Raw genomic sequence first — 57,671 nt, 5'->3', positions numbered from 1 at the left:
TCGGCAATAATTTTTTCAGCTATTGGACCTAAACCAGCTTCTTTTGCCTTAAATGATTTACTGGTACGTTTTGGACGGTACGGTGCATAAATTTCTTCCAAGGCATTCTTGGTTTCTGCTGCATTCACGCGCGCCAATAAATCATCACTTAATTTATCTTGTTCTTGTAAAGATTGAATCACCTTTTCACGACGCTCGTATAAATCACGTAGATAAGTTAAACGTGTGTCGAGTTGGCGTAATTGCGTATCGTCTAAGCCCTGCGTGACTTCTTTACGGTAACGTGCAATAAAAGGAACGCTAGCGCCTTCATCAATTAAACGAATAGCAGCTTCTACTTGGTTTGGACGTACGGCAAGTTCATTTGCCAACTGCTGAACTAAGTCAGTCATCGTGATTGATTCCACAAGGGTTAAGTCTAAAAGCACTGATTATAAAGTCCGTGACTATAAAATCCACTATTGTTTTTTTGAATATTTTTAGAGTAGATTATGCTAATTGATAAATACTTATAAAATACTAAGAATTTTTCGCCTAAATATTGAAAAATAGATCGATTGTCATAATTTTACCTGTATACATTTGGTATCTATCTCTTGATTTTATTGGCAATATTTGTTGCTTTATAACATAGCCAAAACTGTGCAATGAATCGTATACTCCCTAGCATTGCATAAAGACGATGACAATAAACGATAAAGGAGCACATCATGAGTTTAGTTGTACCTGCCGAATCGACGGAAACCGTACATCATGAGACAGATCGCGTCGAACGCATTTTAGTGGTCGATGATGATGTGCGTCTGCGTACCCTATTACAACGCTTTTTAGAAGATAAAGGCTTTGTGGTAAAAACAGCCCATGATGCAACGCAAATGGATCGTTTACTACAACGTGAGTTATTTTCGCTTATCGTTTTAGATTTTATGTTGCCTGTTGAAGATGGTTTAAGTATTTGCCGTCGTTTACGTCAGTCTAATATCGACACACCTATTATTATGCTCACTGCACGTGGTAGTGATTCTGACCGTATTGCGGGTCTGGAAGCGGGTGCAGATGACTATTTACCAAAACCATTCAACCCAAATGAGCTATTAGCACGAATTCGTGCCGTTTTACGTCGCCAAGTCCGTGAAGTACCAGGTGCACCAAGTCAACAAGTTGAAGTCGTAAGTTTTGGTCCATGGTCGCTTGACCTTTCTACACGTACTTTAACGCGTGAAGGTCAAGTTGTGACACTAACGACAGGTGAATTTGCAGTATTAAAAGCATTGGTTCAACATCCTCGCGAACCTTTAACTCGTGATAAATTGATGAATTTGGCACGTGGTCGTGAATGGGGTGCTATGGAACGCTCGATTGATGTCCAAGTCTCTCGTCTACGTCGCTTAATCGAAGATAATCCTGCGCGTGCCCGTTACATTCAAACGGTTTGGGGTGTAGGTTACGTATTTGTTCCAGATGGCGCAGAGTAAGCTTAGGAAATTTATCGTTGAAACTTGAACCAATTGATCCACAAGCATTTACAGATTTTGCGACTTATTCAGAAAGACCGCGAACAAAATGGGAACGTTTTTTAGATAAAATTAAACCACGTTCTGCGGCCATGCGTACCACGATTTTGGTATTGTTCACGGTCGTTTTTAGCTTGTTTATGTCCTTGTGGTTCTTTTGGCGAACTTTATATTTACCAGAATTACAACAACATGCGCGTTATCTCGCCATTGAACTTGAATTAGTCAATAATCCAGATATCCGTATTTTACATCGCGATACAGAAGTTGATGTCGATACATGGCTTAAAAACCGCATTGGTATTGAATACATCACTGACCCCAAAGAATTTCCAAAAATTGAAGATAAATTCTTGGCCGAGTTATTTACCAACCAAATCGAAAATAAACTTGCGAAAGAGCTGGGAGTCGATAACGCTGATAACGTTACTGTATATTTTAAATTCAAACCGATACCACGTATTTGGATTCAAACGCCTGAAATGCATGGTAACTGGGTGCGTGAACCATTAAAAACGTATACTAACTACAGCGTGGAACTGATTGCAGCATGGCTATTTGGCGTTCCAATTATTTCTTCAATTATTATTTTAATTCTAGTCCGACAAATGAATCGACCATTACGTCGATTACAGAATGCTGCCAACAATTACAGTAAAACTGGTAAAGCACCTTATCTTGACACCAATCATGGGCCACTCGAAATACGTCAAGTAAACCAAGCATTCAACCATATGGTATATACGCTTGAGCAAACTGAACGCGATCGACAAATCATGCTAGCAGGGATTTCACATGATTTACGTACGCCACTGACGCGTATTCGCCTGACCGCAGAAATGCTCCCAGATGAGTTTTTCCGCGAAGGTCTAATTTACGATGTAGATGATATGGATGCGATTCTGAATCAATTTATTTCGTATATGCGAGATGGATCTGATGAAGAACTATCACAAACCAATATCAATACATTGCTTCAAGAAGTCGCTGTACAATTTAAGCCCTTAGATATTCGTTTTGAAGCACAAGAGCTCCCCATCATCCCTGCGCGAAGTCTATCCTTAAAACGTTTGATTGCGAATTTAGTCAACAATGCCAAACGTTATGGCGCAGAACCAATTGAATTATCGGCAAGCCATGTTGATGATCATATTCTGATTACTGTCGCTGATCATGGTGAAGGTATTCCACCAGATCAAGTTGAAGAACTCATGCAACCCTTTGTTCGTGGTAATTCAGCGCGTACGATTCAAGGAAGTGGCCTCGGCTTAGCTATTGTAAAACGTATTGTTGACATTCATCAGGGACAAATTAGCATTCGCAATCGCGAGCAAGGTGGTTTAGAAGTGGTAATTTCACTTCCACTCAACCATGAAAATCTTGAAGAATCTCAAACGAATGCGATTGATAAAATTAAACAGACCATAACTGGACACTTTTAGAACAATTCGTGATGGAAAAATAACTCTTTTTATCTCTGAAAAAGTATCACGCATTTCACATATTAGACCTTAGCCGTAGTCCAATTCCCTTTTCAAGTTTTAACGCTAAAATCCATATCTAACTAAGAAGTATATTGAGAATGGATCATGTCTTTAAGTCGTATTCGCCTTGCTACCCTACATGACAAAGTGATGAGCGCTGAACAGGCTGCTCGCTTTATTAAAAATGATATGACGGTTGGTATGAGTGGTTTTACTCGTGCTGGAGAAGCTAAAGCTGTGCCACAAGCATTAGTCGAACAAGCTAAAAAAAATCCGTTAAAAATCACATTAATTACAGGTGCAAGCCTAGGAAATGACTTAGACAAACAATTAACGGAAGCAGGTGTACTTGCTCGTCGTATGCCATTCCAAGTTGACAATACTTTACGTCGCGCCATTAATAATGGTGAAGTAATGTTTATCGACCAACATTTGTCTGAAACTGTTGAGCAAATGCGTAATCAACAGCTTAAACGTCCAGATATTGCTGTGATTGAAGCTGTTGCGATTACAGAAGATGGTCATATCGTACCGACAACCTCTGTAGGTAACTCTGCAAGTTTCGCAATTTTTGCTGAAAAAGTAATCGTTGAGATTAATACCTCATTGAGTGAAAACTTTGAGGGCTTACACGATATTTATATTCCAACATATCGTCCAACACGTACCCCACTTCCATTAACTCAAGTCGATGATCGTATTGGTTCAACTGCAATCCAAATTGACCCAGCAAAAATCGTAGGCATCGTTTTTAATAATACGGCAGACTCACCTTCAACTGTGACTGCGCCTGATGATGAAACTCAAGGGATTGCAAACCACCTCATCGCTTTCTTTGAAAAAGAAGTTGCTGCAGGTCGTTTAGCGAAAAACCTAGGTCCTTTACAGGCAGGTATTGGCTCAATTGCAAATGCTGTTTTGACTGGTCTTAAAGATTCTAACTTTGAAGATTTGGTCATGTATTCTGAAGTATTACAAGACTGTACTTTTGAATTGATTGATGCTGGAAAAATGAAATTTGCTTCTGGTAGCTCAATTACGCTATCTGCACAATGTGGTGAGCGCGTATTTGGCAATCTTGAACACTACAAAGATAAATTAGTATTACGCCCACAAGAAATTTCTAACCACCCTGAAATCGTACGTCGTTTGGGTATTATTGGGATTAATACAGCACTCGAATTCGATATTTACGGCAACGTGAATTCTACGCATGTTTGCGGTACAAAAATGATGAATGGTATCGGCGGTTCAGGTGATTTTGCGCGTAATGCTCACCTTGCAATCTTTGTTACTAAGTCAATCGCAAAAGGTGGTGATATTTCATCAATCGTACCAATGGTAAGCCATGTTGATCACAATGAGCATGATGTTGACATTCTGGTAACTGAAGTTGGTTTAGCAGATTTACGTGGCTTAGCACCTCGTGAGCGCGCACGTGTGATTATTGACAACTGTGTACACCCACTTTATCAAGCTGCCTTAAATGACTATTTTGATCGTGCCTGCGAACGCGGTGGCCATACACCTCATATTCTCCGTGAAGCACTGTCATGGCATGCGAACTTTGAAGAAACAGGTCATATGTTAGCAAACGAAAAATTAGCAAAAACCGCTTAATTTTTTTGCTTCACATCTTGAAAAAGGCTGAATCCATTTGATTCGGCCTTTTTCGTTTTGATCAGAATTTCAGACCATATGAAACACCTAAAATATGCTGATCCATTTCAAGGTTAGCTTCACCACCTCCAAAGTTCAAAGGAATAGATTGACTTCCTTTTACGGTTTCTTTCAAACCATAGGTATATGCGACACTAAGCTCCTGTGCACGATCAATATTCCACGTCGCCCCCACGCTGAGATGATCTTGAATTACACCAGGTGCAAGAATATTCATGAACGTTTGATCTTGGGGAATTGGCTGATCATTATGGCTATATCCAGCTCTTATCGTCACTCGTGGATTGACTTGATATGCCGCACCAATCTTGTAAATGTTGATATCTTTCCAACCAAAACCCTGACCTTTTTCTGAACCGAAACCATTCCCCGCCATCACCGAAGCTAGACTAAAAGGATTTCCAACTGAATCTACATCAGAATAATTAATACGCGCTATATCGGTTAATACAGTTAATGCAGGCGTCAATTGAAAAGCTGCCCCTACCCCATAGCTCTCCGGCACATCAAAACCTCCAGCTTGTGCAAATAAACCGCGATATTGATCAAATTTGTCCGATTTAATTTTTGAAGAATAATTTGCACCAACGGTTAGGACATCATTTAGCTTGGCACTCCAGCCGACTTTAACACCTATGCCTGTAGCAGAGTCCTTACCATTATTACTCAGTTTTTGCCCATCAACAGAAAATGGTGCAAAACCTGAAATTCCTTTAGCTTCAAATCGTTGATAAAGAATGTTGGTCGCAATACCAATGGATTGATTTTCGCTATAACGCCAAGCCACAGATGGAGAAATAAAAACCTGCGCTAAATCCACCCCTGCCTCACCTGTATTCCCAAAAGCTGCATATGGATTTTTCTTGTAGGAAGTATTCATACCGCCGTTACCATAAATCGCTAAACCCAAAGCAACCGTATCATTTACTTGCTTATTTATCGCAAATTCAGGTAGAACAAAATATTCACGCCCATTGCCACTGTATTGACCGTTGGCGCCTGCCAAATTCCCCTCAATTTCAGCAGAACGCTTAGGGTTAAATATAGTCGCGCCAATATCGACACGACTGTCTAACCAAGCCAATCCAGAAGGATTATTTGCAATCGTCAAAGCATCATTAAATACCGCAATAGAGGCCCCAGCAGCTCCTTGAGCTTTAACCCCATAGCCATGCATGAAATAACCTGTTGTCGCGAATGCTGATGATGATAAAGCGGATAAAAATAATGTAGGAAGTGTAAACCCAAGCAACTTTCGCATAACTTATCTTCAGTAAAAATAATATATGTATAAGCATATTGTTTTTCTTTTATTCAGATAACTAAGTTAATTTGAGAAGCATATTCTTTTTATTCATAAACAGATTTTTTGATCGAAACACATCCCATTTTGCTTCATGCATAAAAAAAGCCCTAAACTTGAGTTTAGGGCTTTTTGAATATGGTGGCGGGACCCAGGATCGAACTGGGGACACACGGATTTTCAATCCGTTGCTCTACCGACTGAGCTATCGCGCCAATGGGGTGTATTAAGCCGTATCTCAGCTCAATAGTCAATAATTATCATGAGCTTTTGATTTGATTGCCCATTTTTCACGCAATCAATTTTGGGTAAAAAAAAATCCCCGATGGGATCGGGGATTGAAAATACAAATTATGGTGGCGGGACCCAGGATCGAACTGGGGACACACGGATTTTCAATCCGTTGCTCTACCGACTGAGCTATCGCGCCAAAGTGGGCGTATTAAACAATGTTTACCCACGTGCGTCAAGCAAATTTGTGGATTTTTCTATCAAACGTCTAATTTTACTGCAAATCGCAAACCAATTAGACTTTAATTCTAGATTTTGCCCAAATGCGATAAACAACGATGAATTGCACCACAACCTGGTTCAAAATGCTTTACACCTTGTTCCTCTTCCATACGGCACACTTCTTCAACCAAACGCTCTGCAACCCCACGTCCACGATTGGATGGATGTACGACAATATATTCTAAAACACGGCTTTCACCTTGTCCTGTTGCCCAAATTGCACCTATAATTTTGGTGTTAAATTCAGCGGTATAAACTGTGGTATATTGCTGTAGATTTTGCGCAAGTTGCTCCATTGCATCTTGCCCATCACCAAACTCTGGGCTGGTATCGTAGAGTCGCTCGAGCTGAGTACGAATTCCTAGATTATCTAGTGTACTGTAAGCATGTACGGTAATAGGCATTGATAAACCCTCCTGAGCAAACTATGATGCTGTCACTTTTTCGTCACAGCGAAATATTGGTTTTTAATTCAATCATTTTTGACGTTTTTTGAGGAACGTGTCCATGACGCAACGTATCAGTGAAGTGGTAAGAAATACCAACGAAACCAAAATTCGAGTTCGTCTCAATCTCGATGGTACAGGTCAAGGCACACTCAACACTGGAGTTCCATTTTTAGACCATATGATTGATCAAATCAAGCGTCATGGTTTATTTGATATCGATATTCATTGCGATGGTGACTTAGAAATTGACGATCACCATACCGTTGAAGATTGTGGAATCACCTTGGGACAAGCCTTTGCGCAAGCTTTAGGTGATAAAAAAGGCTTACGTCGTTATGGTCATTTTTATGCACCACTTGATGAAGCACTTTCTCGTGTTGTTGTTGATCTATCTGGTCGTCCGGGTTTATTTATGGATATTCCATTCACTCGCGCTCGTATCGGCACGTTTGATGTCGATTTGTTTTCTGAGTTTTTCCAAGGTTTTGTCAACCATGCGTTAATGACCCTGCATATTGACAATCTAAAGGGTAAGAATAGCCATCACCAGATCGAAAGTGTGTTTAAGGCGTTGGCTCGCGCATTGCGTATGGCATGTGAAATTGATCCACGTGCAGAAAATACCATTGCTTCGACCAAAGGTAGCTTGTAATGACACGTATTGCTTTACTTGATTATGGTATGGGTAATTTACACTCTGCAGCAAAAGCTTTAGAGCATGTGGGTGCAACTGTCGATGTGACCAATGATCCAAAACTGATTGCTAAAGCAGATAAAATTGTATTTCCTGGTGTAGGTGCCATGCGTGATTGTATACAAGGCATGCATGAAGCAGGGATCGATGAGGTGGTGCGTCAAGCTGCATTTAACAAACCTGTATTAGCCATTTGTGTCGGCATGCAAGCACTACTGCAAAGTTCAGAAGAAAATGGCGGTGTCGATGCCTTAGGTATTTTTGACGGTGTTGTTAAACACTTTCCAGAAACTCCAAACTTGAAAGTACCTCACATGGGCTGGAACCAAGTACATCAACTTGATCCAAGCCATCCGATGTGGAACAACATTGAACAAGATGCGCGTTTCTATTTTGTGCATAGTTACTATGTAGAACCAAAAGATTCAGCGATCACAGCGGCAACTTGTGATTATGGCGTGAACTTCTGTACCGCAATTCACAAAGACAATTTGTTCGCGACCCAATTCCATCCTGAGAAAAGTCATACGGCTGGTTTACAGTTGTTAAAAAACTTTGTGGAATGGAAAATCTAGTCCATTCTGATCACAGATCAAACGCCCTATATCGTTTGATCTGTTTCAAATAAGAATAACTATCATTTTATAATTTTGTCTTTATAATTCTTACGCATACATTTTTTAGATTTTAACAACCGTATAAAAACACTTAATTCAGGTCATATAAAATGAATTCATCTATTCAACAAACAATCGCTGATAACCCTTTGCGCCCACTAGGTCGTTTTAGTCGACTGTCCTATTTGGGATGGTCATTCTTAATGAACCTTATATTCTTCGTTGCCATAGGCATCCCTATACTTATTTTAGCAAATTCTTTCGATCCAGATGCATTCGCTAAATATACTGTTTTATTTATGCTTATATGCGGTTTGACTGGGCTTATACTTCTATATCTTTCAATTGTTTTCCTTATTCGTCGCTTACATGACTGCAATCGAAGTGCGTGGTTGGGGCTATTGATCATCGTCCCTGTCATCAATTTATTTTTTATTCTCTATTTATTGTGCGCCAAGGGTACAGAAGGTCCTAATAATTTTGGACCAGTTCGAGAAACCAGAGGTTGGGAAAAAGTCCTAGGTTCGATTTATGCCGTTTTATTCCCTCTAGGTTTGATTCTTAACATTCTGATGTCGATTGCATCAATGTCTGCTCCTCATTAGTTTTCAAAAAATGAACCAACCTAGATCGGATAAAGTTTAATCAAACTAAATCCATAACATTTAAAAGCCAAGTTTTCTAACTTGGCTTTTTCATTGCCACAAAACCGTTTAAGCTCAACCAAAAGTTTTGAGTTTCAGAAATGGAAATGCAGCAAGCAACAGCTCATTTAAGCAAAGAACAAATCCGTGCATTACCTGCATTTCAAAATCTAAGTGCTGAAAATATTTTAGTGATTCAAACACTCGAACAATGCATGGCAATTCAAAATGAACTTCACGCCGTTGCTGTGTTCGGATTTGATACCGAATCTAAACCGACCTTCAAAGTCGGTGAGAAATCTACAGGCCCCCATTTAATTCAACTTTCAACACATGAAAAAGCCTATCTGTTCCAAGTAAAGCCTGACATTCTTAATTTCTTAAAGCCTATTTTAGAAAATGAACATCAACTCAAAGTTGGTTTTGGCTTAAAAAATGATCTGAGTAGTTTCCGTCGTAAAGGGATTGAACCCAAATCACTGATTGAACTTTCCAAGAGTTTTTCGAGTTTTGGTTATAACGCTCAAGTCGGCGTACAAACTGCGATTGCTCTAATTTTCCAACGCTATTTTGCCAAAAGCAAAAAAATCAGTACTTCAAACTGGTCTGTCAAACAACTAAGTCCTCAACAAATCAATTATGCGGCCGCCGATGCTTATGCCGCATTGTTGATATACCAACACCTATATCATCAGCAGTTACTGCCTCCTCAAATTCAACAACAAATTGCAAGAATACTTCAAGGTTCAGCATACAAGGCTTAGCGATTGATCAATACTTTGTTAATATGTAGCCAATTTAAACTTTATGATGACGCTAGGAGCGAAAGCATGCTAATCATCCCTGCAATTGACCTGAAAGATGGTAAATGTGTTCGTTTAAAACAAGGTCGTATGGAAGACGATACCGTTTTCTCTGATGATCCTGTCGCAACTGCACAACATTGGGTTGATGAAGGCGCACGTCGTTTACATTTAGTTGATTTAAATGGTGCTTTTGCAGGTACGCCAATTCATAAACCTGTGGTGGAAGCGATTGCACGCGCACAACCAGAACTTCCAATTCAAATTGGTGGTGGTATTCGTTCACTTGAAACCATCGAACATTATTTGGAAGCAGGTGTATCTTTTGTCATCATCGGTACAAAAGCAGTAAAAGAACCTGAATTTGTTGAAGAGGCATGCAAACGCTTTGCAGGTCATATCATTGTTGGTATTGATGCAATCAATGGTATGGTTGCGACAGATGGCTGGGCAAATGTAACTGACGTGAAGGCAACTGATCTTGCAAAACGTTTTGCAGATGCTGGTGTTTCAAGTATTGTGTATACCGATATCGCACGTGATGGCATGATGCAAGGTGTTAACGTTGAGCAAACGGTTCATTTAGCACAATACTCTGGCTTACCTGTGATCGCTTCAGGTGGTGTGACCAATCTGGATGATGTTCGCAACTTAAAAGGTCAGCAAGGCATTTTAGGTGCAATTACAGGTCGCGCAATTTATGAAGGCACATTAAACCTTCGTGAAGCACAGCTCTTGTTGGATGATAATCGTCTTTAATTCAGTACAAAAGAAGCTATCTTTTCGGTAGCTTCTTTTTTATTTAATACAACACATTACGAATAAATTTTAATACGCTTGTACCACGATTAATATAACGATAGCTCACATCACTTTCAAAAAGCATTGACTGACCTGCGCAAATCACACGAGTTTCATTTTCAAACTCAAGGCTTAACTCACCTTCTAAAACATAAATGAGTTCTCTCCAGCCGATTGGATCTGCATCAGCACAATATTCCTCTCCTACCGCAAGTGACCAATTCCACAACTCAGTTTGGGTATGTGTTGGTACAGCAGCCAAAAGTGTCGCATGGCTGTCTTGAGCTTTTCCTTGCCATGCAAGCGCATTCACAATTGCGTTTTCACTAAGCTCAGGATTACTCACAAGTCTTTTAAAATCGACAGCCAAAACAGCAGCAATCGCATCTAACTTGGCTAAACTAATATTTACTTGTCCTGTTTCCAAGGCAGCAATAGTCCGCCGACTCACACCTGCCCGATCCGCTAATTCTTGTTGGCTGAGTTGTGATTGATCGCGGAAATAACGAATATTTTTTCCTACATATTGCAGAACAGTTTCAGCTTGGCTCATTTACATTCGTAATCAAATTAATTTAAGTGCAATATATTGCACAAAACTATAAAATAATACAATATGTGCAATATATTGCACTCTCATATTAGGTTTGTTGTTGTGACAACTTTATCTCAATCTCCCAAAGCAGCTCAATTTGCACTTATTTTCATTACCATGATTTGGGGTGGAACATTTCTAGCGGTGCAATACGCCCTGAATTTTAGTAGCCCTATGTTTTTTGTGGGCTGTCGTTTTGCTATCGCAGCCTTGGCGATTTTTTTAATCTCAATGAAATCAATGCGTGGATTAAATCTAAAAGAGGTTTTAGCAGGAACGGCGATTGGTACCGTGATTGCGATTGGTTATGGCACCCAAACCATTGCATTACAAACGATTTTAAGTAGTGAATCTGCTTTTCTAACCGCACTGTATGTACCTCTCGTCCCAATTTTAATGTGGGTTATTTTCCAAAAAAGACCTTCTCTCATGACATGGTTAGGGACAGCACTCGCTTTTATTGGACTAGTTCTTTTAACTGGTAATGGTATCTCCAATATCAGTCTAAGCTATGGACAAATGCTTACATTAATTTGTGCTTTTGTGATTGCACTTGAGATTATTTTGATTGGTTATTTCGCAGGAAAAGTTAATTTAAGACGAGTCACCGTTATTCAATTGGCTGTTGCATCATTCTTATCATTTGCCAGTATGCCATTGGTTGGCGAACATAATATTCCTAGTTTTTCATGGCAATTAAGCATTCTAGTGATTAGTTTGGGTTTAGCCAGTGCACTGATTCAATTTGTAATGAATTGGGCGCAACGAATGGTCGATCCAACCCGTGCTGCAATTATTTATGCAGGTGAGCCTGTTTGGGCGGGTGTGTTTGGAAGAATCGCAGGCGAGCGATTGCCATTATTGGCTTTATTCGGTGGGTGTTTAGTGGTGCTTGGTGTTTTAGTCAGTGAATTAAAATTCAAAATATTAGAAAAGAAAAAAGAGAGCTGAATAGCTCTCTTTTTATCACCTAGGGTGCTTTCTTTTTAATAATATATGCGGTTGATAATATTCTACTACAGGCATTGGATCATAAAATGGATGTAATAATGCTTTCCACTGCTGATATTCAGGAGATTTCCTAAAACCTTCAGTATGATTTTCAATATGATCCCAAAAGACCATCAAAATATAGCGATGCTGGTCTTCGACATGTTTAATGAGCTGAACAGCATTCAAACCTTCCATTGGATAAATAATCTCTTTCGCAGTTTGAAAGGCTAATTCGAAATCTTCACTTTGATTTGGTTTAATATTCAAATGTACATGTTCAATAATCATAGTTGATCCAATTTATTGATACATTGGCTTATTATCATTTAATGCAATTAAACCTCGAATTGCTCGATATACAATCCACACCCATGCAGCAAAAATCACTAACCCACAAAATATAGTACTTGAGAGTGCGACACCTGCAAAAGCATTGGCATTATCGCCTGTAAAAAACAGAAAGAAAAATGGGATAAATGCAATGATATTCCAAGCCAAATACCACCAAAAGGTACGAATTTGCCAAGTAAAATGACTCTCAAAAATTGAACCTTGCACATCACTACGTTTTACATAGTTAATAATCAAAGCAATAATCGCCAACAAACCACCACTAAAAATCGCAATGATATAAAGGACATAGAGAACCAAAGTTAAGGTACGGTTTGGATCTTGATCAACGGAATAATTCATTTTTATTTATCTCCAAAAACTCCCCTCCCAATCAATAAAACACATTGAGTGGAGAAATTAACCAACATATCAACAATATATGAAAGACTATGGTACAGAAATAAATCTTACGAAACGGTTGTTTTTGTGTTTTATGTCTCAGTTTTTGTTGAGCAATCCATCCTCCACACCAACCACCCAAAGAATCCACGATATGCAAAGTCTGCTCTGGAATACGTCGATTCCCCAATTGTGCCGCTTCTTTGTCTTGCGCATACAACCAATAACTCAATACATTCATTAAGCTGACAAATAACAAGGTATAGGGCGGCAGCAATTTACTAAAGCTTGCAATCAGCATAAAAACGATATAAATCACGATACTCACCTGCATCGCCGACCAACGCTTGGCAGATGTCGGCTGAGCAGGTTTGCTGTGGTGTTCAATTATTTGTGATGCTTTTAAATAAGTTGCTTGCTGAGCGCGATAACGACCGCGCTCATCCAAAATGACTAAATATTCTAAGGCACACCCCACGATTGGACGCGGCCCTGTGCGAGCAAAGTCTTTGATATGGATAAAAACACGATCTTTATGTGCATCATTCGGTTGAATAAAGCCATAGCCTTTATCATCGAACCATTCAACTAAACGCCCTTGATCTCGCATATTCCTACCCTAAACCTAAAACTTGTTGTAAACGGTTTTGTAACATCATGCGCATTTCCATAGGGTCTTTTTGTGAAATATCATCACCGGTCCGCCCTTCTGCTGCATTTTTCTGTGCGACCTGTAAACGCATACTCCAAAAACGACAAGCAGCCATTGCTAGGAAAATATCCATACAAGCCAATTCATCTTGTGTCAGTGGGCGAATGCTTTGATAAGCACCTAAGAATGCCTCAGCTTTTTCTATATCCAAATGGGCTTGTGGATAAGCTGTACAGAAGTCATTGATACTAATCGCAATATCAAACAGCCACTCATCTTGATTCAGCTCATAGAAGTCAAGAATGCCCTGTAATTGGTCACCCTCAAATAAGGTATTATCCCGAAATAAATCTGAATGAATAAAGCCTGTTGGTCTGTTTGGATATGCTTGCGTAATCACTGTAAATAATTGAAATACCTGATTTAAAAGTTGTTGATCTGCTTGAATCAATTGAGGACGTAATTGGTTTGCTACTTCAGACCAGTATTGATGATTGCGGTTAAAATCACGTTCCAAAGGAAAGCCCTGCAAAGCCAAATGCAATTTTGCCTGCGCTTGAGCAATCGCCTGTATTTGTTTAATACTGGCTTCTTCAGGATGTTCACCCATCAAACGAGGTGCAATCTGAGCAGGTTTATCTGCAATGCTATGAATCGCCTGACCATCATATTTTAAGGGCACTGCTACAGGCACACCCGCCTTACCTAAACAATCGAGTACTGGGACGAGTTCACCTGCTCCCTCAGCATCTAATTCTTCAAAAACCGTTAAAACATATTGTTTCTGTGATTGATCCACCAAAAAATAATTGGTGTTTTGAATACCGCCTTGGATTGGAATCAGGCCAATCACTGCTAAACCATAAGGCTCAGCGAATGCTTGAACTTCTTCTAAACTCAACGGGGTATAAACCGACATGGAAAACCTGCAAAAAATAGCTGTGAAGTTTGATAGAATACCTGTTCCCTCCATGAAGGTGTAGCACCCCTTTCTTTATTGGCGATTTTTTGGAAAATTTTATGCTCGCAAAACGTATTATCCCTTGCTTAGATGTTGATAATGGTCGAGTCGTCAAAGGCGTTCAATTCCTTGATATTCGTGACGCAGGTGACCCTGTTGAAGTCGCACGTCGTTATAACGAACAAGGCGCCGATGAAATTACCTTTTTAGATATTACTGCTACCCATCATGGACGCGATACGACTTACCGTACGGTAGAACGTATGGCTGAAAGCGTGTTTGTACCTTTAACTGTAGGTGGTGGTGTCCGTAAAGTTGAAGATATTCGTTTATTACTAAATGCGGGTGCTGATAAAGTCAGTATCAACTCGGCAGCAGTATTTACGCCTGAATTTGTGCAAGAAGCTTCTCAACGTTTTGGCGCACAATGTATTGTGGTCGCAATTGATGCAAAAAAAACTGGCGAAAACAAGTGGGAAATTTTCACTCACGGTGGTCGTAAGCCGACAGGAATTGATGCGATTGAATGGGCTGTGAAAATGGCTGACTTCGGTGCGGGCGAATTGCTGATTACCAGTATGGATGCGGATGGAACCAAAGCTGGTTATGACATTGCCTTGATGCGTCAAATCAATGATCGTGTCAATATTCCGACCATCGCATCAGGTGGCGTAGGTAATTTACAACATTTGGCTGACGGAATTTTGAAAGGTGGTGCAGATGCGGTACTGGCTGCTTCAATTTTCCATTTTGGTCAACACACGATTCCAGAAGCTAAGCAATATTTGGCTGAGCAAGGGATTGAAATGCGTCTCTAAAGCCTATAACGGGCGTAGCTTTCAGTTACGCCTAAATCTTTAGCTGAAAAAATATGAATGAAACTTTAGTTTGGATTGTTCTTTTTGGTTGTCTAGGCCTGATTATCTATTGGCTCAAACATAAGGAGTCTGTTTTTCTCAGTGTTGTAATTTCTCTTATAAGTGTTCCCAGTATCATTTTTTTATACGTTTATGCTCATCAAATTTACTATTATTTTGCAGTGAATAACCCCAAGCAAGAACACCACTGTGGAATTTTCAATCAACACCAAAGCATTGAGCATTATTCAAGGAATGGTAATTGGACTCAAATACTATATGAGTTTAAAACAGAACAAGGACAAATTTTTGTTTTTGCACGTAATCGTGCTGTTGCTAAAAATTTGCCAATCATGGCTCAAATTCAACCTAAACAGAAAATCTGTTTTCAATATTCACCAGAATTTAAAGATAGTGATGGACGTTACTTACTCACAGGTTTGAGCTTACAAAACTAACAGGCAAAAAAATACCTTGCTGAGCAAGGTATGGAAACTGCGTTTATACAACGCTAGAGGGTAAACGTGAATCTTGTCATTTTGAAAATTCTGTGCATTTCAAATGCTTGAATCAAAATAGCTATAAAATGAACAAAAATATTGACATTAAAAACTCATTTTATTGACAATTCACGACATGACTCATGAAAGCATCGTCATGATTCGTCACAATGCTTATGCTTTATAGTCATATGTCGCATTTCCCTCTATGCCACTGATTCTTGTTGCTCAGTTTCTGCTACAGGCGCTTTGACTAATTTTGGTTTTTGCTCAACCCATTTCGCTGGAAAAACCGACTCGATCGCTTGCGTCAATGCTTTTGAAAGTGGTGCAGGTAACGGTAGACCAAGTGGATTGGCTTCTTTTAAATCAGCCGAAGATACGACTCGCGTTCCCATCACATAATCAAACCATGGTCGCGTTACACACCAGTTAGCATCTTGATTCGAATTCATATGATGATCGTAATGCCAAGGGATCGTACGCTTTGCCCAATCAGGTTCTAAGTGCGCACGGCGATGTACATAATAATAATTACCAGCACTATAAACTGCTGCCAACGACATCCCTTTTGAAAAGGGATAAAACACGATACTAGCTACACCTGCCGCAATAGCAAGTGACATTAATTCATTTCGAGTACGCCAGCTATCCAAACCTTCAACATAACAATCATCAGAAAACTCTTGCTTACGAACCTCACGATGATGTGCCCAATGCGATTCCATACTTTTTGGTACAGGACTGTAACGTGGCTGACCCGGACGATGCACACCGTGCAAAATATATTTATGAGCAAACCATTCAAATGCATTTGCAACTGCCAAACCTGCAATAAAACCCTTAATCATGGTTTTCTCCAAATGTTTCCTTATTTTTATTAAAGATATAAATTTTTGTAGGCGAAGTATTGACGATACGATATATTTATATTGACAAAACACGACAGAATAAGGAGTAGACAGGATGTCCCAACTCAAGAACTATACAGGCTCTGTTTATGGCGGATTAGGGCATTTATTAAAGGCTTATTGCGAAACAAAAAATATTGAAATTCCTGAACAATTACAACAAGTCCAAAATCTTGAACGTTTTGATTACGTCATTTGGCGTGACTTACTTGAAGACCTTAATCGTTTAAATCCCAAGATAGGTTTAGGCTTAGAAATTGCAGAGCACGTACAACCCAAACATTTAGGAATTATTGCTTATCTCGCACTGTCATGTGAAAACTTGGGCGAAGCATTGGCGCGTTATCATGATTTTCATCGCTTAATTTATGATGGTAGCCCTCTCGTCGTTGAATTTAACCCACCCTACGCATCAATCCGCTGGGAAGCTCCAGAACCCTACCCAACCCAATTAACAGATGAAATTGCAATTGCGCTGATGGTGCAATTCCTTAAGTTATTTATGTCAGGTGAAGATATCAATCTACACGAAGTGCATTTTGTGAATACCGCACCGAAAAACATTACGGTTTATGAACAATATTTCCGCTGTAAAGTCCGTTTTGATCAGCCTAAAACTCAGCTACTTTTACCTGTTACCGAAGCCTTTAAGCCACTTCGAACAGGCGATCACACTTTACAGCAATTGTTGTTACAACAAGCTCAAGCTTTATTGGATAAGCTTCCCAATTCCACTCAACTCGATCAACGTCTACAACATGCAATTTTGACTGGATTACAAAAAAACCAATATCAAATCGATTTTATTGCAGAAAAATTAGGATTATCGGTAAGACAATTACAACGCCACTTACAACAGCAAAACACGACCTTTCAAGAACGTGTGCAACAAGTACGTTTTATGCTCGCAACAGAATATTTAAAAGATCCGCATTTGAGCTTACAAGAAATCGCATTATTACTTTGCTATTCTGAACAAAGCGCCTTTCAACGTGCTTTTAAAATTTGGACCAACCAAACACCACAACAATGGCGAAACAACAACATAACTTACAATTCTTAATAAAACTAAAGACACACTAAAGGTTTCACAACAGATCATTTTTTTTACAGCATTTATACAAGAGCATATGCAGTTTTGTGAATTAATTCACATTTTCTTCACAAGGCTTAAATATATCCATAATAAATTTTGGATGCATACTTTTTTATTTTTACAAAGATTTGGGTGATAACAATGAACAAATATTTAGCAGAATTTTTGGGAACCTTTTGGCTTGTTTTTGGTGGTTGTGGCAGCGCTGTTTTGGCAGCTGCATTTCCAGAACTTGGGATCGGCTTTTTAGGTGTTGCATTCGCATTTGGTTTGACTGTGCTTACTGGTGCGTATGCCTTTGGTCATATTTCTGGAGCGCATTTTAACCCTGCAGTCAGTGTGGGCCTATGGGTAGGTGGTCGTTTAGAAGCAAAAGATTTAGCGCCTTATATTATTTCTCAAGTGATTGGCGCAACCTTCGCGGCATTTGTTTTATACATTATTGTGCAAGGCCAAGCAGGTTTTACAGGAACTGGAGGCTTCGCAACAAATGGCTATGCAGAACTCTCTCCAAACCATTTCTCGATCGCTTCAGCCTTTTTAATTGAAGTCGTTCTTACAGCCATCTTTCTGATCATTATTTTATTATCAACACATAAAAATGCGCCTGCTGGTTTTGCTCCAATTGCAATTGGTTTAACACTTACCGTCATTCATTTAATTAGTATTCCAGTCACGAATACCTCAGTAAACCCCGCACGTAGTACAGGTGTTGCCTTTTTTGCTGAGACAGCAGCGCTGAGTCAATTGTGGCTATTTTGGGTAGCTCCAATTTTAGGTGCGATCATTGGCGCAATTATTTATAAAGTCGTTGCAAGTGAAAAAAGTTAAGGTTTTAGAATAAAAAAACAGCCTTTTTCAGGCTGTTTTTTTATAGAAATGGATTTTCAATTTCTTGTTCTGGCTTACGCTCAATCTGTTCAGGTAAGCTCTGTGCTTCTAACACCATGACCACTTCGTTGATAAAACTTTGTAAAGCTTTCGCTGCCTTTAAACCTGCTTGATCTTTTGTGATTTGCAAATTGCCATATAGACTTACACAATCCACCTGATTTTCTAGGGTCAAGTCATAAATTGCTGAGTACTCATCACCATGTTCAAAAGGTTTAAACATTGATTCCACTCCTTATCGCTCTCGTATACACCTATTGAGTTAAGCATAATCACATTAGAATAGCTGTGAAATTAGCGCAACAATTGTAAAAAATACTGAACCAATGCATCAATCAATTGCTTGATTAAAGCTTGTTTGGTTTCCTCATCAATCTGCGGCAAATTAGCATCATCAGTTTGTGTCTTCCCAGAAGAGAATTGCTGCTGTTGCGCTTGAATACTTGCCGTGGTTGCTTCTTCAGCACATTGACTTTGTCTATCCCAACTCACATAGCTAATTTCTTTATTGGCTTTAACTTGTTGTGCCGATGTAGGCAATTGATAAACATTACGCTTTTGTTGTTCTGTGAGTTGTGGAAATAAATTAATTCCTAACTTTTCTTCTAAATAACAGATGCTCACCACTTTAACCTGTAATGAATCATTATTTGGTGCATAGTACGCACCAATAATCCCCTGTTTAGGTAAATACACTGCCTTATATACAGCAGTCGGTACAATCACACCACTACCAATGGTTTTTAAGCGCTTCGCTTCAAAAATTGGTCCAGTCACAACATAAGCATCTTTATGTTGTTTAGTCACAATAGAGCGTACTGCTTCTTCGAGTTTACGCCAAACTTCCTGATTATTCTTCGGTGATTGCGGCACCATATTGGCTAAAGAAAAGCTGTCATGTTGTGCCGCAGTATTATTCATATCGCCATTCGGTGCCATATGTCCACGATCGTACCCAGAACCACGGTAGTCCGCTAACAATGCACGATGAGCGAGAGGTACTCGTGTTTCTTCGTGAAAACTATCTTCGCGTTTGATTTTAATACTTAAACGCTCTGGAGTAAGGTATTCCGCTGACCACAATGGTGTTTTTGAAATACCTGAATACATCACATTAAAATCATTAAAGCACAAAGCATAACTATCTTTTTTTAGACTTTCTTTTGTAAGTAAAGGAGGAACATCTCGATAAAATTGTTCTAAACAAGCACCATGACTCGATGGCAAAGGAATTAATTTAGAAATTTTTTCATTACCAAATGCAATCGCGAAACTGCCTGTTGCGATCAAAGCAAGAACAATTTTTCCAAAATTTTGGCTCAAAAAAGCAAATTGTGTTTTACTCTTTTTGGTTGTTTTCTTCGCCATAACTACATCAAAATCAATATGAATGCGAAGCTTAGCAATTCCATATTCAACTGTATATTGAGATAAAGCCAAGAACGACACTTTATGTCGCAAAACTGTTCACTTGATCACCAGATAATAAAAAAGGCACTCTAAAGTGCCTTTTTTGATGATTTTATGTTACCTAAATTTCAATTTGACTGCCCAACTCCACAACACGGTTGGTTGGAATTTGGTAGAAGTCACTCACAGGGCTAGTATTACGTTGCATTGAGATAAATAAGCGTTCACGCCACGGAGACATACCATCTCCCACACTATGGACAATACGATCACGTGAAATAAAGAAGCTAATTTGCATCAAGTCATATTCAAAGCCTAATTCTTCATAAGCCTGAATCAAGGCTTTTGGCACATTAGGTTCATCTTTAAAACCATAGAAGATTTTGATGCGATAGAAATGTTCATTCAACGTTTCAACACTAATTCGCTCCTCTTGAGGAACAAATGGAACATCTTCAATCACAACAGTGACTAAAATATTACGCTCATGTAGTACTTTATTGTGCTTAATATTATGTAGCATCGCATGCGGAACAACATTAGGTGTTCCGGTTAAAAAGACTGCATCGCCAGGTACTCGATGAACATTGTCCCCAATACTTTTCACAAATAAATCGAGTGATAGGGTGTCATGTTCAAGCTTAGCAAAAGTAAGCTCACGCCCACGTTTCCACGTCATCAGGATCATAACCGCGACTGCACCGATCAATAACGGCACCCAACCACCTGAGAACATTTTTAATGATGCTGCTGCGACCAGTACGGATTCCAAAATAAAGAATGGAATAATCAACAGCATTACCTTTGGTAAGCTCCATTTCCATGCATAGTATATGAATACAGCAACCAAAATCGTGTCGCATAACATGGTTAAGGTCACAGCCAAACCATAAGCACTTGCAAGGTTTGAGCTGGTTTTAAAAATTAGAATTAAGATGACAATCGCGATCAGCAATAACCAATTCAGAAATGGCACATAAATTTGTCCTTCTTCAGAATCAGAAGTATGTTTAATGCCTAAACGTGGTAAATAACCCAATTGGATTGCTTGACGTGCTAATGAGAAAACCCCAGAAATAACGGCCTGTGATGCGATCACAGCTGCCATCGTTGCCAAGATGATCATTGGGTACAAAGCCCAACTTGGGACTAATAAATAGAATGGATTTTCAATCGCCGCAGGGTTACGAAGTAACAGGGCACCTTGTCCAGCATAATTTAATACAAGGCAAGGCAAAACGACGCTAAACCAACCAAAACGAATTGGACGCGGTCCAAAATGCCCCATATCTGCATATAAGGCTTCACCACCTGTGACCGTCAGAACAACAGCACCCATAATAAAAAATGCTTGTACAGGATGAGTGAAAATAAACTGAATTGCCCAATGAGGACTAACCATACCGAGTACGATTGGTGTTTGTACGACGCTAATGACGCCCAAGATCCCTAATGACAAAAACCAGAGTAACGTAATTGGCCCAAAGAATTTACCAACAAACGCGGTTCCGTGTTTTTGCATTAAAAATAATGTGGTTACAATCACGATTGCAATTGGCACAATAAACGGATCAAGTACATTGGTGGCAATTGATAGACCTTCAACAGCGGAAAGTACTGAGATTGCGGGCGTAATAATACCGTCACCAAAAAATAGCGATGCCCCAACAAAACCAATCGCAATTAAATAAATTTTTTTACTGTCGGATATTTTTGCCTTGCGTAGATTCAAAGCAAGTAGAGCCATGATTCCACCTTCACCATTGTTATCCGCACGCATAACAATCGCGATGTATTTAATACTAATAATCAGCATTAAACACCAAAAAATAATCGACAAGATTCCTAATACATTTTCAGGTTGAATTCCTAAGCCATGTGCAGCATGGAAGGATTCTTTCAAAGCGTACAGAGGACTGGTTCCAATGTCTCCAAACACCACCCCTAATGCTGCCAATGCAGTGGCAGGTAAGGCTGCTTTTTTTGCAGTACTTTGCATATATTGTCTTCAATATAGAACGTTATATTCCTTAATATTATCATTAGCCAAGAAGTTTTTCTGCAAATCTGTTCGACTACAACTTGGCAGTCTGCTTTTTTTTAGTTACTATCGCACACCTTGGTGAGGTGTCCGAGTGGCTTAAGGAGCACGCCTGGAAAGTGTGTATACGTTTGCGCGTATCGAGGGTTCGAATCCCTCTCTCACCGCCAAGATTACTTTCTATGATATCTCATAGAGTCCTAAAAGCTTAAATCTAAAGGGTTTAGGCTTTTTTTATTGCCTTATGCTTTCCAATTAACCCTATTGAATCCTAAGATAGTTGGGGGTATAACTGGGGGTATAATAAATTACCCCTATTTTTATACTCCCAATTTTCTACGGAAACTGCTGAAATGGTAAATATGGCGACATCAAAAGACATATGTTTAAAAAATCCCATTCAAATTTTTAAACGATTTTTGATCAAAAAATCATGAAATAAAAAGTCCTCATTCTTGATTTATCCTATTTGCTAAACTACCCTTTTTAATTTCTACATTTATTTATGCTTAGTTTATTTGTTTACGGTACGTTAGGACCAAATCGTCCCAACGCTCATATTATGGAAAAAATTGGCGGTAATTGGGCAGAAGCACATGTATTTGGCACACTAAAAGAACAAGGTTGGGGTGCAGAACTCGGGTTTCCGGGGATTGTGTTGGATCAAAGCGAACATCAAGTCTCTGGCTTTGTCTTTTTCTCAGACAATCTAGAACAACATTGGAAAGAACTCGATGAATTCGAAGGTACAGGCTATCAACGCATCCCTGTTAAAGCGTATTTAAATACAGGTGAAGTGATTGATTCTTATGTATACGCACTAAATATTTAAATAAAAATGGATAAAAATCCCACAATCGAATTAAATTCACCTAATTGCTCATTTTTTCGCTTGTTTTTTTAGGTAGATTCTGTATAATTCTCGCCACGTTGCCGGCATAGCTCAGTTGGTAGAGCAACTGACTTGTAATCAGTAGGTCCACAGTTCGAATCCGTGTGCCGGCACCATAAAATTCAAAAAAGGCTTAACTTAAAGATTAAGCCTTTTTTATTGTCTAATTTTTAACTGCGCTGACCTGAATATAATGTACTAAACCATCTTGATAGAGTTTTCTACATAACTTTGCTGTCATATCAATTTTTAATTGTGCTAAGTCAAAACGTTTCCTTTCTATTTTCTTATTTTCAATATGCAAAGCAAAACCATTTAAAACAGGTTCGGAAAAATCCTGAATTTCAATCTCGGTAAATCCTTTTTGTATAAGCTTTTGTGTTAATTGTTGTTCACCCATTAAATTTTGCCAATTAACATCAGCACTTTTGAGCAAATAACGATATTGTTGTTTTTTTAAATTCGAACACTCTCGCCAAGCATCTGACCACATCAAATAATGAAATGCGATTCGACCTTTTGAATTCAAAACCAAAGATGTCGAATTGAGAAATGAATTCAAATCACTGTGATAAGCCGCATCTATACACAGCACTACATCAAATGAATTCAAAAATTGCAGTGCTTTTAAATTCAAAAAAGATTCACAATGAATTTGAACTTGCGGTAATTGTTTTTGAATTCGTTTGGTACATTCGGGCTGTAGTTCAACCGCACTGAGTTGTTGAATCTGATAATACCGAAGCCAATGTAAAAGACTTGCTCCCCGCCCACAGCCCAGATCTAAAACACGATCAGATTGTTTGAGTTGAATAGAAGCAGCGATTTGATCCGCTAGGCTTTGGCAAGCCTGTGGGTAATCATCATATTGGTTCTGCCAATAACCTAAATTACTCCAAGCAAGTAGAGAATCATCTCCGAGACGTTTTGCATCTATTGCATATTTATGTCCAAAAACTTTCTCAATCCATCTTTGCTTGGAGTAAGCCATATTTAATAACCTAGTTCTGGCGCAACTGAAACTTTTGGTTTAAGCCCAACGAAAGGCAATGGCGCACCTAAAATTTCAGAAATATGCATCGCCGAGGTCACTGCAGATTCTAAAATTGGCAATCCATCGCATGACCACGAACCGCAATAAAACACTTTACGGTTTAAATCCAAATGACGTTGTTGAATTTGTTTATTCAATGCAACCGTTTCTGAATCAACAACCGCCCGCGTGAGCTGTACCTTAGAAATAATTTTCTTAGGGTCAATATCTATTACAGGACACCAAGTTTGGAATACGGCATTTTTGCCGACTAGGCTTGGTTCGATTGAATTAATCCACACTGTAAATTGCTGGCGGCTAAAATTCCGATCCATCATATAACTTAATACTGCCCAATCTTTACGACGTTGTGGCATCACGATTGGATCGGTGTGAATAACCAAATCACCTTGTTCAAAACGGAACTTTTTCAATAGCGCAATATCATCTGCAAATTGTGGTTGCTTCAGAAAATTTTCAATGGCTGGTGTTGGTGTTGCAATAACAACTCGATCGAACAATTGGCTTTCACCTTGTCCATTTTCTACCAAAATTTTATCGCCTTGTTCTTCTACTTTCTCAACAGGTGAGCCGCTATGGATATCAATTCCATCAATCAGTCTATTTACGAGAGCAGGTGTTCCACCTTTCATTCGCAATAAAGCTTCACCTTCAGTCAATTGACGAACAAATTCTAATAGGGGTTTAGCCGGCCACTCACCAATCGTTTTTGGATGGCATGTGCAAATGGTATAAAGCACTGGCATTACCGTACCATGCCAGAACACTTCCTCAATATGGTATTGATTCATGAACTCAGCTAAGGTGATGTCTTGATTATCTGATTTGAAAAATTGATGTACAGCTGTTTTGAGTTGTAGCATCCCTTTTACCAGACGCCAGCCATATTGCTGTATCCCTTTACGGTTATTAATAATTGGGAAATTTCCAATCCGGCTACGTGAAGTTGTTAGCCAAGTATCTGTTTTATCTTCAAATAACCAACTACAAGCCATAAATGTACGCACAGGGAACGTTTCTATTCCCAAATAGCTGGCTAAACTTAAAGTATTTTTCCAAAGTTTTGGGTTCATCACACGTAATGGTGCGTCAATTAAGCCCCCATCAAAGTCTATACTGTGACTGTCCATGCCGCGCCCAGCAAGTGCTTCGAATATCGTTACGTTATGTCCTGCATCATGTAGGATTCTGGCTGAGGCAAGTCCTGCCATACCACTGCCGATAATTGCAATATCCAAAATTATGTCCCATCAGTTGATGATTTTTCTTGATTATGACTGATAGTTAACCTAAATACGGTATTAAAAAATACCAGATTCTGCATTTAAGCTAGACTTTTGTCTTAATGTGGCCATTCACTTATTGTTACATTTTAACACACTTCTTATTTTAAGCTTAACTCAATGATAATATTAACTATATTGTCTTACACATTAAATAAATATACAGAACATTCTTTATTTTTCCATTTTTACCCTGTTAGGGGCTTTGCAAAGCAAAAATTTAGCGCTATTCTGATTAAACAATAATCAGAACCGAGTCACATAATAAACTGGATAATAATAAGTGACCTAATATTAAAAAAATCAATAGAGAACCTTATAGCGAAAGCCCATAACTCTAAAGGAGTTATGGGCTTTCTTATATGCAATCAAAATCAGGATAAATTAGCGATCCATCACACCAAATTTACCACGATTGAAATCATTGATTGCATCCATGATTTCAGCCTTATTGTTCATCACAAATGGACCATAACCTTCAATAGGCTCATTTAAAGGTTGGCCTGTTAAAACCAAGAATTTACTGTCCTGCTCTGCTTGGATCTTAAAATCAATCTGTTCACGGCTGAGCACCACCAAACTTGGAGCCTCTATCGTTTGCTCATCATTTAAAATCAGCTCACCAGAAAGTAGCACCAACAATGTTGTATGACCTTCGGCCACATAAAATGTGTGTGCTTGACCCGCCACAATTTTACCATCCCAAACATTGACAGGACTGAACGTTGTAGCTGCGCCAATTGTCTCTTGATATTGCCCAGCAATCACACGTAATTCACTCCCTACATCATCTAAGTGAATACTTTGGATATCTGTTGCTTCAATGGCTTGATATTTTGCAGGTGTCATTTTCGAATGAGCTGGCAAATTTACCCATAATTGCACCATTTCAAACAAACCACCTTGATGAGCAAACTCAGGGGAATGAAATTCTTGGTGTAGAACACCACCTCCAGCTGTCATCCATTGCACATCACCAGCTTTAATTGTGCCACCGCCACCACTTGAATCCTTATGTCTCACTTCACCTTGATAGGCAATCGTCACGGTCTCAAAACCGCGGTGCGGATGCGTACCAACTCCTTGTTGAGCAGTTGTTGGTTCAAAACGGTACGGCGCTGCATAATCTAAAAGTAAAAATGGACTAATCGTTTGTCCCAAACGATCATAAGAAAACAAGTTGTACACAGGGAAACCATCACCGACCCAGTGCATGTTTTTATTTTGATAGATACCAAGAACTTTCTTCATTTAGTTTCTCCTATTCAGGTAGAAATTCTTTTCTTGAGACTCATTTTACGCCTTGATGATCAACGCTTATAGATATGGATTAACAACACATTATTCCATAAACAGGACAATCTTAAAATTAATACACAATTGAGTGATATATTAAAATCATCATCCTATTTTCAGTATTGTTAATCTCAATATTTAGACTTCATCACTCTCTAGAATTTCACTAGCATCGTTCCAGGTAATAGGAAAAAGATGCTTTCTTTTCATATTTATTTTTAACAAAAACTTGAGGATGCAAAAATGGGAAAAGGCTATATTCGTTTAGATAAAGACAATGCTGCCGTACTTTTAGTTGACCATCAAACAGGTCTACTTTCACTGGTTCGTGATATTGATCCAGACAAATTTAAAAATAATGTATTAGCGCTGGCTGATGCAGCCAAATACTTCAACCTACCCACCATTCTTACCACCAGTTTTGAACATGGTCCAAACGGTCCTTTAGTTCCAGAACTCAAAGAAATATTTCCAGATGCACCGTATATTGCCCGTCCTGGTCAAATCAATGCATGGGATAATCCTGACTTTGTTCAAGCTGTAAAAGCAACAGGGAAAAAACAATTGATTATTGCGGGTGTGGTCACAGAAGTGTGTGTCGCATTTCCTGCGCTTTCCGCGCTAGCAGAAGAATTTGAAGTTTTTGTCATTACCGATGCATCTGGAACATTTAATGCTTTAACACGCGATGCCGCTTGGGATCGTATGTCCAAAGCTGGCGCACAACTCATGACATGGTTTGGAATGGCATGTGAACTTCATCGCGACTGGCGTAACGATATTGAAGGTTTAGGCGCTTTATTTTCCAATCATATTCCTGATTACCGCAATTTAATCAACAGCTACGTTCAAAATACGTCACAGAAGTAAATCGTTCACTGAAGATTAGAAGTGTTGATGCTATTCTAATCTTCATCTCATTATAGGACTGAATTTGTCTTGATCAATTCATTTGATGACTTTCATTATTTTTACTTGGTCGTGAAACATGGCGGATTTAGTGCTGCCAGTGAAGCAGAAAATATCAGTAAATCCAAACTCAGTCGCCGCATTATTGATTTGGAAAATAAGTTTAATGTCAATCTGATCCAACGAACGACACGCCATTTCAAAGTGACAGAATTAGGGCAAGAGTTTTATGAAGAATGTTGTAAGGTGATTGCACAAGTTGAATGCGCTGAAAATGTGTTGCTAAAACAAAAAAGCGAGCCACAAGGTCTGATTAAGATCAGTTGTCCTCCCCTCATGATGCATTTTCAAATCAGAAAATTACTGAATCAATTTTTAAAAGATTATTCAAAAGTTGAAATTTCTTTAGAGCTGACGAGCCGCCGCGTTGATATTCTACATGATGATATTGATATTGCGATCCGAACAAGCTTTGAACCAAATCAGGACTCGAGCTTAATTGTGCGAGATGTAATTCGAACTGAGCATTGTCTGGTTGCTGCGCCAGAATTACTGCGAGGTCAACAAATTCGACATTATTCAGAATTACAGCATTTTCCAAGCGTGGCTTTAGGAACTCAAAAAAATCAATATTTTTGGCATCTATGCCATGTAGAAAATGATGAAACCGTTGATATACCTTACCATCCACGCATAAAAAGCAATGATTTAGCAGGCGTTTATTATGCTGTTCGTGATGGTTTAGGTATCGCAGACCTACCTTATTTAACCGTTCAGGCTGATATTCAAAAAGGACACCTTATCCATATCCTGCCCGAATGGAAATCAAATCGGGGTACTGTCCAATTGGTATACGCATCCCGTAAAGGACAACGTCTTGTGGTTGAAAAACTTATCGAAACGTTAATAGACGGTCTTCGGGAATTGGCAAAAACTGACAATGGTTACGCTTTGTAATATAAAATTAAACATATTTTTTAAAAATAAAAAAAGGCATGAAACCAAGTTCATGCCTTTTTTGAATCAGAAGATCTAGAACGGATATATACTAAAAACAAATATATTATTATATTACAATTGATTATAGTAAAACGTAAAGTATTTTGTCAATTTTTTTATTTTAAATTTAACAAAACTACTTACTGCACAATACGACTAATATGTCACAAAGACACCTCCATAAAATTAGTGTTAATTAAATGGTCGTTTTCTTTACATCTAAAACATGATCCCAAAATTACATTTTTTATTCAAAAAAACGTAAATAAATTCCGATAATAAATCTATGTAAAGTTTAGGTACGTTTTATTATGATTATTGGATATGCTCGGGTCAGTACACATGACCAAAATCTAGATTCACAATTAGATGCACTCCAGAAGGGAGACTGTGAACAAATTTTTCAGGAAAAGATAACTGGAAAATCTAAGGATCGTTCTGAATTGATAAGTTGCTTGAAAGCCCTAAGAAAAGGTGATGTTCTGGTTGTATGGAAACTCGATCGTCTTGCCCGTTCATTGAAAGATTTAGTCGAGATTATTACTGACTTAAATCAGCGTGAGATAGGCTTTAAATCGCTTACAGAAGCAATTGATACCACCTCTGCTACTGGCAGGCTAGTGTTCCATATTTTTGGAGCATTAGCTGAATTTGAGCATAGTTTAATTCGTGAACGTACCATAGCAGGTTTGGATGCAGCTAGAGCAAGAGGACGTAAAGGTGGTCGCAAACCATCCATGTCTGAAAAAGATATTAAAAAGGCCCAAGCTATGTTACGAGATCCTCAAATTACTAAAAAAGAGGTAGCAATACATTTTGGAGTAAGCCGAGTAACGCTAAATAGCTCACTGAATAAATCTTAGAATTATTCTTAGTTGCTATCTAACAAGAATTTCATATATTGAGGATGTATTTTCTTAATATCTATTCCTAACCCTTGGAATAGTAAACTAATTGCATCTTCCTTTTCTTTTTGTAGCCTATTATTAAAATCTATTAAATTTTTGGAATCAGCATCACTATAACAATGCTGATAGCCTGAAACTATCTGCTCCATCCTAGTTATAGTTTTACTAAAGTTTAGCTTCATTTTAATATTACTATTGATATTAGTTAGATGACTTAGACTATCTCTAACATTTTCAATGACATGAGGCGGAATATACCAGTCATATTTTGAATTCTCATATCGTAAGTCTAATCCTAAAAAATTTACTGTTTCCTTTTCAGAAATAATCTGTGTTTTTGACTTTTCATCAATTTCAGGAAGTGTTAAACCTAAGTTATGCAATTCTTGAAAAACTAATTCAAATACCTCTTTACACTGCTGTTCGGAATCAAGAAAGAATATCAGATCATCCGCATAACGGACATGTTTATATTTTTGCTTAATAAGCCAATTATCAAAATCATTTAAGTAAAATGATGCTAGTAAAGGTGATAAAGGCATCCCTTGTCTGACACCTTTTCCAATCTTAGACTCAATTAGCTTTTTATGCGTCTTTGCATATTCATGAGGAATACTTGGATCGCAGCAAATTATGGATTCAAACAAATAGAGTATGTCAGTTGGTATATTTTCTCGTATTTCCTTTAACAAAGTTGCCCGAACTAAATTATCAAAAAACGATGCAATATCTGTTTTTAAAACAAAGGGCTTTGTATTTCTTAAATCTTTTGCCTTTTGTCTTGCTCGAAATATACCTACACCTGAAACAGAAAAATCGTTAGATTTAAGTATAGCTAACTCATGTTTTAAGTTCTGGGCAATGTAATCAATTAAAATCATCTGCACTAGACGATCTCTAACGGTTGGTATGCAGATTAAACGTGGCTTTTTACTAGGATTCTTTTTATTCTCAATAATTACAGGATACAGTTTTTGAAATCTATAGCTTTGAGTTTCAATTAATTTTATTAAAGACTCTAATTGAACACTTAAATTATTCTCAAATTCTTTAATTGAAACATAGTTGGTATGATATTTTTTATCATAATTTTTAATATTTTTTTGTTTGAAAATTTTAAATTTTTCATCAAAATTTTCTTTAACAAAGTCTTTAAAAAACATAATTTTATATCTCTTTCTTCTCCATTGCGTCCTTGTAAAGCTATCTCGCAACGGTTAAAAAGGGACACATCCATTCAAATGGTAATAGCTCTTCTCATCGGTGATAAGACTAGCCAGTCCATCCACATGGTTCTGTTCTGATGCACATTTCTGTGTTGTCGAGCGAACCAATGGTTTACAACAGTGTGAGCAATTTATTGCCATCTTTTTTCTTGAAATGCTGCTATTAGTATAACATAAAACAACATCGAGAATCAACACGAAAAACTCCACAATTACCAACATAACCACATGATTTTCCTGATAATTTTTTGACGAAAATATCAAAACCAACTGAAACAACCACTTGACAATATAGAGAATTTCGGTTCTCCAAACCGCCCGTAGCCCCACGCCCACCATCTTGAAAAAGCCAAGTACCCCCCAAGTAATGATAGCAAGGGGACTGTTACATCCATTCAAATGGTAATAGCTCTTCTCATCGGTGATAAGACTAGCCAGTCCATCCTCATGGTTCTGTTCTGATGCACATTTCTGTGTTGTCGAGCGAACCAATGGTTTACAACAGTGTGAGCAATAGTAGGGTTTTAACCGACCATTTAGATATTTGAAATATATAAGAGTATTTGTATATCAGCAACATACAATAAACAATGAACTGTAATAAATAGTAAAAAGCCATTTAGATAAATCTAAATGGCTTTTTATTTCTAGATATCCAACTTAGGCAAAGCTCTCACAATCTTCATTGTTTCCAAACTTACTGTAATGACCCGTAAAAACAACTCTAATGGATATTTAGCATCACCCATAGTTTCAATTGCCCAATCATTTGCATCGTTTACAATACCACTGTCTTTGTGCGTAGAAACACCTTGACGCTCCATAACCCATTCGAGTGCTGATTTACCATTTACAACGTAGTCATACGCTTCTACAGGGATTTCACGAATCGTAATCGCATTGTTATAAACCACTGTATCCTTTTGGTCTTTTTTAGGGAATCTCATCTTAGTCACATAGAAGTCTTTACCTTCTAACTGCTTTAATGATTTATTACCCAAGTCCAATTTGGCTTTGTATGGTTCTACTGTTTCATAGTTTAAATGCCAACGTGCTAAATCACGCCCTGCTTTAGAAAATGCCCAAAAATCTTCGAATTTTTTCACACATGGAATGCGTGGTAACTCTTTAGTAAGGTTGTCTGCGTAACGAGTACGGTAATCTTCACTATGCAACAAGCCATATACATAGTAGAAAATGTCTTCCTTGCTAAACTTTTCAGTCGGGTAAGCATCTTGGAAATGCTTTAACCCTTCATCACTAATTGCATCTTTACGAGTGTATTTTTCAACTGTTGTATTGTTTTCAGTTTGATTAAATAGGTCATCAGATTTGGCTTCTGTTGAAGTTTCTTCGTATAGATAAAGTGGGAAACATTGACTGTTATAAAGTAATTTTAATTCTGAAATATTGTGACAAATTAAAGCTGAGAAATCTTTATCTTCTCCACGGCCAGTAATAACAATAACTATATTCTTAATATTTTTATTAGGAAAAAATGAGGGGAATTTAAAAACCCTTTCATTTAGTTCTCGACTAAAATAAAAGTTAGCTTTTGTGAAAGGTCTATACATCGAAATGAAGACATTTTCGTCAAGGAATTCAATAGCTTTATTTCGTTCTAGACTTCTTTTTAAATTATGCGTCCAACTTATTTTTGTTGTATCAATATTAATAAATTTATCAACTGTCTTAGCATTTATTTTGTCTTTTAAGAAACGTAATCTCTCTAGATTATAAAAATCTAGCATATTGATAATATTTTGAGATAATTTTTGTTTTGAGTAATTAACACACCATGCATCTCTGTTAGTTGCAATCCCCAAAGAATAATCTTTAAATATTGAGTTTTCTGAACTTTCTTTTTTCTGCCCTATAGAAATAAACTTTTCAAAAGAATTATCTCTGTGATTTAACCAATCATTATGATTATCTGGTGTAATGGTTGTCCAACCATCAATTGCGGTAATGCCATCTATGCTGACTAGATCAGAAATCTTCTCTAATTTATCTTCACGGCTTAGATAATCACCAATGTCATGGAAATAGATTTGACCATGTTTTTTTGCATTTGGATTTTTTAATAAAATAGCAATAACAATAGGGGATCGACTTCCACTACCAAAAATTTTTCCGCCTTCTTGTCGTGAGCGTTCACCAGATGTTCGTTGATTTCCACGTAAGTGAAAGAAATACAATGAGCTAAATTCCTCTGACAAGCATTTTCGTAATCCATCTGTAGAATTCGAATCTAAATATCCTGCATTTGTTACAAAACCAATTACTCCACAGTCTTTAATCCGATCACTTGCCCAACGAATTGCACGGATATAAGAATCATAAAGACCTTTTTTCATGGTTGCAGTCGAATGAATAGCATAAGTATCTCGAATTCTATTATCCAAGTTCTCATACTCAACATTTTTATTATTATCGGATTCATTTTTTTGTCCGATAGAGTATGGTGGATTTCCAATAATCACACGTATATCAAGGCTCTTCTGGCGTTTACGTCTTGCACTGTTATCAATTAAAACCTTACTGACCAAATCCTCTTTTTCATACATTTCAAAAGTATCAGTTAAGCAAATCCCCTCAAAAGGTGCATATTCAAGGTCAGGATTATCCGTTTTTAATTGATCGTGATACACGGTTTCAATGTTGATGGATGCAATGTAATAAGCAAGTAAAACAATCTCATTGGCGTGGATTTCATTCTTATATTTGTAGGTCAAACGATCAGCTGGGATTAAACCTGATTGAAGCAAACGGTTGATAAATGTCCCTGTACCCGTAAATGGATCAAGTACATGAACATTGTCATCAGCAAATGTTTTACCAAATTCGCTTTTCAATACATCATTTACGCTATGGATAATAAAGTCCACCACCTCTACAGGGGTATAAACAATCCCTAGTTTTTCAGTCATTCGTGGAAAAGCGTTTTTAAAGAATGAATCATACAGCGTTAAAATAATGCTTTGTTTACCTTCGGCAGTATTAATTCCTTCTGCTCGCATTCTGACTGATTCATAGAATGAGTTAAGCGTATCTGTTTCTTTATCCAAATGATGCTCATTCAGCGCATCTAGCACCTTTTGCATTGCTAAACTCATTGGGTTATGTTCAGCAAAGCTATGATCCTTAAATAATGCATCAAATACTGGCTTAGTAATTAAATGTTGCGCCAACATTTCAATAATTTCAGCATCAGATACACTATTGTTTAAATCATCACGTAATTCATGAGCAAACTCATTAAATGCCGTAATTTCATTCGTATTTGCCGGGTTTTCAAGAATGGCTTGAATGCGGTCAATATGAGTTTTAGCAATTTTCGCTACATCACCTGCCCAATCTTCCCAGTGATGACGATTACCACATTTTTTTACGATCTTGGCATATAAAGCACGTTCAATCTCGCCAACTTCAAATACCATTTCCTCTTGAACTGGTAGCGGGGTTTCTGATGTACCAATAGATGAACCACCTTTGGCTTGTGCTTTGGCCCTTTGTTTTTTACCTGCACTTAAACCTGTAGTATTTGTTTCACCTTCACTTTGTTTTGGTTTGGCTTTTTTAGTCTTTTTAACAACCTTATCAGCAACCGCAATAACTTCCATGCGAGATACATCTTTGCCATTAAACTCTAACTTGTTGATCATCGCATCAAAGCGGTCATCATGCGCACGTAGAGCGTTTAGCACTTGCCATACCACACGGTAGGTTTCATTAGAATTTAATGCCTGTTCAGGCTCTACACCCGCAGGAATCACTACTGGTAATATGACATAACCAAGTTGCTTACCTGGCGCTTTGCGCATAACACGCCCAACAGATTGCACCACATCGACTTGTGAGTTACGGGGTGTAAGAAAAAGAACCGCATCAAGTGATGGGACATCCACACCTTCTGATAAACAGCGCACATTCGACAAGATACGACAGGTATTTTCAGGGGATTGTTCTTTTAACCAAGTGATTTTTTCTTTCTTCTCTGTGGCATTCATTCCACCATCAACATGTTTCACTTCACAATTAAGTTTCAAAGATGGATCAATATATGGATCTTCTTCTGTTTGATATAAATGATCCATTTCTGCTTCTTTATAAGCTTCTATGACAGGTCCAAACATATCTCGAATTTGTATTGAACTGACTTTATGCTTTTTACCTTTATACTCTTTTTCAATCACCTGACAGAAAGCAACCGCACGTTCCATTGGTTTTGCAATTGTACCATCAGGATTATATAAACCTTGTTTAGCGAGAGCTTTCCAGCAACCAACAATTTTTGCAGCATCATCAACTTTTAGAGAGTTATTTTCGTCTTTTAATAAGCCTTGTAATTGTCGATTGATATGGCTTTCCTCAACAGCAAGTACAATTACCTTATAGTCACATAAAATATCCATTTTTACTGCTTGTGAGAATGTGATTACATATAAATCTTCACCAAAAATCTCTACTCGATTCATAGGGTAAAGTTTAACTTTGTTTTCTTCTTCATCTTTTAGTGCATCTTCCCCATAAATACGAGGGGTAGCAGTCATATAGAGACGTTTTTTCCCTTGTACATAATCATTGTTATGAATTCTTACAAATTTGGATTCATCGTCGCCTTCAAAGGTTGCCCCTGTGGTGCGGTGGGCCTCATCACAAATGATTAAATCAAATTCAGGGAATCCTGCTTTTTGAGCTTCTGCAATCACATCAATGGAATGATAGGTTGAGAAAACGACATTCATGTCCTCACTCGCTTCATTCGGTTTAAATAAATCTCTTGCCTTAAATGCTTTAACTAAACTTTGAGGATTGGTTGTAGCTGGGAATTTTAAATCACTAATCCCGACTACAATATTGTCATCATCTTTTTTCTTACCCACATCACTATCAGAACAAACTGCAAAGCTACGAATACCAATCATAGTATCCTGTGTCCATTCATCAAGTGTTTGGCTTAATAACGCTAGGCTAGGAACAAGAAATAAGACATTTTTACCACGCCCCGCTAATTCTTCCGCAATACGCAAGGAGGTAAAAGTCTTACCTGTACCACACGCCATAATGAGCTTGCCACGATCAGCAGTCGCTAAGCCGTGTTTAACAGCTTGAAGTGCAGGACGTTGATGTTTGCGTAATTGTTTTTTATCACGAAAAATCGGCTTCACATTTGGGTCAAAATTAAACTGTGACCAGTCAATTAAACTTCCTTCTAAATCTAATAATGAAATAGTCGCAACAGGGGGATGCGCATCCACTAAAGACGATTTAGCATTATCAGTCCAATCATCCGTAGAAGCTACGATATAGCGATATGTAAAATAGGATTTACCAGAACCACCTAAAAAACTATCAATATCTTTCTTCTGAATTTTTGTAGTGTTGTAATTTTTACATTGGATGGGATGGAACTGGCCATCAATCGTTACCGCAACAAGGTCAATACCATAGTCACGTTTATCAGTAATATTTAACTTTTCACCGTACTTTTCCACCCAATCTGCATAAGACAAAACTTCTGTGTAAAGTTCAGCATATTTAGGCTCATTCAAAAAATATTGAACCATCAAATTTTCAAATGAAGTGCCTTTATCTCTATTTGTAAGTGTAATTTTTTCGATAGATTGAAGTAAATTAGTTAAAGCTGACATTCTGAATAAGCTCCAAAAATTTTAAGTGTTTTTTACACTAAAATTTAAAAAATATATTGATGTGAAATTTAACATATTTATAAAAAAGGCATTAGGAAATATAAGGTTTTTGAATTTTTCTACTAATAAAAATAAGAACAGTATGTGAAAAAGAAGAATTATTAAATACACATATTATCTAGGCTTTAGACTGTACATTTTACCGCCTGAGCCATGTATAAGATTACATCATGGGCAGTAACGACAGAAGTTAATGTCATTTGTAGGCAAGCTTTTTAAGTTCAACTAGATGCCGACTTATTACACGATTAGCGGCATGCATCATTACACGCATTGAAGCCTCATCATCTCCAAATTGTATTGGCACAACCTGACTCATCGAAGGTGGACGAGGCTTGCGATTTTCAGTCATAAAGTCTTTAAAACGTTTAACCATGCTGCATCTCTCAGAGTTTCTTAACAATAGAATTAAATTCTAATACACATAATCTCTTTATAGAAATCACATTTTCGCTCGAACCGAGTCAACAAAATGTAGCACTGTGGTCAAGCCACTAATAGTTTGAATCTGCTCAATTGGAACTCCTTTGGTCGCTTCATTATAGGAATTCATGAGTAGTGAATCCATTCTGAATCTCCACCACTGAGTACATATACTGCACGATAAATATCAATGAGCAATATGGCCAGTTCTCCTTGCTTAGATGCAGGGTCAAGTACAGGATTGGCTTTTAAGCGGCTGATCGAGCTACGATGCACCCCAACCGCAGATGCAACTTTTGCCTGTTTCAGACCTAGCTGATCAGCAGTATTAAGCAACGCTTTTGCCAATACCACTTTAGGATCTGCATTTGATTGGGTAATATTCATCTTCATAAGCTTCAATAAGTGAGACTAAAATTTCCATTTCTTCGGCTTCAGACGTTCCTTCCTCTGCTTGAAAAATGCTTTCTAAGCGAATAAATACGTTAGTAAGATCATCATCATTTCTGATTGGTTGAATATTCACTGATATTTCCTCATTCTTATATTGTCCTCCAATTCCTAATACCCAGAAACAGGAGCATAGACATCAATATAGTTTCCCTAATTTAAGATTATTATTTCGGCTTCGAATATAATTTACTCTTACTATCATGCTGATAAAGTACAATTTTATTTACTTTAACCATCCGATTATTGTCATTCATATCCGTTCCCTGATAATGAATCTGGAATGGATAAAATGGTTGTCCATTTTTGTTGACTTTGATTGCTGAAGAATAGCCATACTCTGGTTGTTCTGAAACTTTTCCTTCTTCAAACATTTGTTCAACAATATAGCTTTCTTCATTTAACAGAAGCAGTGACCATACGCTTTCCCCATAACCATTACCGTAATAACCATCAATGGTGTAGCTTCCTAGTGTATTGTTTCCAAAAGCTTGTAAATTCCTCTTAAACTCTTGGGCGTTCCATGAGGTTCGACCATATCCCTCGATACTTTCAATTCCCCCTTGGGCTGTTTTTGAAACCATTTGGAATTGTCCATTGCCCAACTTTTTAAAGAGATATAATTCCAAAGTACCTCGTGTAGTATGTGAGGTTTCTATCCTGCCTTCGATTGCTAAAGTCACTTCTACAGGGACTAAATAACGGGTTTCGCCCTGCATATTTTGGTATGTAAAAATAGGGGCGATACTGATCACAGCGTCAGTGAGATCGTCCAAGTCACTAGGCTTATTAACATAGTAATATTTGCCACTTCCCCAATAATCATCTTTTTTTCTTTCTCTGGATGATGTCACTTTATAAAAACTTCGGGCAATGGTATCCGTATTTAGGTTAGGAAGTACCACTTGCTTAAAGTTTTTAGGCTCAAGCGTGGATGTATTATAGTATTTAATAGCCGTTGTGGCTGTTTGTACTGATGACGTTTGAGTGGTATTGAGCTGTTGTGCTTTAGCCTGCAACGTATTGTATAACTTGACTGCTTCAGGTTGTCCCTGCCGTGCAGCACTTTGCAATAAGGCTATACCTTTTTCTGCATCCTGTGGCACACCATCTCCATTTAAATACATGGTCGATAATGCGTACTGAGATGGGGCATAACCATTAGCGGCTGACTTGGAGAACCATTCAGCAGCTTTTTTATGATCTATGGGTACGCCATTTTTACCTAGGTAGTAAAGCATCCCCATATTATGGTTACTTTGGTTGTTATCTCCCTTTGTTGCTACTTGAGACAGAACATAGTTTAACCCTGCTGACAGATTCACTTTTTTGGTTTCAGCACATACTGTTGAACTAGTTACGACCATACCAGTAGTCATAACAATACTGAGCATTAATTTTTTCATCTGATTCTTATCCTATATATTGTTGTTATTGATAATGATCAGCCGATAGTAACTGGCGGATTTCACTTGCCATTTTTGGACTACGCCACGGAAATAGTACCTTAAGGCTATAGTTAGGTTTAAATTGATCTCTTGTTCCAATATTGACTTGGAACTCACGCTTCATTGGTGTTCGATATTCACGCTGATTAACATGTGTTCCCATCATCGGGTTACTGATCACGGTAGTGGTGGTTCTGAAGCGATCTTCAACCAAGTTGTAATGACCTACAGAGGTAATGTAATCAAAAGGATATTTAACTAAACGTTGATCAGGCTGATCAAACAGGATAATGGTTTTATCCTGACTGTTAATCCAGACTCCACGATTTTGATAATTAAAGGTTTCACCCTGACGTTTCAGTTGTTCGGTCATCCCATCAAAGAAAGTATTTCCATATTGATAGAGGTAGTAGATGATCACAAACCAGAATAGATCAAAACCAAAGAAGATATATGCGAAAGCGCCAAAAGAAAAAATCTTGGCAACAATTAAAAAGATCACAATCGGTAAGACTACACACTTTAAAAATAGCTTGGATTTCTTTGGGTAGTTTTCGATTGGAATGATTTTTGGTTTGGTTAATTCAGTCATAGTTATTCCCACACATGTTTAATGCAATAACTCACAATCACAAGGGGGACATAAAAATAGGTATTTTTTATAGGCGTGACTTAGCCATCCACCTTATGAATTGTTCTATTTAAAAATGTTGCTTTTAATACAGCTAATTAAGAATTAGCTCTGTATTCCCCATTGTCTGAAATAACGAGGCTGAGCATGTGGCGAGGCACAGAAGAGAAAAAATGAATGAGACATGGTAAATTCCTATATGCAAATAAAAGTCTACCAAATCACTGCTAAATGATGGTGGTAGAACAAAGAGGGGGTTAGCAGACTGGGCATATAGAACCAGCACGCACGAAGCGTCCCCCTCCCGTTCTACCGCAAAGGGGGAACAAGAAGGTTTCGCACATAATCCATACTTTGATAAGTATGAATCTGGTACGCTATACGCCACGGTCTGCTAAAACCGACTGACAATTTAGGTCAGCAAGGGAATGATAGTTTTTAGCAGCCGTCCAGTCAATTACTTTGATTTTTAGTGGGGTCAGAAAATAGCATTCACTGATCAATTTATCTTATTTATACTTAAAATTAATCCGAACTTTTCTTGCTCATCGGCTCATTCAATTTAGCAATACTTAATCCATATTTATGAGCATTGTATTGCCACACTACGAACTGCTCTAACAACATAGCGTTTTCTTTTTCGAGTCTGGCATTCTTGACTTCCAAAGCCTCAATTCTAGTTTGAGCAATTTTTAAACTAGGAGGTAATTTCTGTGTTGGATTACTCTTAACCTGTGTAGATTTTGGTTTTTTGCATTGATCATAGGCATTCTTAATACGTACATATTTCTGTAATGTTTGACGAGTTGGCGCAGGCACAAACTCTAGCTGTAGCTCAATAGCTTTACATAGGAGTTCCCAAGTCAATTTCTGATCTAAAGGCCAATAATCAAGAAGCTCAACAATATTCTCAATGTCTTTATCGGTTAAATGCTGTGCCATATCAAATCCATAAATCCATTTGCAATGCAGGACTGAGCAAATGTGGTTCATCCTCTATCTTTTTACGTTGAGTATTCTCAATAACGGGGATTCGTTTACGACCTGCTTTTTGATACGCTAAATCGAGATGCGTAACATCTTCAGAAGTGGGCAGACTCAAAGGTGTTCCATCGGGAATGTTTGGATCATCCAGTAGAGTAATCATCTGTTCACAACGTTTAATTGTAAGCTCTCTAGTTTGCAACCAAACCATTGCACCAGTAACATTTTTACTAACAGCCCCCTTATCCTTTGCCCATAAGATTTTTTCTTTTCTAAGTCGATCTTGAAGCCGTTTTTTCTTTTCTGCATCACCTTTAATGCAAACATGTTCCGTACAATTCAAACAGTTTCGATATTTTAAGCAAGGTTCATCAATATAGGAATGTGTACAGAGACCAAACTCGGTAGTGTGCATGGACAATGTTGTTTTGGTATTTAGCTCTTGTAGAGTACGAGGTGTAGCGATCTGAAATGTAAATGCACTATCTGTATTTACTGTACCAACCTCATTTTTCTGCATCTCAATTAAGCCAAAATTACGATCTTCAACCGAAGTATGGTCATATACTCGATTTTGCTTCATATCAGCCCGCCCTGACCATTTAGCGAGTAACATGCTATCCATTCCATTGGTATTTGCTATCGTATTCAATAAATGTCGAAACTGATGGGTAGACATACTATAGTCACCATATCCCCACCGTTGAAAAATAGATTGGACATTTGATAACTCATCTTTTCCTCTTAATTTCTTTTTGGTTGGTGATAAATCTTCATTTAAAGTATCAATATGTGGTATCCATAATTCTGAGAAAATAGTCGCTTTATCACTATGGAATTGGTTTGCGAAACAACAAAATAAGGCTTCTGACCATTTAACCTGAATACCATTACCTGTTTTAAAAGGTATATAAGGAAAACCTTTAGGTAGTCTATTTCGCAGAATAATATTTAAATCATTCAGGCAGACTTCGTAATCACTAATAGGAATACCTCTAGTTTTTAAAAAGGTTATACCAGCATGACTCGCGTTATTCGAGTTTTCATAAGAAGATATATCCAACCCCATCGCTAATAGTACCTCAGAACGCTTTAAAAACTGATCATCAGGCACTTTAGGACAAAGCTCATGTCTTGGAAATTTATCACTTGTCTCAAGCAAATATGCTAAATGTCTAGACTTTTCTGACATCTTAATCAAACGTTCAATAGCTCGTTGTACCGTTGGGATCATGACACTTGGAATGTATTTAATGTCATGCCCATAATTTTTCTGTGCATACCACCTAATACCTAATACTTTCTCAATACTAGAACCATCTGCTATAAGCCCTAAACTGCTCTTAGAAAGCGTTTGGACTTCTTCCTCATGGATACAATTATGCTTTAAGAAAAATAGCTCTGATGCTCGTTCTGGCGCAGCTAGAAGCAAACTCACAGCACTGGTGACAAAAATATCTCTATCTGACAATTCTGAATCTTTCCGTGAGAAAATATCAGCTAATGCAAAAATCGCATCCTCATCAGGAAGTTTAGATTCTCTATGTTCCTCTGACTCCTCATCTAGTACAATCGACTTATCAGCAGGTTTTTTAATTGGATTTTTCCATTCTGGTAAAGCAACTATTTTTAATTGGCGAAGAAAGTCTAAAAGAATCTTTAGTTGTCTACCTACATGGTAAGCAGAACTCGCTTTATAATTTACTTTTGCATTTTCAGCAGCCAAGTCAAAATCTGCAATAACCAATTTAGTTAAATCAATTTCACCATATCGGTCTAAACATATTTGTTCTATTGCTCGAATTGAAAGAATTGTATCTTGAGTTTTTAACTTACTATTAGTCCTTTGATACTTAACATACGCCTTGGCAAATTCTAGAATTGAATGATGCAAAAGATTTTCAGGTGATCTATCTTTGGATGAAATACCTGTTTTGACAAAGTTTACTTCGCCTTTCCAATAATTCTCATCAAATCTAATATCTTCATTTAATTCTGATAATTGTTTAACAAAATCAATAAACCGCTTAATTTCGGAGTAAGGAGATTGGATTTTGTCAGATGGAAAATATATTAAATTATCCATGATTAAACTCCTCACAGGCATCAATAACTTGCTGAACGGCAATAATTGTTCGATCATTCACGGCAGCGACTTCAAGGCTACACCCCATCGCAATTAGATCATCTCGTTCTTTTATTAATTGCTCTAGAACTAGATGGTGAGGTGCATTTGCCCAAGGCATAAACTTACTACACAGATAACATGCGATTGGTGCATAATCGTTACAGTATTGATGTGTACCACATGAGCCGACATCACAATCCTGTTCTACATAAGAAATTCTATTCGCATCTTTAACTTGTGATTGAGCCTCAATCTCATCCTTTACAACTTTTCCCTGAAAAGCATCTGCATATTTGCGTAAACTTTCATCCATGATAGATGATATTTGCTGTGCAATTTCAGGAATACTTTGCACATAGCAATGCGCATTCTGGGTGTCATGATGATCTAACAGCTTTGCAATAACATTCACGCCTGCTTTTTGCCTAGCAGCATTTGTACCAAGCGTGTAGCGAAACCGATATGCAGTTATATGTATTGGTTTACCAGTTTCTCTAGAACGGACTCCAAGCTTCACCACAGCATCTCTCAATATTTGAGTTAATTCAACAGTAGGTAAATGAATAATTTCCTTTGATAAAATTTCTGAAATTTCATTCTGATTGCCCCAATCCAGATTAGCTAATTTCTCAAAATCATAGAATAGTGGTAACTCTGCAAACTCTTGTTCAGATAACGCTCGCTTTATCTGTTTAGTTAATTTCTTCTTTAAAATTTGAATATGCTCAAATAGAATTTTCGCAATACTTTCACGAATTCCCACTTCACTAAAAGCAAATCTGAATCCACTAGCACCCCTAACTTTAGCTCTCGGAATGTTAAGGATATGAACTGCATTTGTATCATTAAAATTATATTTATCTGAAACGTATAGATCTTTCACCTTTAATCCTGCAATCTGGATGGGTCTTCTACCAGTCGCACAAAAAATACGAATTAAAGCAGCCTCATAATAGGAGATCTTATTTTCTGCTAAATATTCGTTGGTTCTAGTAATAATTGCTTGAAATTCAAATGAGCTAAATGGGCCTTCATCTGGATCAAGGGAAAGGACTGCTACTCCTTTGTCATTGCCACTTAATCTCCATGAGTCTATTAAATCGTAAATTTCACCATCTACTGAGGAATAACCCAAATCATAGAGTTTTTTTAAAAAAACTCTAAATTTTGCTAACTTATATTCGTATTTCTTATCATTATAATAGTTTTTATATTCTAAAATTCCTTTTAAAGTAATTTCTGACTCTCCTGTCAGATCGGGATACTTAAGTGCATAGCGGATCATTTCTGTAGCATGTGTGCTTGAGCTATATTTAGCAAAGTGTATAAAGGTATTTAAAACATCAGACCTAACTTCCTCCGAAAATTTCGAGAGATTCGACATATTTACTTGCTGATTAATATCTAACACCCATATATCATCATAAATATCAACTTTATAACCTTTAAATGAGGTAAAGGTATTTTGTAATTCATCGAAACTATCGATTTGAATTGATTTATTCATTTTCATCCTCAAATTTTTCTTGGATACTTAAAAAAATCTCTACAGCACGCTTATTCTCTGCACGTCTTGAATATCTTCTTGCACTTTGTGAGTTAGGTATCCATCCCATCAGATATGCACGATCATTTTCAACTTGTGATTCTGTTATTTTTCCTGTTTCCACTAGGACGTGTGACTTCTCAGAAAATTTATCATTCCAAGTATGTCTAAATGCATGAGCATGTACATTGAATAGAACAACTTTAGAAATTTCAGAAAAGATTTTATCTAAGGCATTGATTGATAAAGGCTGGCCTTTATTTGATAAAATCAAAAAGTCTGTTAGCTCTGCATTAGGTACTGTTGACCTATAATTTAAAATATAAGTTTCTAATTTTTTCTTCAGATTTTGATTGACTGCAATTGATCGACTTCTAGTTTTAACCAAAGGTTGATATAGCCTAGAATCACTTACATCATGAGGATTACGCTTAATAGTAAGATACGATGTACCACCTTGAGAAGGGGTTATATCTGTAAGCTTTAAATTTAATAATTCACCTTTACGACATCCAAGATATAAAAACAAATAGATAATTAGCTCATTTCTATAAGTAAGATAATCTGATGTCCAGATACGATTCTGATTATCAGGATCAACCGCCTTGAAAATTTTATTTAATTGATCACTATCAAAAGATTTGTATTCAGACTGAATATCCATGGACTTACGAGGTCTACGAGATATTAACAAACGTTTTGTACTTGTTATTGCTGATGAATGAAGATGAGTCTCAAACCATCCAATATATTCAGCAAAATTAGTTAACCGCCGATATATTAATTGTTTAGATACATAGTCCTGAGTAACAACCAATTTTGCTCTAGATCGCTCTTTATTATTACTTTTTGGAAAACTTATGATCTTTTTTTTTGAATCTGCCCCACCTAATCGACTACGATTGAAACTGGTTAAATTTACTATAGCTTCTATTTCGTTTAGTTTTAAAAAATCTTTACTTTTTATCCTTTGTTCCAAGTCAATTCCTAACTTATCCAACAACTGAAACAGCAACTTAATATCTTCCAGAACAGCTGTAATAGTATTGATTGATTGACCACGATTTCTTAAATGAATGATCGTATATAAATTTGGATAAGTCATAGGAACACCATCACTATTCAAAAGAACAGCAAATCTCTCACCACTACTCATTACAAATCTTTTAACAGACATCATAGTTAAATTTAACAAAATATCTAAGTATTAAATATCATAAGATATAAGTAAAAAAATTTACAGAACCATTTCTAGTATCTGTAAATTTTATTTGTAACTAACTGCTAATAAAGAATAATTTAATAAACTTTACAAAACATAGTCTCTAGGGTGTACTAGAACGGTAAATCATCATCTAAATCAGCAGGGGCTGTCGCAGGCTGAGGTGCTGATTTTGGTGTATTAAAACCATTACCTGCTTGTGGACTACCTGCATAATTACCTTGATTACCGCCAGCAAAGCCACCGCCCTGACCATAACCATTTTGGTTGTTGTTATAACCCGTATTTTGGTAACCACCACCTTGATTATTGTTGTTATTAAAACGTGGTTGATTAAAGTCACCGCCGCTTTGTTCGCTTTGTTGACGTGTATCTAACATCTGCATTTGATCGCCACGAATTTCAGTACTGTAACGCTCTTGACCGTTTTGATCTGTCCATTGACGAGTACGTAATGAACCTTCGATATAAACTTTTGAACCTTTACGCAAATATTGCTGTGCAATTTCACCTAAACGGTTGTGTAACACAATACGATGCCATTCTGTTTGTTCTTTACGCTCGCCTGTATTTTTATCTGTCCAAGACTCACTTGTTGCAATCGAAAATTGAGTCAGGGATCCACCATTTGGAAAAGTTTTTGTTTCAGGATCTTTACCCAAAGTACCTACTAAAATAACTTTATTCACACCACGCATTAGCTGTCTTCATCCTATGTATTTCTATGTTTTACTTTATAAGAGTTATGTTTAAATGGCTACCTCTTTGCCAATCAAGTGCGTTAAATCTTGTCGCCCAGCATCATCTATACACTGTTTATCGACTTTAATATAAGCAACTTGTTGTTCAGGCATCACCACGACTTCTTCAATACCACGAATTGCCAACAATTTTGAAGTCCATTCATCCGTTTGTGTCATTTGAGGTAGAGGCAACACAATTGAAGACAAATATCGAGGTTGAGCCAGCCCAAAACTGACCAACAACCAAAGTATAGCAATCCCAGAGAGGACACTCCAGCCAAGTGCAGTATTCTGTAACATCAAAAGCTGTCCGCCCAAAGTACCACCAAAAAAAGCACCTAAGAATTGGCTACTGGCATTTATTCCCATCGCAGTTGCTTTAGATTGAATAGGTGCAACTTTCGATAGCCAAGATGGCAATAACGCTTCCATGACATTGAAGGCGATAAAGAAAATACCAAGCCCTGCGAGCAATACATATTTCGATTCATAACCAAAAATAAGAATCAATAAACCCACAATAATTCCAGCAATTGCTGACAAGAAAATACCGCGCATTTTGCGATATTTTTCAGCAATAATAATACTTGGAAAAGCAAAGAACAGACTCAGCACCAATAATGGCAAATAAATCAAACCATGTTTTGCCAGTGGAATTTGTGCATATTCAATCAACTGAGAAGGAATATAAATAAACATTGCTGTGAGCAATAAGTGCAGAGAAAAAACAGAGACATGTAAGCGATTCAAATCGCCCATTTGAATGACTTGTTTCAACTGCGATAAATAACCCTGTTGGAAATTACGATGATGTCGGGTGACTTTAGGCACGAGCAATAACATCAAAATCGCAGCCAATCCCATAATTGTTGTCACGAAAAATAGCCCAGAAATACCGACTAAGCTAGTGAGCCAAGGCCCTAAACTAAATGCCACCACGAAAGACAAGCCAATACTCATCCCCATCGCTGCCATGGCTTTGGTCCGCTGTTCTTCACGGGTCACATCGGCCAGTAAAGCCATTACTACGGCTGAAACTGCACCTGCACCTGCAATCGCACGACCAATAATCACACCATAAATTGTGTCAGATAAACCTGCTATCGCACCACCAATCGCAAATAAGAGCAAACCAAGCACAACCAATGGTTTACGACTAAAACGATCAGCCAACAAGCTAAACGGAATCTGCAAAATTGCTTGTGTTAAACCATAGACCCCTACAGCTAAACCAATGAGGGCAGGCGTGGCATATTGATAAGATTGTCCTGCCACTGAAAAGACAGGAATAATCATGAACAAACCCAACATGCGTAAGGCAAAAATGCTGCTTAAGGCAAAAGTTGAACGGCGTTCTAAAGCATTCATTATTGATAAGACACTATAACTGGCTTAGCGAATTATAAGCGATTCGCTTAACAAGGTTGTAAGTAGATTATGAAAAACACAATCTTTAGGAGAAAAAATAAAGGAGCAAATCGTGCTCCTTTATTTAAAATATACCACTTAGCTGAAAATAAGCTTAAGAAGCTTGCTGTTCTCGCTTGCTATATTGAATAGATGCGATCACGGCCCAAACGATAAAGGCAACCCCGATCAGGCCCGTTACAACTTCAGGTACATGTAAGCCTGTACCACTTGCGATCATGATAAAAGCTAAGGAACCAATCGCATAATGCGCACCATGTTCCAAGAAAATATAAGCATCCAACGTGCCCTTTTCAACAAGATAGATGGTCATTGAACGGACAAACATTGCACCAATCGCAAGACCTAACATGATAATGACAACATCACTGGTAATCGCGAATGCACCAATCACACCATCGAAACTAAACGATGCATCTAAGACTTCAAGATATAAAAAACCACCAAATCCAGCTTTCACGATACCTGAAGCAGCCCCATTTGCATCATGCGTAAGCGCATTACCATTTTCATCAATCTCTGGCTCACCACCGAGGAGATGACTAAGCACCTGCACGCCAATATATATGACAATACCCCAGATCCCTGCCATGGTCACAGCCAAACGTACAGACTCTTCAACATTGGCTGCCATAATAATCATGGCAATCAATGCGAGAAAAACAGACATTGCTGGCACACTAGCTAAATTCGCTAATTTTGCTTCTAACCACTTAAACCAATGCGTTTCTTTACCATCATCAAAGAAGAAGTTTAAAAACACCATTAACAGGAAAGTACCACCAAATGCTGAAATTTCAGCATGATGTGCCATTAAACGCTCTGAATAGGTTTTTGGATCATTCAATGCCATTTTAGCGACTTCAATCATGCCCATATCTGCCGTCACAGCGACAATAACGACAGGGAAAATCAAACGCATACCAAACACGGCAATTAGAATACCTACCGTTAAAAAAATCATTTTCCAGAAATGATCCCAATTACGTAATACCGAAGCATTTACCACAGCATTATCAAAGGATAGTGAAACTTCCATTACTGCCAAGATCGCAGTAATCGTTAATGCTTTAAGCATCGTAGCTACGCCTGCTTCAGGACCATGCGTGTAGCCCCAATAGGCAGATAGTGCTAAGCACACTACCGTAAAGAATATAGAAAAACGAAAATGCTTCATGAACAGCCTTATGCGAAATCGTTGAGTTATAGAAATGTAGCTATTGTAGGCGAGTTTCGACCCAAAAAGAGAAAAGATTGTTGGACTTGTTTGGCAAAAGAAACCATCTAAACTAGACTCTGTTATAGTGCTGAAAGATTTCTTTTATATGTACTTTAATAGGTTCATTTCATGACGTTTTCTCAAGATGTATGGCAACGTAATCACGATTTATATCAAAAAATATTAGCTTTACCATTCAATCAAGAACTAGCTAAAGGGACGTTGGATCGTAAAGCTTTTTGTCATTACGTGATTCAAGATGCTCACTATTTACTAGCTTATGGTCGTGCGCTTGCTGTAGCTGCGGCAAAAGCCTATGAAGCAGATGATGTGATTCAATTTTCTGAAGCAGCAAAAATTGCGATTATTGTAGAGCGCAGCCTGCATAGTGATTTTATGCAGGAATTTGACATCAGCAAGGCTGAGTTTGAAAGCACGCCGTTAACGCTTGCCTGCCACCATTACACCTCTTTCCTAACCGCAACGGCTTGGTCAGAAAGTTATCCTGTGATCTTGGCAGCATTGCTTCCCTGTTTTTGGATTTATGCTGAGGTCGGTAAAGACATCGTAAATCAATCAGTTCCTAATAATCCATATCAAGCATGGATTGATACCTATGCAGGTGAAGAGTTTAATACAGCGGTTCGAAATGTGATTACAACTGTAGATAAAGTGGCGGCACGATGTGATCAAGACACTTTAGCAAAAATGCATGCAGCCTATACCATGGGCGCTAAATTAGAATGGTTGTTTTGGGACAGCGCGTATCAACAATGTCAATGGTTAGGTTTGGATCAAGCTTAATCGCCTATCAGATCTTCATTTACATTTTTCACAGACATAAAAAAGCCCCTCATGGGGGCTTAGTCGTATATCTTATTGTCCGATATACTGTATGAGGCTCATCTCAAACTGGTTGCATTAAAACATAAATCAGATCGAGTGAATACCTTTAATTGCTTAAAAAAAGTTAACCGCAATTAAGGCAAGCAATGCGGGTACAGATTGGATGTAAATAATTTTTTTGCTTGCAGTCAAACCACCATAAATACCTGCAATCAACACACAGCCTAAAAAGAAATTCGCCAAAGCCACCGCATAGGTTTCAGGTGCAATTAATGCCCAAAACAAACCTGCTGCAAGAAACCCATTATAAAGACCTTGGTTCTGCGCTAAAACTTTAGTGAGCTGAGCTTTTTCCAAACTATTACCAAAAGCTTTTAAACCATAGGGCTTATCCCACAAAAACATTTCCAGTACTAAAATATAAACATGTAAGACAGCAATTAATCCTACGAGCAGTTGTCCAATCATATAATTTTCCTTTTTATTTTATGACTCAATTTAAGTAGACCAGCCTCACGACTGGTCATCTGTTCTCCCAATTAAGGCTTTAACAACACTTTGCCCTGACGCGCACCCTGAGTTGCTTTGAGTGCAGCCGTTTTAATATCATCAAAACTAAAAACACCTTCCACAGGTAAAACTAATTTCTTTTGCATCGCAAGCGTTAATAACTCAACAAATAACGCCTTTTTGCGCTCTGCTGGCATTTCTTTATTCACCACACTTGCCCAAAAACCTTTCACCGTTGCCTGTTTGAAAATCAAATCGCCCGATGAAATCTGCATAGTTTCGCCCGTCATACTGCCAAATGAAACCAATACACTATTCTCACTCAGTAGATTCAGCATTTCACCACTGGCCGTTCCACCAATTGAGTCCACGCCTGCAATCAATGGCTGATCAGCATGAATCGCTTTGACTTGTTGCTTCCAATCCGCTTGATCCGTGGCAACTACATGTTGAATGCCTAAAGCTTGCATCTCGGCAATTGCATCGGTACGACGCACGAGATTAATCACTTGCAAACCACGCGCCTGAGCAATCATCGCTACAGTTTTACCGACCGCACCATTGGCTGTGTTTTGAATCAACCATTGCCCTGCTTGAACATTCACAAAGTCGAGTAACATCAAAGCACTAATTGGCATCCCAATCAATTGCGCTGCTGTTTCATCATCAATCGCATCATTTAGAGGAATAATACTTTGTGCAGGCGCAATAAAATATTCTGCCCAACTGCCATGTACGCCCGCAACAGCAATACGTTGTCCTAATTTGCTGTGATCAACACCTTCACCCACAGCGTCGACAATACCTACCGCTTCACTACCGCCAATTGCAGGTAAAGTTGGCTTATAGCCATAACTCCCCCGCACCGTCCACACATCGTGATTATGGATTGGGGACATAATCGTTTTAATACGGACTTCACCTGCTTTAGGCTCAGGTTTCGGCATATCGCCTAATGCTAAAACATCTACGGGCTCGCCAAATTGTTGATGGATAATACTTTGCATGATTTATTCCTGTATTGGTTGTAACAGCTGTTTGGTGGTTTCTAAAGCCAGATGTAGCGGTGCTTTGTCTTGTGCCAATTTGGTCATCAAAGCAGCCCCTAACCAAAGCTGATACATCACTTGAGCTGTTTTAAATGGATCAAGATGTGTTGGAATCGAACCTTGCTGCTGCCCTTCTTGCAATAACAGCGCCACGCGTTGCGTGAGTCGATGCACACCTAAATTTAAAATCTGTCGCATGTCTTCTGATAAATCAGAGACTTCAGCCGCGAGTTTTACAATTAAGCAGTTTTCTGCCCAACTGCCATAAATTGGATCGTCAATCCATGCCTGCCACAAAGCCATCAAACGTGCATACGCACTTTGTTCAGTGTGCTGCCAAAGCTGTTCGACTCGTACTTTATAGTCAGCCATATACTGTTCTAATAAGGCACAACCGAATGCCTCTTTAGACGCAAAATAGTGGTAGAACGAACCTTTTGGCACATCACAGGCTTTTAAAATTTCTTGTAAGCCAACTCCTACAAAACCTTTACGCAATACCAATTCAAAACTAGTATCCAAGATATGCTGTCGAGTTGCTTCACTCTTGATTGATCGTTTCATAGCCATACTATAAATTAATATTAGACCAGTCGTCTAGTAAATTTGTGTATTTTTATTCTGCAACAGCTTTACGGTAGTAAAATCAGAAAAGGAATGATAAAAATACAACTCGGTCAGTATGTGATACTCGTTATAAATGTGATTTAACCGTCACAATTTGTCGTTTTAAATATTTTTATACCACTTGAACAATTTTAAGGCGCTATCATATAAGACCCATTCAACAGCAAAATGCTGCTCAGAAATTATTTTAAATTGATTAGTACTGAGCTTTCTTTCAATACATTCAAATTAAATGATGAATGATCTATGAGATTGCTGTTCAATGTATTTTGATCTTCTATTTGCACATTACTGAGATGTTTTCATGAGCCAAAGTCATATCCGTATTCGAGGCGCACGTACCCATAATTTAAAGAATGTGTCACTCGATATTCCACGTGACAAATTTGTGGTGATCACAGGGCTTTCAGGTTCAGGAAAATCATCCCTTGCATTTGACACTTTATATGCTGAAGGTCAGCGTCGCTATGTCGAATCACTTTCAGCTTATGCACGCCAATTCCTTTCGCAAATGGAAAAACCTGAAGTTGACTCAATTGAAGGTTTATCACCTGCAATCGCGATTGAGCAAAAATCAACTAGCCATAATCCACGTTCAACTGTAGGTACAATTACCGAAATTTATGATTATTTGCGTTTGCTTTACGCACGTGTAGGAACGCCTTACTGTCCTGAACATGATCTACCGATGGTGGCACAAACCATTTCAGAAATGGTTGATGCGGTAAAAGGATTAGAAGAAGGTACAGCATTGATGTTACTCGCACCTGTGGTGCGTGAGCGTAAGGGTGAATACACCCAATTATTTGAACAATTACAAGGCCAAGGTTTTGTCCGTGCCCGTGTCGATGGTGAAATCATTGATATTGATACCCCACCTGAACTGGATAAAAAGAAAAAACATACCATCGAAGTCGTGGTCGATCGCTTTAAAGTCCGTGACGATCTTGGCAATCGTATCGCAGAATCGTTTGAAACCGCATTACGTCTAGGTAGTGATATTGCGGTGTTGTCGTGGATGAATGGCGAACATCCTGAACGTGTGTTCTCTGCAAAACATTCATGTCCTGAATGTGACCGTGCCGTAGCTGAACTCGAACCACGTCTGTTCTCATTCAATAATCCATTCGGTGCTTGCCCTGTCTGTGATGGTTTGGGAACTCGTAGTCATTTCAGCGCAGAAAAGTTGATTCCAAATCCTGAAGTATCCATTAGCCAAGGTGCAATTCAGGGTTGGGACAGACAACGTCCGTATTACTACACCATGCTGCAAAAAGTAGCGGATCATTTCAGTATTGATCTCGATCAGCCTTGGAATAGTTTAGATAAAGACACCCAAAAGAAATTTTTACAAGGCACAGGCAAAGAGAAAATCGACCTCAGTTATATCGATGAACGTGGTCGTAAACATAGCCGTGTACAAGCCTTTGAAGGGATTCTGCCACACTTAGAACGCCGTTATCGTGAAACTGAATCGAACTATGTGCGTGATGATTTAGCTCAATACCTATCCAATGCAGCATGTGATGCCTGTGATGGTTCACGTCTAAACGAAATTTCTCGCCATGTTCGTGTTAAAGATAAGACCATCGCAGAAATCACCAAGATGTCGATTGGTGATGCAGAAAACTATTATCAAGACCTCAATCTTGAAGGTGCCAAAGGTGAAATCGCGGATAAAATCTTTAAAGAGATTCGTGAGCGTTTACATTTCCTCGTCAGTGTCGGCTTAAATTATCTCAGTCTTGCACGTTCAGCCGAAACATTATCAGGTGGTGAAGCACAACGTATCCGCCTTGCATCACAAATTGGCGCAGGTTTAATGGGTGTGATGTATGTACTGGATGAACCCTCAATCGGTCTGCATCAACGTGATAATGATCGCCTATTACAAACCTTAATTCGCTTACGCGATCTCGGCAATACTGTGCTTGTGGTTGAGCATGATGAAGATGCAATTCGTGCCGCGGATCATATTATTGATATTGGTCCTGGTGCAGGGATTCACGGCGGTGCAATCATTGCAGAAGGAACGTATGATGAGTTGGCAAGCCATGCTGATTCCCTTACAGGTCAATACCTCTCAGGCAAATTGAAGATTGAAGTACCGAAACAGCGTACTCAATCACCTCGTCCAGATGAAGTCATTAAATTGTCTGGCGCAAGCGGACACAACTTACAAAATGTCGATCTTACCATTCCTCTCGGCATTATGACCTGTGTGACTGGGGTTTCAGGTTCAGGAAAATCAACACTGATTAACCGTACTTTATTGCCTTTGGCTGCGACTCAACTCAATGGTGCAACAACGCTGACCGCAGAAAAGTTTGATTCGATTGATGGTTTACAGCACTTAGATAAAGTGGTTGATATTGACCAAAGTCCGATTGGTCGTACCCCACGTTCGAATCCTGCCACATATACAGGCTTATTTACCCCAATTCGTGAATTGTTTGCGCAAACGCCTGAAGCCAAAGCACGTGGTTATAGTGCAGGTCGTTTCTCGTTTAACGTGAAAGGCGGACGCTGTGAAGCTTGTGAAGGCGATGGCATGATCAAGGTGGCAATGCACTTCTTACCTGATATGTATGTGCCATGTGATGCTTGTCATGGCAAGCGTTATAACCGTGAAACTTTAGAGGTTGGTTATAAAGGCAAGAACATTTCAGACGTGTTAGAAATGACCGTAGAAGATGCTGCTGAATTCTTTAGTGCCATTCCTGTGATTCACCGCCGTTTAGATACCTTAATGCAAGTAGGTCTAGGCTATATTCGTTTGGGTCAAGCAGCAACAACTCTATCAGGCGGTGAAGCACAACGGGTGAAATTAGCGCGTGAGTTAGCAAAACGAGATACTGGTAAAACCTTATATATCTTGGATGAGCCAACTACAGGCTTACATTTCCATGATATTGCCAAGTTACTCGACATTTTGTATGAGCTACGAAATAAGGGTAATACCATTGTGGTGATTGAGCATAATTTGGATGTGATCAAAACCGCCGATTGGGTAATTGACCTTGGTCCCGAAGGTGGTTCTGGCGGTGGTCAAATCATTGCCGAAGGAACCCCTGAGCAAGTTGCTGAAGTTGAGATTTCACATACAGGTCGTTTCTTGAAACCAATGTTGAAATAACTCATTCACTAACCATAGACTCACTATCAAAACAAAGACTTTCTCCCCTCTTTTTTAAAAGAGGGGCTAAGGGAGATTTTAAGATTGAATAAAGAAAATTTTTAGAATTTTGAGGTAAATAATGCGGTTTTCAGAAAGATATGGATATAAACCTGTCCGAGAGATAATTCAAAAAGAAAACATAGATGATGATTTAAAAAATTCTTTGTGGAATGCATATCATCTTATTATTTTGGAATCTGGAGAGTTTAACAGCAGTATACATCCATCTATAAACAACTATAGTCTTTACCCATTATTCCGTTCATATTGGGTCACATTATTAAAAAAACCCGTTGATGAGATTCCCCATACCGTTTCAGACACTCAAAGGATAATTCGCAACTATTTTTTCAAGAAATTTGAATGGTTTGAGATTTATGATTTTATTGAGTTTACTATTAAAAATTTACCGAATCAGCTCTTAAAAGGAAAATTTAAATCAACTTTTATAATCTTTATAAATAATGCCTTGGAGAGAGAGAACAGTGCTTACCGCATCATAAATGATGAAATAGTACCAATTACTGCAGAACAAGAAATCGAATCCATCGAAGAAGTATTGCAACATACCAACCAATATTCGGGTGTTCAACTACATTTAAATCAAGCATTAAAGCTAATGTCAGATCGACAAAATCCTGATTACAGAAACTCGATTAAAGAATCCATTAGCGCCGTAGAATCAATCTGTAAGATCATTACTCAGGATGATAAAGCAACTTTAGGTAAGGCACTCAAAATCATTGAAGAAAAATATAGTTTACATACCGCCCTTAAAAGCAGTTTAAGCCAACTTTATGGTTATGCCTCGGATGGTGATGGTATACGTCACGCAATGCTAGAAGAATCGAATTTATCTTATATCGATGCCAAATTCATGCTGGTTTCTTGCACAAACTTTATAAACTATTTAATTGAGAAGACAAAATAGATTGGGGTAAGCGTGTTACCCCTCTACAACATTCTTCCCTTTTGCTTTCGCTTTTAACAAAGATTGATCAGCTTTTTCTAATAACTCTAACCAAGTTTCAGCTCCAATCGCAATTCCTATACTCACTGAAACCTGAATCAACTCACCAACATTTGAGGTCATAATATTCTGTTTTAATATGCCTGAACGAATACTTTCAGCAATCGCTTTTGCTGCGTTCATTTCAATACTTTCGATCACGACTAAAAACTCATCACCACCATAACGAACGATTAAATCGGAAGCTCGCACATTATGCTTGAGTTGGTCTGCAATCATGGTAATCACCTGATCACCCGCAATATGCCCATATTGATCATTCACAAATTTAAAATTATCAATATCAATCACAATGACACAGGTTTCTGATAGGCCTTCAGGCTTTGACTCTAAAACATTGATATATTCTTCCAAAGCCAAACGATTTGCGACACCCGTTAATATATCTGAGTTCGCAACTTTCTTAAGCTGCGACTCCATCATGTCACGTTGTTTCAAAATACTTTTTAATCTTTCTATCGCTTCAAATAAAGAAAAGAATTCCTGCCGAGACTGCTTACCAGTAAAAGGTTCAGTTGGACTATTTGATAAGCTCAGAATCATATTTCTTGCTCTAATTAAAGGCTGAAATACACGTCTCTTGGCATAGCTCATTGTGAAAATTGCTGTAAGCAATGAAACAATCGAAATACCAAAGTTAAAAATAAACTGCTGCTGAGCTTCTTTATTCTGCTGCTTAACGATTTCATAGCTATAATCTAAAATATAGTTCTGTAAATCCATCACAGTGGTAAATTTATCAACCATCCGCTCGGTCAGTTGCGTCCCTGTTAAAGAATACGGTTCAGCATTTTCACTTTGATCAAGTAATTTAGAAATTAAAGGCAACCCCTGCTCTAAAAACTCCGTTTTTACACGTTCATGCAAAAGTTTATATTTTAGTGTTTTGGTCTGTTCAGGTTGAATCGTATCAACCAACGACCAAAGATATTCTGCCTGATGCTGAGTCTGTAAAGAACGTGCTCGATTTGCATCAGAAATCGGTTCAGCAAAAGTGATTGGAGCCATAATGTTAGATGCAATACGCCCAGCCTGATCACGCATATCTGTTAGGATGAGAATTGAAGTAAAATAATTCGACATGTCGCTATCTTTACTTTCTAATTGCGTCATTAATAATTTTAAAAAAAGCCTATTTTCATCCCACACAGAGAAAAGCGCTAAAATTGCATGATCCAGTTGTTGAGAACTTCTTTGTGAATACGGTGTTTCAATATAAACATCAACAACACGACGTACCTGAGCTAATTTCACTTTGAGATCAGTCTGCAAATGTCCTGCAATAGATTGAAAACCATTCTGCTTTAATACTGAAATGGTTTGATTAATCTGATTATCTACAGCCTGTCGATGACGTTGCAACTTTTCTTTATTTATAAATAACTCATTCGGTTGACTCGACATTGCCTGATTAGATGGTGCTCTTTCTTTAGAAATTTGATTTGCCGTTTGCACCAAAGCCCGTAGACTCGTAATTTCGATGAGAGCTTGTTTTGTTTTGACGTATTCTTGATAACTATGAACAATGAGAGGAATGGAAATATATAAAATAGAGAAAATAATGATGACCATACAGAAAAATAGACGAAGGCTTGTATGTCCTGAACGTAATTTCGTATGTTTTTGACTACGCTCCATGAACATATCCTGCTATTCTCAAAAAGCCATCCTGATTGATTTTTAAACAACGCTGATTTTACCTGAATTTTAAATCTAACTGTCATAATTCAAGGCACTTTTTCATTTAAATAAAGTATAAATTTAAAATATTTTTCAATTAAGCTGTC

54 protein-coding genes and 4 tRNA genes (1 of these 58 running past the window's edge) are annotated in these 57,671 nt (G+C 37.9%); 22 read left to right on the top strand and 36 right to left on the bottom strand.

Annotation, left to right across the window (positions count from 1 at the left end):
- A protein-coding gene (locus tag AAV96_RS15335) for a Tex family protein (RefSeq protein ID WP_046739934.1) crosses the window boundary here: on the bottom strand, nt 1-392 show its 5' end (the start). It extends 1,966 nt beyond the left edge of the window; only the first 392 of its 2,358 coding nucleotides appear in the window; it begins with the start codon at nt 390-392; its stop codon lies off the left edge, out of view.
- Between the two features lie 318 nt (nt 393-710).
- On the opposite strand from AAV96_RS15335, the gene ompR reads away from it, so the two are divergent.
- The 3 genes from ompR (at nt 711) to AAV96_RS15320 (ending at nt 4,618) form a co-directional block, all read left to right on the top strand.
- Nucleotides 711-1,475, top strand: a complete 765-nt coding sequence (gene ompR, locus AAV96_RS15330; protein ID WP_004657337.1) for a two-component system response regulator OmpR — start codon at nt 711-713, stop codon at nt 1,473-1,475.
- A 17-nt stretch (nt 1,476-1,492) separates the two neighbouring features.
- Entirely contained in the window at nt 1,493-2,956 is a 1,464-nt protein-coding gene (locus tag AAV96_RS15325) for an ATP-binding protein (protein WP_046739933.1), read from the top strand.
- A gap of 147 nt (nt 2,957-3,103) precedes the next feature.
- Nucleotides 3,104-4,618, top strand: a complete 1,515-nt coding sequence (locus AAV96_RS15320; protein ID WP_046739932.1) for an acetyl-CoA hydrolase/transferase family protein — start codon at nt 3,104-3,106, stop codon at nt 4,616-4,618.
- A gap of 61 nt (nt 4,619-4,679) precedes the next feature.
- Here the strand turns inward: AAV96_RS15320 and AAV96_RS15315 are convergent, their stop codons facing one another.
- The 4 genes from AAV96_RS15315 to AAV96_RS15300 form a co-directional block, all read right to left on the bottom strand.
- Entirely contained in the window at nt 4,680-5,939 is a 1,260-nt protein-coding gene (locus AAV96_RS15315) for an OmpP1/FadL family transporter (RefSeq protein WP_046739931.1), read from the bottom strand.
- A gap of 181 nt (nt 5,940-6,120) precedes the next feature.
- Nucleotides 6,121-6,196: transfer RNA gene (locus AAV96_RS15310), tRNA-Phe, on the bottom strand.
- Between the two features lie 139 nt (nt 6,197-6,335).
- A tRNA-Phe gene (locus AAV96_RS15305) sits at nt 6,336-6,411 on the bottom strand.
- 109 nt (nt 6,412-6,520) lie between these two features.
- Nucleotides 6,521-6,898, bottom strand: a complete 378-nt coding sequence (locus AAV96_RS15300; RefSeq protein WP_004659998.1) for a GNAT family N-acetyltransferase — start codon at nt 6,896-6,898, stop codon at nt 6,521-6,523.
- A gap of 103 nt (nt 6,899-7,001) precedes the next feature.
- Here AAV96_RS15300 and hisB point away from each other — a divergent pair, with 103 nt between their 5' ends.
- From hisB to hisA, 5 genes are all read left to right on the top strand, one after another.
- Nucleotides 7,002-7,595 (top strand): imidazoleglycerol-phosphate dehydratase HisB, encoded by a 594-nt coding sequence (gene hisB, locus AAV96_RS15295; RefSeq protein ID WP_000194096.1) that lies wholly within the window; start codon nt 7,002-7,004, stop codon nt 7,593-7,595.
- Nucleotides 7,595-8,212, top strand: a complete 618-nt coding sequence (hisH, locus tag AAV96_RS15290) for an imidazole glycerol phosphate synthase subunit HisH (protein WP_046739930.1) — start codon at nt 7,595-7,597, stop codon at nt 8,210-8,212. The genes hisB and hisH overlap by 1 nt, the downstream gene beginning before the upstream one ends.
- 152 nt (nt 8,213-8,364) lie before the next feature.
- Nucleotides 8,365-8,859 carry a DUF805 domain-containing protein gene (locus tag AAV96_RS15285; protein WP_046739929.1) on the top strand — a complete coding sequence of 165 codons (495 nt, stop codon included), beginning with the start codon at nt 8,365-8,367 and terminating at the stop codon, nt 8,857-8,859.
- Between the two features lie 140 nt (nt 8,860-8,999).
- On the top strand, nt 9,000-9,662 hold the full coding sequence (locus AAV96_RS15280) for a 3'-5' exonuclease (protein ID WP_046739928.1): 663 nt from the start codon (nt 9,000-9,002) through the stop codon (nt 9,660-9,662).
- 66 nt (nt 9,663-9,728) lie between these two features.
- Nucleotides 9,729-10,460, top strand: a complete 732-nt coding sequence (hisA, locus tag AAV96_RS15275) for a 1-(5-phosphoribosyl)-5-[(5-phosphoribosylamino)methylideneamino]imidazole-4-carboxamide isomerase (RefSeq protein WP_004659990.1) — start codon at nt 9,729-9,731, stop codon at nt 10,458-10,460.
- A gap of 43 nt (nt 10,461-10,503) precedes the next feature.
- On the opposite strand, the gene AAV96_RS15270 is transcribed toward hisA, so the two are convergent.
- Nucleotides 10,504-11,055, bottom strand: coding sequence for a helix-turn-helix domain-containing protein (locus AAV96_RS15270; RefSeq protein WP_046739927.1), 552 nt, complete (start codon nt 11,053-11,055; stop codon nt 10,504-10,506).
- Nucleotides 11,056-11,118: 63 nt separating this feature from the next.
- Between AAV96_RS15270 and AAV96_RS15265 the strand changes: the two genes are divergently transcribed.
- Nucleotides 11,119-12,048 (top strand): DMT family transporter, encoded by a 930-nt coding sequence (locus AAV96_RS15265; protein WP_413772445.1) that lies wholly within the window; start codon nt 11,119-11,121, stop codon nt 12,046-12,048.
- 15 nt (nt 12,049-12,063) lie between these two features.
- Here the strand turns inward: AAV96_RS15265 and AAV96_RS15260 are convergent, their stop codons facing one another.
- The 4 genes from AAV96_RS15260 to AAV96_RS15245 are packed head-to-tail and all read right to left on the bottom strand — an operon-like array spanning nt 12,064 to nt 14,393.
- The gene (locus AAV96_RS15260) at nt 12,064-12,378 is read right to left on the bottom strand and encodes an antibiotic biosynthesis monooxygenase family protein (RefSeq protein WP_046739925.1); all 315 of its coding nucleotides are present in this window, start codon (nt 12,376-12,378) and stop codon (nt 12,064-12,066) included.
- A 12-nt stretch (nt 12,379-12,390) separates the two neighbouring features.
- Nucleotides 12,391-12,783, bottom strand: coding sequence for a DUF4870 family protein (locus AAV96_RS15255; RefSeq protein WP_046739924.1), 393 nt, complete (start codon nt 12,781-12,783; stop codon nt 12,391-12,393).
- A gap of 31 nt (nt 12,784-12,814) precedes the next feature.
- Entirely contained in the window at nt 12,815-13,432 is a 618-nt protein-coding gene (locus AAV96_RS15250) for a DUF1294 domain-containing protein (RefSeq protein WP_046739923.1), read from the bottom strand.
- A 4-nt stretch (nt 13,433-13,436) separates the two neighbouring features.
- Nucleotides 13,437-14,393, bottom strand: coding sequence for a homoserine kinase (locus AAV96_RS15245; protein ID WP_046739922.1), 957 nt, complete (start codon nt 14,391-14,393; stop codon nt 13,437-13,439).
- A gap of 101 nt (nt 14,394-14,494) precedes the next feature.
- Here AAV96_RS15245 and hisF point away from each other — a divergent pair, with 101 nt between their 5' ends.
- Both hisF and AAV96_RS15235 read left to right on the top strand, forming a co-directional pair.
- Nucleotides 14,495-15,253, top strand: a complete 759-nt coding sequence (gene hisF / locus AAV96_RS15240) for an imidazole glycerol phosphate synthase subunit HisF (RefSeq protein ID WP_004659983.1) — start codon at nt 14,495-14,497, stop codon at nt 15,251-15,253.
- Nucleotides 15,254-15,306: 53 nt separating this feature from the next.
- A complete protein-coding gene (locus AAV96_RS15235; protein WP_046739921.1) occupies nt 15,307-15,750 on the top strand; it encodes a hypothetical protein in 444 nt (147 codons plus the stop codon).
- A gap of 248 nt (nt 15,751-15,998) precedes the next feature.
- Here the strand turns inward: AAV96_RS15235 and AAV96_RS15230 are convergent, their stop codons facing one another.
- Nucleotides 15,999-16,643 (bottom strand): sterol desaturase family protein, encoded by a 645-nt coding sequence (locus AAV96_RS15230; protein ID WP_046739920.1) that lies wholly within the window; start codon nt 16,641-16,643, stop codon nt 15,999-16,001.
- A gap of 115 nt (nt 16,644-16,758) precedes the next feature.
- On the opposite strand from AAV96_RS15230, the gene AAV96_RS15225 reads away from it, so the two are divergent.
- Both AAV96_RS15225 and aqpZ read left to right on the top strand, forming a co-directional pair.
- Nucleotides 16,759-17,766, top strand: a complete 1,008-nt coding sequence (locus tag AAV96_RS15225) for an AraC family transcriptional regulator (protein ID WP_046739919.1) — start codon at nt 16,759-16,761, stop codon at nt 17,764-17,766.
- 174 nt (nt 17,767-17,940) lie between these two features.
- Nucleotides 17,941-18,630 carry an aquaporin Z gene (aqpZ, locus tag AAV96_RS15220; RefSeq protein ID WP_046739918.1) on the top strand — a complete coding sequence of 230 codons (690 nt, stop codon included), beginning with the start codon at nt 17,941-17,943 and terminating at the stop codon, nt 18,628-18,630.
- A gap of 40 nt (nt 18,631-18,670) precedes the next feature.
- On the opposite strand, the gene AAV96_RS15215 is transcribed toward aqpZ, so the two are convergent.
- The 3 genes from AAV96_RS15215 to AAV96_RS15205 form a co-directional block, all read right to left on the bottom strand.
- Complete coding sequence (locus tag AAV96_RS15215; RefSeq protein WP_046739917.1) at nt 18,671-18,913, bottom strand: hypothetical protein; 243 nt, start codon at nt 18,911-18,913, stop codon at nt 18,671-18,673.
- Between the two features lie 71 nt (nt 18,914-18,984).
- Complete coding sequence (locus tag AAV96_RS15210; protein WP_046739999.1) at nt 18,985-20,058, bottom strand: DNA/RNA non-specific endonuclease; 1,074 nt, start codon at nt 20,056-20,058, stop codon at nt 18,985-18,987.
- A gap of 163 nt (nt 20,059-20,221) precedes the next feature.
- Nucleotides 20,222-22,099: a potassium transporter Kup gene (locus AAV96_RS15205; RefSeq protein ID WP_005219379.1), complete on the bottom strand. Its 1,878-nt coding sequence runs from the start codon at nt 22,097-22,099 to the stop codon at nt 20,222-20,224.
- Nucleotides 22,100-22,221: 122 nt separating this feature from the next.
- On the opposite strand from AAV96_RS15205, the gene AAV96_RS15200 reads away from it, so the two are divergent.
- The 3 genes from AAV96_RS15200 (at nt 22,222) to AAV96_RS15190 (ending at nt 23,149) form a co-directional block, all read left to right on the top strand.
- A tRNA-Ser gene (locus tag AAV96_RS15200) sits at nt 22,222-22,311 on the top strand.
- Nucleotides 22,312-22,646: 335 nt separating this feature from the next.
- Complete coding sequence (locus AAV96_RS15195; protein WP_046739916.1) at nt 22,647-22,973, top strand: gamma-glutamylcyclotransferase family protein; 327 nt, start codon at nt 22,647-22,649, stop codon at nt 22,971-22,973.
- 100 nt (nt 22,974-23,073) lie between these two features.
- Nucleotides 23,074-23,149: transfer RNA gene (locus AAV96_RS15190), tRNA-Thr, on the top strand.
- A gap of 47 nt (nt 23,150-23,196) precedes the next feature.
- Here the strand turns inward: AAV96_RS15190 and AAV96_RS15185 are convergent.
- The 3 genes from AAV96_RS15185 to AAV96_RS15175 all read right to left on the bottom strand — a co-directional run bounded on the left by AAV96_RS15185 (nt 23,197) and on the right by AAV96_RS15175 (nt 26,621).
- On the bottom strand, nt 23,197-24,024 hold the full coding sequence (locus AAV96_RS15185; RefSeq protein ID WP_046739915.1) for an SAM-dependent methyltransferase: 828 nt from the start codon (nt 24,022-24,024) through the stop codon (nt 23,197-23,199).
- A 2-nt stretch (nt 24,025-24,026) separates the two neighbouring features.
- Entirely contained in the window at nt 24,027-25,325 is a 1,299-nt protein-coding gene (locus AAV96_RS15180) for an FAD-dependent oxidoreductase (RefSeq protein ID WP_005219350.1), read from the bottom strand.
- A gap of 429 nt (nt 25,326-25,754) precedes the next feature.
- Complete coding sequence (locus AAV96_RS15175) at nt 25,755-26,621, bottom strand: pirin family protein (RefSeq protein WP_046739914.1); 867 nt, start codon at nt 26,619-26,621, stop codon at nt 25,755-25,757.
- Between the two features lie 288 nt (nt 26,622-26,909).
- On the opposite strand from AAV96_RS15175, the gene ycaC reads away from it, so the two are divergent.
- From ycaC to AAV96_RS15160, 3 genes are all read left to right on the top strand, one after another.
- Nucleotides 26,910-27,536 carry an isochorismate family cysteine hydrolase YcaC gene (ycaC, locus tag AAV96_RS15170; protein WP_004659957.1) on the top strand — a complete coding sequence of 209 codons (627 nt, stop codon included), beginning with the start codon at nt 26,910-26,912 and terminating at the stop codon, nt 27,534-27,536.
- A gap of 69 nt (nt 27,537-27,605) precedes the next feature.
- Entirely contained in the window at nt 27,606-28,532 is a 927-nt protein-coding gene (locus AAV96_RS15165) for a LysR substrate-binding domain-containing protein (RefSeq protein WP_046739913.1), read from the top strand.
- A 353-nt stretch (nt 28,533-28,885) separates the two neighbouring features.
- A complete protein-coding gene (locus AAV96_RS15160) occupies nt 28,886-29,437 on the top strand; it encodes a recombinase family protein (protein ID WP_046739912.1) in 552 nt (183 codons plus the stop codon).
- Nucleotides 29,438-29,445: 8 nt separating this feature from the next.
- On the opposite strand, the gene AAV96_RS15155 is transcribed toward AAV96_RS15160, so the two are convergent.
- The 15 genes from AAV96_RS15155 to AAV96_RS15085 form a co-directional block, all read right to left on the bottom strand.
- Complete coding sequence (locus AAV96_RS15155; RefSeq protein ID WP_046739911.1) at nt 29,446-30,645, bottom strand: reverse transcriptase domain-containing protein; 1,200 nt, start codon at nt 30,643-30,645, stop codon at nt 29,446-29,448.
- A 710-nt stretch (nt 30,646-31,355) separates the two neighbouring features.
- The gene (locus tag AAV96_RS15145; protein ID WP_046739909.1) at nt 31,356-36,362 is read right to left on the bottom strand and encodes a DEAD/DEAH box helicase; all 5,007 of its coding nucleotides are present in this window, start codon (nt 36,360-36,362) and stop codon (nt 31,356-31,358) included.
- Between the two features lie 256 nt (nt 36,363-36,618).
- Nucleotides 36,619-36,798 (bottom strand): hypothetical protein, encoded by a 180-nt coding sequence (locus AAV96_RS15140; RefSeq protein ID WP_046739908.1) that lies wholly within the window; start codon nt 36,796-36,798, stop codon nt 36,619-36,621.
- Nucleotides 36,799-36,864: 66 nt separating this feature from the next.
- Entirely contained in the window at nt 36,865-36,975 is a 111-nt protein-coding gene (locus tag AAV96_RS18520; protein ID WP_264673824.1) for an MbcA/ParS/Xre antitoxin family protein, read from the bottom strand.
- Entirely contained in the window at nt 36,972-37,232 is a 261-nt protein-coding gene (locus AAV96_RS15135; RefSeq protein ID WP_264673823.1) for a helix-turn-helix domain-containing protein, read from the bottom strand. The genes AAV96_RS18520 and AAV96_RS15135 overlap by 4 nt, the downstream gene beginning before the upstream one ends.
- Entirely contained in the window at nt 37,201-37,371 is a 171-nt protein-coding gene (locus AAV96_RS18310; protein ID WP_046739907.1) for an XRE family transcriptional regulator, read from the bottom strand. Before AAV96_RS18310 ends, AAV96_RS15135 begins: the two co-directional genes overlap by 32 nt.
- Before the next feature lie 91 nt (nt 37,372-37,462).
- The gene (locus AAV96_RS15125; RefSeq protein WP_046739906.1) at nt 37,463-38,701 is read right to left on the bottom strand and encodes a tetratricopeptide repeat protein; all 1,239 of its coding nucleotides are present in this window, start codon (nt 38,699-38,701) and stop codon (nt 37,463-37,465) included.
- Nucleotides 38,702-38,726: 25 nt separating this feature from the next.
- A complete protein-coding gene (locus tag AAV96_RS15120) occupies nt 38,727-39,335 on the bottom strand; it encodes a hypothetical protein (RefSeq protein ID WP_046739905.1) in 609 nt (202 codons plus the stop codon).
- 564 nt (nt 39,336-39,899) lie between these two features.
- Nucleotides 39,900-40,316: a hypothetical protein gene (locus AAV96_RS15115; protein ID WP_046739904.1), complete on the bottom strand. Its 417-nt coding sequence runs from the start codon at nt 40,314-40,316 to the stop codon at nt 39,900-39,902.
- A 1-nt stretch (nt 40,317) separates the two neighbouring features.
- Complete coding sequence (locus AAV96_RS15110) at nt 40,318-42,444, bottom strand: integrase (RefSeq protein WP_046739903.1); 2,127 nt, start codon at nt 42,442-42,444, stop codon at nt 40,318-40,320.
- Nucleotides 42,437-43,993: a site-specific integrase gene (locus tag AAV96_RS15105; protein ID WP_046739902.1), complete on the bottom strand. Its 1,557-nt coding sequence runs from the start codon at nt 43,991-43,993 to the stop codon at nt 42,437-42,439. The genes AAV96_RS15110 and AAV96_RS15105 overlap by 8 nt, the downstream gene beginning before the upstream one ends.
- Nucleotides 43,986-45,212 (bottom strand): site-specific integrase, encoded by a 1,227-nt coding sequence (locus AAV96_RS15100; RefSeq protein WP_046739901.1) that lies wholly within the window; start codon nt 45,210-45,212, stop codon nt 43,986-43,988. Before AAV96_RS15100 ends, AAV96_RS15105 begins: the two co-directional genes overlap by 8 nt.
- Before the next feature lie 155 nt (nt 45,213-45,367).
- The gene (ssb, locus tag AAV96_RS15095; protein WP_046739900.1) at nt 45,368-45,952 is read right to left on the bottom strand and encodes a single-stranded DNA-binding protein; all 585 of its coding nucleotides are present in this window, start codon (nt 45,950-45,952) and stop codon (nt 45,368-45,370) included.
- A gap of 51 nt (nt 45,953-46,003) precedes the next feature.
- A complete protein-coding gene (locus AAV96_RS15090) occupies nt 46,004-47,368 on the bottom strand; it encodes an MFS transporter (RefSeq protein WP_034602552.1) in 1,365 nt (454 codons plus the stop codon).
- Nucleotides 47,369-47,519: 151 nt separating this feature from the next.
- The gene (locus tag AAV96_RS15085) at nt 47,520-48,602 is read right to left on the bottom strand and encodes a DUF475 domain-containing protein (protein ID WP_046739899.1); all 1,083 of its coding nucleotides are present in this window, start codon (nt 48,600-48,602) and stop codon (nt 47,520-47,522) included.
- 171 nt (nt 48,603-48,773) lie between these two features.
- Here AAV96_RS15085 and tenA point away from each other — a divergent pair, with 171 nt between their 5' ends.
- Nucleotides 48,774-49,448, top strand: coding sequence for a thiaminase II (gene tenA, locus AAV96_RS15080; protein ID WP_046739898.1), 675 nt, complete (start codon nt 48,774-48,776; stop codon nt 49,446-49,448).
- A gap of 156 nt (nt 49,449-49,604) precedes the next feature.
- Here the strand turns inward: tenA and AAV96_RS15075 are convergent, their stop codons facing one another.
- The 3 genes from AAV96_RS15075 to AAV96_RS15065 form a co-directional block, all read right to left on the bottom strand.
- Entirely contained in the window at nt 49,605-49,958 is a 354-nt protein-coding gene (locus AAV96_RS15075) for a DUF1304 domain-containing protein (protein WP_046739897.1), read from the bottom strand.
- Between the two features lie 71 nt (nt 49,959-50,029).
- Nucleotides 50,030-51,007: a zinc-binding dehydrogenase gene (locus tag AAV96_RS15070; RefSeq protein WP_046739896.1), complete on the bottom strand. Its 978-nt coding sequence runs from the start codon at nt 51,005-51,007 to the stop codon at nt 50,030-50,032.
- A 3-nt stretch (nt 51,008-51,010) separates the two neighbouring features.
- Nucleotides 51,011-51,613 carry a TetR/AcrR family transcriptional regulator gene (locus AAV96_RS15065; RefSeq protein ID WP_046739998.1) on the bottom strand — a complete coding sequence of 201 codons (603 nt, stop codon included), beginning with the start codon at nt 51,611-51,613 and terminating at the stop codon, nt 51,011-51,013.
- 367 nt (nt 51,614-51,980) lie between these two features.
- Between AAV96_RS15065 and uvrA the strand changes: the two genes are divergently transcribed.
- Both uvrA and AAV96_RS15055 read left to right on the top strand, forming a co-directional pair.
- On the top strand, nt 51,981-54,812 hold the full coding sequence (gene uvrA / locus AAV96_RS15060) for an excinuclease ABC subunit UvrA (RefSeq protein WP_046739895.1): 2,832 nt from the start codon (nt 51,981-51,983) through the stop codon (nt 54,810-54,812).
- 121 nt (nt 54,813-54,933) lie between these two features.
- Nucleotides 54,934-55,785: an AbiJ-NTD4 domain-containing protein gene (locus tag AAV96_RS15055; protein WP_046739894.1), complete on the top strand. Its 852-nt coding sequence runs from the start codon at nt 54,934-54,936 to the stop codon at nt 55,783-55,785.
- Nucleotides 55,786-55,800: 15 nt separating this feature from the next.
- On the opposite strand, the gene AAV96_RS15050 is transcribed toward AAV96_RS15055, so the two are convergent.
- Nucleotides 55,801-57,522 carry a GGDEF domain-containing protein gene (locus AAV96_RS15050; RefSeq protein WP_046739893.1) on the bottom strand — a complete coding sequence of 574 codons (1,722 nt, stop codon included), beginning with the start codon at nt 57,520-57,522 and terminating at the stop codon, nt 55,801-55,803.
- Nucleotides 57,523-57,671 lie beyond the last annotated feature (149 nt).

This window comes from Acinetobacter sp. AG1 (assembly GCF_001005525.1).
Taxonomy (GTDB): Bacteria; Pseudomonadota; Gammaproteobacteria; order Pseudomonadales; family Moraxellaceae; genus Acinetobacter; species Acinetobacter modestus.
The sequence above is the reverse complement of the archived record's forward strand: the minus strand, read 5'-3'. Positions and strand labels throughout refer to the sequence as shown.

Bases quoted from the DNA above. Each gene is read 5' to 3' on its own strand.
- ompR (WP_004657337.1), top strand. From the start codon at position 711: ATGAGTTTAGTTGTACCTGCCGAATCGACGGAAACCGTACATCATGAG.
- AAV96_RS15320 (WP_046739932.1), top strand. From the start codon at position 3,104: ATGTCTTTAAGTCGTATTCGCCTTGCTACCCTACATGACAAAGTGATG.
- AAV96_RS15315 (WP_046739931.1), bottom strand. From the start codon at position 5,939: ATGCGAAAGTTGCTTGGGTTTACACTTCCTACATTATTTTTATCCGCT.
- AAV96_RS15300 (WP_004659998.1), bottom strand. From the start codon at position 6,898: ATGCCTATTACCGTACATGCTTACAGTACACTAGATAATCTAGGAATT.
- hisB (WP_000194096.1), top strand. From the start codon at position 7,002: ATGACGCAACGTATCAGTGAAGTGGTAAGAAATACCAACGAAACCAAA.
- hisH (WP_046739930.1), top strand. From the start codon at position 7,595: ATGACACGTATTGCTTTACTTGATTATGGTATGGGTAATTTACACTCT.
- AAV96_RS15285 (WP_046739929.1), top strand. From the start codon at position 8,365: ATGAATTCATCTATTCAACAAACAATCGCTGATAACCCTTTGCGCCCA.
- AAV96_RS15280 (WP_046739928.1), top strand. From the start codon at position 9,000: ATGGAAATGCAGCAAGCAACAGCTCATTTAAGCAAAGAACAAATCCGT.
- hisA (WP_004659990.1), top strand. From the start codon at position 9,729: ATGCTAATCATCCCTGCAATTGACCTGAAAGATGGTAAATGTGTTCGT.
- AAV96_RS15270 (WP_046739927.1), bottom strand. From the start codon at position 11,055: ATGAGCCAAGCTGAAACTGTTCTGCAATATGTAGGAAAAAATATTCGT.
- AAV96_RS15265 (WP_413772445.1), top strand. From the start codon at position 11,119: ATGTGCAATATATTGCACTCTCATATTAGGTTTGTTGTTGTGACAACT.
- AAV96_RS15260 (WP_046739925.1), bottom strand. From the start codon at position 12,378: ATGATTATTGAACATGTACATTTGAATATTAAACCAAATCAAAGTGAA.
- AAV96_RS15255 (WP_046739924.1), bottom strand. From the start codon at position 12,783: ATGAATTATTCCGTTGATCAAGATCCAAACCGTACCTTAACTTTGGTT.
- AAV96_RS15250 (WP_046739923.1), bottom strand. From the start codon at position 13,432: ATGCGAGATCAAGGGCGTTTAGTTGAATGGTTCGATGATAAAGGCTAT.
- AAV96_RS15245 (WP_046739922.1), bottom strand. From the start codon at position 14,393: ATGTCGGTTTATACCCCGTTGAGTTTAGAAGAAGTTCAAGCATTCGCT.
- hisF (WP_004659983.1), top strand. From the start codon at position 14,495: ATGCTCGCAAAACGTATTATCCCTTGCTTAGATGTTGATAATGGTCGA.
- AAV96_RS15235 (WP_046739921.1), top strand. From the start codon at position 15,307: ATGAATGAAACTTTAGTTTGGATTGTTCTTTTTGGTTGTCTAGGCCTG.
- AAV96_RS15230 (WP_046739920.1), bottom strand. From the start codon at position 16,643: ATGATTAAGGGTTTTATTGCAGGTTTGGCAGTTGCAAATGCATTTGAA.
- AAV96_RS15225 (WP_046739919.1), top strand. From the start codon at position 16,759: ATGTCCCAACTCAAGAACTATACAGGCTCTGTTTATGGCGGATTAGGG.
- aqpZ (WP_046739918.1), top strand. From the start codon at position 17,941: ATGAACAAATATTTAGCAGAATTTTTGGGAACCTTTTGGCTTGTTTTT.
- AAV96_RS15215 (WP_046739917.1), bottom strand. From the start codon at position 18,913: ATGTTTAAACCTTTTGAACATGGTGATGAGTACTCAGCAATTTATGAC.
- AAV96_RS15210 (WP_046739999.1), bottom strand. From the start codon at position 20,058: ATGGCGAAGAAAACAACCAAAAAGAGTAAAACACAATTTGCTTTTTTG.
- AAV96_RS15205 (WP_005219379.1), bottom strand. From the start codon at position 22,099: ATGCAAAGTACTGCAAAAAAAGCAGCCTTACCTGCCACTGCATTGGCA.
- AAV96_RS15195 (WP_046739916.1), top strand. From the start codon at position 22,647: ATGCTTAGTTTATTTGTTTACGGTACGTTAGGACCAAATCGTCCCAAC.
- AAV96_RS15185 (WP_046739915.1), bottom strand. From the start codon at position 24,024: ATGGCTTACTCCAAGCAAAGATGGATTGAGAAAGTTTTTGGACATAAA.
- AAV96_RS15175 (WP_046739914.1), bottom strand. From the start codon at position 26,621: ATGAAGAAAGTTCTTGGTATCTATCAAAATAAAAACATGCACTGGGTC.
- ycaC (WP_004659957.1), top strand. From the start codon at position 26,910: ATGGGAAAAGGCTATATTCGTTTAGATAAAGACAATGCTGCCGTACTT.
- AAV96_RS15160 (WP_046739912.1), top strand. From the start codon at position 28,886: ATGATTATTGGATATGCTCGGGTCAGTACACATGACCAAAATCTAGAT.
- AAV96_RS15155 (WP_046739911.1), bottom strand. From the start codon at position 30,645: ATGTTTTTTAAAGACTTTGTTAAAGAAAATTTTGATGAAAAATTTAAA.
- AAV96_RS15145 (WP_046739909.1), bottom strand. From the start codon at position 36,362: ATGTCAGCTTTAACTAATTTACTTCAATCTATCGAAAAAATTACACTT.
- AAV96_RS15140 (WP_046739908.1), bottom strand. From the start codon at position 36,798: ATGGTTAAACGTTTTAAAGACTTTATGACTGAAAATCGCAAGCCTCGT.
- AAV96_RS18520 (WP_264673824.1), bottom strand. From the start codon at position 36,975: ATGAATTCCTATAATGAAGCGACCAAAGGAGTTCCAATTGAGCAGATT.
- AAV96_RS15135 (WP_264673823.1), bottom strand. From the start codon at position 37,232: ATGAATATTACCCAATCAAATGCAGATCCTAAAGTGGTATTGGCAAAA.
- AAV96_RS15125 (WP_046739906.1), bottom strand. From the start codon at position 38,701: ATGAAAAAATTAATGCTCAGTATTGTTATGACTACTGGTATGGTCGTA.
- AAV96_RS15120 (WP_046739905.1), bottom strand. From the start codon at position 39,335: ATGACTGAATTAACCAAACCAAAAATCATTCCAATCGAAAACTACCCA.
- AAV96_RS15115 (WP_046739904.1), bottom strand. From the start codon at position 40,316: ATGGCACAGCATTTAACCGATAAAGACATTGAGAATATTGTTGAGCTT.
- AAV96_RS15110 (WP_046739903.1), bottom strand. From the start codon at position 42,444: ATGGATAATTTAATATATTTTCCATCTGACAAAATCCAATCTCCTTAC.
- AAV96_RS15105 (WP_046739902.1), bottom strand. From the start codon at position 43,993: ATGAATAAATCAATTCAAATCGATAGTTTCGATGAATTACAAAATACC.
- AAV96_RS15100 (WP_046739901.1), bottom strand. From the start codon at position 45,212: ATGATGTCTGTTAAAAGATTTGTAATGAGTAGTGGTGAGAGATTTGCT.
- ssb (WP_046739900.1), bottom strand. From the start codon at position 45,952: ATGCGTGGTGTGAATAAAGTTATTTTAGTAGGTACTTTGGGTAAAGAT.
- AAV96_RS15085 (WP_046739899.1), bottom strand. From the start codon at position 48,602: ATGAAGCATTTTCGTTTTTCTATATTCTTTACGGTAGTGTGCTTAGCA.
- tenA (WP_046739898.1), top strand. From the start codon at position 48,774: ATGACGTTTTCTCAAGATGTATGGCAACGTAATCACGATTTATATCAA.
- AAV96_RS15075 (WP_046739897.1), bottom strand. From the start codon at position 49,958: ATGATTGGACAACTGCTCGTAGGATTAATTGCTGTCTTACATGTTTAT.
- AAV96_RS15070 (WP_046739896.1), bottom strand. From the start codon at position 51,007: ATGCAAAGTATTATCCATCAACAATTTGGCGAGCCCGTAGATGTTTTA.
- AAV96_RS15065 (WP_046739998.1), bottom strand. From the start codon at position 51,613: ATGAAACGATCAATCAAGAGTGAAGCAACTCGACAGCATATCTTGGAT.
- uvrA (WP_046739895.1), top strand. From the start codon at position 51,981: ATGAGCCAAAGTCATATCCGTATTCGAGGCGCACGTACCCATAATTTA.
- AAV96_RS15055 (WP_046739894.1), top strand. From the start codon at position 54,934: ATGCGGTTTTCAGAAAGATATGGATATAAACCTGTCCGAGAGATAATT.
- AAV96_RS15050 (WP_046739893.1), bottom strand. From the start codon at position 57,522: ATGGAGCGTAGTCAAAAACATACGAAATTACGTTCAGGACATACAAGC.